The organism is Micromonospora sp. NPDC023966 (assembly GCF_040639095.1).
Taxonomy (GTDB): domain Bacteria; phylum Actinomycetota; class Actinomycetes; order Mycobacteriales; family Micromonosporaceae; genus Micromonospora.
Genome location: NZ_JBEZZJ010000026.1, coordinates 1 through 57,044 on the forward strand (window position 1 = coordinate 1; position 57,044 = coordinate 57,044).

48 protein-coding genes are annotated in these 57,044 nt (G+C 72.3%); 28 read left to right on the forward strand and 20 right to left on the reverse strand.

Annotated features, from left to right (window positions below; all coding sequences use genetic code 11):
- Positions 1-200: 200 nt before the first annotated feature.
- Both AB0F68_RS25880 and AB0F68_RS25885 read left to right on the forward strand, forming a co-directional pair.
- Positions 201-1,112, forward strand: a complete 912-nt coding sequence (locus tag AB0F68_RS25880; protein WP_357342791.1) for an NUDIX domain-containing protein — start codon at positions 201-203, stop codon at positions 1,110-1,112.
- A gap of 345 nt (positions 1,113-1,457) precedes the next feature.
- Positions 1,458-2,393, forward strand: a complete 936-nt coding sequence (locus AB0F68_RS25885) for a CDP-alcohol phosphatidyltransferase family protein (RefSeq protein ID WP_357342793.1) — start codon at positions 1,458-1,460, stop codon at positions 2,391-2,393.
- Between the two features lie 58 nt (positions 2,394-2,451).
- Here AB0F68_RS25885 and AB0F68_RS25890 read toward each other — a convergent pair whose 3' ends face one another.
- The 3 genes from AB0F68_RS25890 to AB0F68_RS25900 form a co-directional block, all read right to left on the reverse strand.
- Positions 2,452-3,699, reverse strand: a complete 1,248-nt coding sequence (locus AB0F68_RS25890) for a phosphatidylserine decarboxylase (protein WP_357342795.1) — start codon at positions 3,697-3,699, stop codon at positions 2,452-2,454.
- Between the two features lie 163 nt (positions 3,700-3,862).
- A complete protein-coding gene (locus AB0F68_RS25895) occupies positions 3,863-4,429 on the reverse strand; it encodes a hypothetical protein (RefSeq protein ID WP_357342932.1) in 567 nt (188 codons plus the stop codon).
- The gene (locus AB0F68_RS25900; RefSeq protein WP_357342797.1) at positions 4,426-6,156 is read right to left on the reverse strand and encodes a PspC domain-containing protein; all 1,731 of its coding nucleotides are present in this window, start codon (positions 6,154-6,156) and stop codon (positions 4,426-4,428) included. The genes AB0F68_RS25895 and AB0F68_RS25900 overlap by 4 nt, the downstream gene beginning before the upstream one ends.
- Positions 6,157-6,333: 177 nt before the next feature.
- Here AB0F68_RS25900 and AB0F68_RS25905 point away from each other — a divergent pair, with 177 nt between their 5' ends.
- Both AB0F68_RS25905 and AB0F68_RS25910 read left to right on the forward strand, forming a co-directional pair.
- Positions 6,334-7,587, forward strand: coding sequence for a PspC domain-containing protein (locus AB0F68_RS25905; RefSeq protein WP_357342924.1), 1,254 nt, complete (start codon positions 6,334-6,336; stop codon positions 7,585-7,587).
- 2 nt (positions 7,588-7,589) lie between these two features.
- Positions 7,590-8,270: a response regulator transcription factor gene (locus tag AB0F68_RS25910; protein WP_357342798.1), complete on the forward strand. Its 681-nt coding sequence runs from the start codon at positions 7,590-7,592 to the stop codon at positions 8,268-8,270.
- Positions 8,271-8,297: 27 nt separating this feature from the next.
- Here AB0F68_RS25910 and AB0F68_RS25915 read toward each other — a convergent pair whose 3' ends face one another.
- Complete coding sequence (locus tag AB0F68_RS25915) at positions 8,298-9,032, reverse strand: PIG-L deacetylase family protein (protein WP_357342800.1); 735 nt, start codon at positions 9,030-9,032, stop codon at positions 8,298-8,300.
- A 432-nt stretch (positions 9,033-9,464) separates the two neighbouring features.
- On the opposite strand from AB0F68_RS25915, the gene AB0F68_RS25920 reads away from it, so the two are divergent.
- From AB0F68_RS25920 to AB0F68_RS25940, 5 genes are all read left to right on the forward strand, one after another.
- Positions 9,465-11,108 (forward strand): ABC transporter substrate-binding protein, encoded by a 1,644-nt coding sequence (locus AB0F68_RS25920; RefSeq protein WP_357342803.1) that lies wholly within the window; start codon positions 9,465-9,467, stop codon positions 11,106-11,108.
- Between the two features lie 147 nt (positions 11,109-11,255).
- Entirely contained in the window at positions 11,256-12,182 is a 927-nt protein-coding gene (locus AB0F68_RS25925) for an ABC transporter permease (protein ID WP_357342805.1), read from the forward strand.
- Positions 12,175-13,161, forward strand: coding sequence for an ABC transporter permease (locus tag AB0F68_RS25930; protein WP_357342807.1), 987 nt, complete (start codon positions 12,175-12,177; stop codon positions 13,159-13,161). The genes AB0F68_RS25925 and AB0F68_RS25930 overlap by 8 nt, the downstream gene beginning before the upstream one ends.
- Positions 13,162-13,186: 25 nt before the next feature.
- A complete protein-coding gene (locus tag AB0F68_RS25935; protein WP_357342926.1) occupies positions 13,187-14,215 on the forward strand; it encodes an ABC transporter ATP-binding protein in 1,029 nt (342 codons plus the stop codon).
- Entirely contained in the window at positions 14,208-15,224 is a 1,017-nt protein-coding gene (locus tag AB0F68_RS25940) for a dipeptide ABC transporter ATP-binding protein (RefSeq protein ID WP_357342809.1), read from the forward strand. Before AB0F68_RS25935 ends, AB0F68_RS25940 begins: the two co-directional genes overlap by 8 nt.
- Positions 15,225-15,325: 101 nt before the next feature.
- Here the strand turns inward: AB0F68_RS25940 and AB0F68_RS25945 are convergent, their stop codons facing one another.
- Positions 15,326-15,679, reverse strand: coding sequence for a chorismate mutase (locus AB0F68_RS25945; RefSeq protein ID WP_357342811.1), 354 nt, complete (start codon positions 15,677-15,679; stop codon positions 15,326-15,328).
- Between the two features lie 290 nt (positions 15,680-15,969).
- Between AB0F68_RS25945 and pcrA the strand changes: the two genes are divergently transcribed.
- Positions 15,970-18,483, forward strand: coding sequence for a DNA helicase PcrA (gene pcrA / locus AB0F68_RS25950; protein ID WP_357342812.1), 2,514 nt, complete (start codon positions 15,970-15,972; stop codon positions 18,481-18,483).
- A gap of 59 nt (positions 18,484-18,542) precedes the next feature.
- Here the strand turns inward: pcrA and AB0F68_RS25955 are convergent, their stop codons facing one another.
- Both AB0F68_RS25955 and AB0F68_RS25960 read right to left on the reverse strand, forming a co-directional pair.
- Positions 18,543-19,319, reverse strand: coding sequence for a M23 family metallopeptidase (locus AB0F68_RS25955; protein ID WP_357342814.1), 777 nt, complete (start codon positions 19,317-19,319; stop codon positions 18,543-18,545).
- Positions 19,320-19,569: 250 nt separating this feature from the next.
- On the reverse strand, positions 19,570-20,280 hold the full coding sequence (locus tag AB0F68_RS25960) for a M23 family metallopeptidase (protein ID WP_357342816.1): 711 nt from the start codon (positions 20,278-20,280) through the stop codon (positions 19,570-19,572).
- Positions 20,281-20,666: 386 nt separating this feature from the next.
- Between AB0F68_RS25960 and AB0F68_RS25965 the strand changes: the two genes are divergently transcribed.
- Positions 20,667-21,071, forward strand: a complete 405-nt coding sequence (locus tag AB0F68_RS25965) for a cobalamin B12-binding domain-containing protein (protein ID WP_357342818.1) — start codon at positions 20,667-20,669, stop codon at positions 21,069-21,071.
- Positions 21,072-22,230: 1,159 nt separating this feature from the next.
- On the opposite strand, the gene AB0F68_RS25970 is transcribed toward AB0F68_RS25965, so the two are convergent.
- Positions 22,231-22,386 carry a hypothetical protein gene (locus AB0F68_RS25970; protein ID WP_357342820.1) on the reverse strand — a complete coding sequence of 52 codons (156 nt, stop codon included), beginning with the start codon at positions 22,384-22,386 and terminating at the stop codon, positions 22,231-22,233.
- 78 nt (positions 22,387-22,464) lie between these two features.
- On the opposite strand from AB0F68_RS25970, the gene AB0F68_RS25975 reads away from it, so the two are divergent.
- The 3 genes from AB0F68_RS25975 (at position 22,465) to sucD (ending at position 25,272) form a co-directional block, all read left to right on the forward strand.
- Positions 22,465-23,019, forward strand: a complete 555-nt coding sequence (locus AB0F68_RS25975; protein ID WP_357342822.1) for a hypothetical protein — start codon at positions 22,465-22,467, stop codon at positions 23,017-23,019.
- Between the two features lie 184 nt (positions 23,020-23,203).
- A complete protein-coding gene (gene sucC / locus AB0F68_RS25980; protein ID WP_357342824.1) occupies positions 23,204-24,382 on the forward strand; it encodes an ADP-forming succinate--CoA ligase subunit beta in 1,179 nt (392 codons plus the stop codon).
- Positions 24,383-24,384: 2 nt separating this feature from the next.
- A complete protein-coding gene (sucD, locus tag AB0F68_RS25985) occupies positions 24,385-25,272 on the forward strand; it encodes a succinate--CoA ligase subunit alpha (RefSeq protein WP_254334782.1) in 888 nt (295 codons plus the stop codon).
- 57 nt (positions 25,273-25,329) lie between these two features.
- On the opposite strand, the gene AB0F68_RS25990 is transcribed toward sucD, so the two are convergent.
- On the reverse strand, positions 25,330-25,599 hold the full coding sequence (locus AB0F68_RS25990; protein ID WP_357342826.1) for a DUF4190 domain-containing protein: 270 nt from the start codon (positions 25,597-25,599) through the stop codon (positions 25,330-25,332).
- 159 nt (positions 25,600-25,758) lie between these two features.
- Between AB0F68_RS25990 and AB0F68_RS25995 the strand changes: the two genes are divergently transcribed.
- The gene (locus AB0F68_RS25995) at positions 25,759-27,105 is read left to right on the forward strand and encodes a DUF6350 family protein (protein ID WP_357342828.1); all 1,347 of its coding nucleotides are present in this window, start codon (positions 25,759-25,761) and stop codon (positions 27,103-27,105) included.
- Positions 27,106-27,166: 61 nt separating this feature from the next.
- Here the strand turns inward: AB0F68_RS25995 and AB0F68_RS26000 are convergent, their stop codons facing one another.
- Positions 27,167-27,751: a hypothetical protein gene (locus AB0F68_RS26000; protein WP_357342829.1), complete on the reverse strand. Its 585-nt coding sequence runs from the start codon at positions 27,749-27,751 to the stop codon at positions 27,167-27,169.
- A 246-nt stretch (positions 27,752-27,997) separates the two neighbouring features.
- On the opposite strand from AB0F68_RS26000, the gene purN reads away from it, so the two are divergent.
- The 4 genes from purN to AB0F68_RS26020 all read left to right on the forward strand — a co-directional run bounded on the left by purN (position 27,998) and on the right by AB0F68_RS26020 (position 33,588).
- On the forward strand, positions 27,998-28,618 hold the full coding sequence (gene purN / locus AB0F68_RS26005) for a phosphoribosylglycinamide formyltransferase (protein WP_357342831.1): 621 nt from the start codon (positions 27,998-28,000) through the stop codon (positions 28,616-28,618).
- The gene (purH, locus tag AB0F68_RS26010; protein ID WP_357342833.1) at positions 28,615-30,186 is read left to right on the forward strand and encodes a bifunctional phosphoribosylaminoimidazolecarboxamide formyltransferase/IMP cyclohydrolase; all 1,572 of its coding nucleotides are present in this window, start codon (positions 28,615-28,617) and stop codon (positions 30,184-30,186) included. The genes purN and purH overlap by 4 nt, the downstream gene beginning before the upstream one ends.
- Before the next feature lie 247 nt (positions 30,187-30,433).
- Positions 30,434-30,802, forward strand: coding sequence for a hypothetical protein (locus tag AB0F68_RS26015; RefSeq protein WP_357342835.1), 369 nt, complete (start codon positions 30,434-30,436; stop codon positions 30,800-30,802).
- A gap of 152 nt (positions 30,803-30,954) precedes the next feature.
- Positions 30,955-33,588: a glycosyl hydrolase gene (locus AB0F68_RS26020; protein ID WP_357342837.1), complete on the forward strand. Its 2,634-nt coding sequence runs from the start codon at positions 30,955-30,957 to the stop codon at positions 33,586-33,588.
- Between the two features lie 66 nt (positions 33,589-33,654).
- Here the strand turns inward: AB0F68_RS26020 and AB0F68_RS26025 are convergent, their stop codons facing one another.
- The 5 genes from AB0F68_RS26025 to AB0F68_RS26045 form a co-directional block, all read right to left on the reverse strand.
- Positions 33,655-34,683 carry a dipeptide ABC transporter ATP-binding protein gene (locus AB0F68_RS26025; protein WP_357342839.1) on the reverse strand — a complete coding sequence of 343 codons (1,029 nt, stop codon included), beginning with the start codon at positions 34,681-34,683 and terminating at the stop codon, positions 33,655-33,657.
- The gene (locus AB0F68_RS26030) at positions 34,667-35,704 is read right to left on the reverse strand and encodes an ABC transporter ATP-binding protein (protein ID WP_357342841.1); all 1,038 of its coding nucleotides are present in this window, start codon (positions 35,702-35,704) and stop codon (positions 34,667-34,669) included. The genes AB0F68_RS26025 and AB0F68_RS26030 overlap by 17 nt, the downstream gene beginning before the upstream one ends.
- A gap of 65 nt (positions 35,705-35,769) precedes the next feature.
- Positions 35,770-36,726 (reverse strand): ABC transporter permease, encoded by a 957-nt coding sequence (locus AB0F68_RS26035; protein WP_357342843.1) that lies wholly within the window; start codon positions 36,724-36,726, stop codon positions 35,770-35,772.
- Positions 36,719-37,657 (reverse strand): ABC transporter permease, encoded by a 939-nt coding sequence (locus tag AB0F68_RS26040; RefSeq protein WP_357342845.1) that lies wholly within the window; start codon positions 37,655-37,657, stop codon positions 36,719-36,721. The genes AB0F68_RS26035 and AB0F68_RS26040 overlap by 8 nt, the downstream gene beginning before the upstream one ends.
- A gap of 190 nt (positions 37,658-37,847) precedes the next feature.
- Positions 37,848-39,455, reverse strand: coding sequence for an ABC transporter substrate-binding protein (locus AB0F68_RS26045; protein WP_357342847.1), 1,608 nt, complete (start codon positions 39,453-39,455; stop codon positions 37,848-37,850).
- 410 nt (positions 39,456-39,865) lie between these two features.
- On the opposite strand from AB0F68_RS26045, the gene AB0F68_RS26050 reads away from it, so the two are divergent.
- The gene (locus AB0F68_RS26050; protein ID WP_357081352.1) at positions 39,866-40,729 is read left to right on the forward strand and encodes a bifunctional methylenetetrahydrofolate dehydrogenase/methenyltetrahydrofolate cyclohydrolase; all 864 of its coding nucleotides are present in this window, start codon (positions 39,866-39,868) and stop codon (positions 40,727-40,729) included.
- A 100-nt stretch (positions 40,730-40,829) separates the two neighbouring features.
- Positions 40,830-41,780, forward strand: coding sequence for a malate dehydrogenase (gene mdh, locus AB0F68_RS26055; RefSeq protein WP_357342849.1), 951 nt, complete (start codon positions 40,830-40,832; stop codon positions 41,778-41,780).
- A gap of 131 nt (positions 41,781-41,911) precedes the next feature.
- Here mdh and AB0F68_RS26060 read toward each other — a convergent pair whose 3' ends face one another.
- The gene (locus tag AB0F68_RS26060; RefSeq protein WP_357342851.1) at positions 41,912-42,724 is read right to left on the reverse strand and encodes an MBL fold metallo-hydrolase; all 813 of its coding nucleotides are present in this window, start codon (positions 42,722-42,724) and stop codon (positions 41,912-41,914) included.
- A gap of 134 nt (positions 42,725-42,858) precedes the next feature.
- Between AB0F68_RS26060 and AB0F68_RS26065 the strand changes: the two genes are divergently transcribed.
- On the forward strand, positions 42,859-44,076 hold the full coding sequence (locus tag AB0F68_RS26065) for an NADP-dependent isocitrate dehydrogenase (RefSeq protein ID WP_357342853.1): 1,218 nt from the start codon (positions 42,859-42,861) through the stop codon (positions 44,074-44,076).
- A 260-nt stretch (positions 44,077-44,336) separates the two neighbouring features.
- Here AB0F68_RS26065 and galT read toward each other — a convergent pair whose 3' ends face one another.
- The 3 genes from galT to cysC form a co-directional block, all read right to left on the reverse strand.
- Positions 44,337-45,410: a galactose-1-phosphate uridylyltransferase gene (gene galT, locus AB0F68_RS26070; RefSeq protein ID WP_357342855.1), complete on the reverse strand. Its 1,074-nt coding sequence runs from the start codon at positions 45,408-45,410 to the stop codon at positions 44,337-44,339.
- Positions 45,407-46,195: a DeoR/GlpR family DNA-binding transcription regulator gene (locus tag AB0F68_RS26075; protein WP_357342856.1), complete on the reverse strand. Its 789-nt coding sequence runs from the start codon at positions 46,193-46,195 to the stop codon at positions 45,407-45,409. The genes galT and AB0F68_RS26075 overlap by 4 nt, the downstream gene beginning before the upstream one ends.
- Before the next feature lie 152 nt (positions 46,196-46,347).
- Complete coding sequence (gene cysC / locus AB0F68_RS26080) at positions 46,348-47,877, reverse strand: adenylyl-sulfate kinase (protein ID WP_357342858.1); 1,530 nt, start codon at positions 47,875-47,877, stop codon at positions 46,348-46,350.
- A gap of 273 nt (positions 47,878-48,150) precedes the next feature.
- Between cysC and AB0F68_RS26085 the strand changes: the two genes are divergently transcribed.
- From AB0F68_RS26085 to AB0F68_RS26105, 5 genes are all read left to right on the forward strand, one after another.
- Positions 48,151-49,065 carry an ABC transporter ATP-binding protein gene (locus AB0F68_RS26085; RefSeq protein ID WP_357342860.1) on the forward strand — a complete coding sequence of 305 codons (915 nt, stop codon included), beginning with the start codon at positions 48,151-48,153 and terminating at the stop codon, positions 49,063-49,065.
- Positions 49,058-49,939: an ABC transporter permease subunit gene (locus AB0F68_RS26090; RefSeq protein ID WP_357342862.1), complete on the forward strand. Its 882-nt coding sequence runs from the start codon at positions 49,058-49,060 to the stop codon at positions 49,937-49,939. Before AB0F68_RS26085 ends, AB0F68_RS26090 begins: the two co-directional genes overlap by 8 nt.
- Positions 49,936-50,889, forward strand: a complete 954-nt coding sequence (locus tag AB0F68_RS26095) for an ABC transporter ATP-binding protein (protein ID WP_357342864.1) — start codon at positions 49,936-49,938, stop codon at positions 50,887-50,889. The genes AB0F68_RS26090 and AB0F68_RS26095 overlap by 4 nt, the downstream gene beginning before the upstream one ends.
- A 3-nt stretch (positions 50,890-50,892) precedes the next feature.
- Positions 50,893-51,603 (forward strand): ABC transporter permease subunit, encoded by a 711-nt coding sequence (locus tag AB0F68_RS26100; RefSeq protein ID WP_357342866.1) that lies wholly within the window; start codon positions 50,893-50,895, stop codon positions 51,601-51,603.
- Between the two features lie 170 nt (positions 51,604-51,773).
- Positions 51,774-52,253 carry a hypothetical protein gene (locus AB0F68_RS26105; RefSeq protein ID WP_357342867.1) on the forward strand — a complete coding sequence of 160 codons (480 nt, stop codon included), beginning with the start codon at positions 51,774-51,776 and terminating at the stop codon, positions 52,251-52,253.
- A 79-nt stretch (positions 52,254-52,332) separates the two neighbouring features.
- On the opposite strand, the gene valS is transcribed toward AB0F68_RS26105, so the two are convergent.
- Positions 52,333-54,897: a valine--tRNA ligase gene (gene valS, locus AB0F68_RS26110; protein WP_357342869.1), complete on the reverse strand. Its 2,565-nt coding sequence runs from the start codon at positions 54,895-54,897 to the stop codon at positions 52,333-52,335.
- Between the two features lie 158 nt (positions 54,898-55,055).
- On the opposite strand from valS, the gene AB0F68_RS26115 reads away from it, so the two are divergent.
- Complete coding sequence (locus AB0F68_RS26115) at positions 55,056-56,852, forward strand: hypothetical protein (protein WP_357342871.1); 1,797 nt, start codon at positions 55,056-55,058, stop codon at positions 56,850-56,852.
- Positions 56,853-57,044 lie beyond the last annotated feature (192 nt).

Genomic DNA, 57,044 nt, shown 5'->3' on the forward strand with positions numbered 1-57,044 from the left:
TCAAACGCTGCCTCAAGCGCTACATCGCCCGCGACCTCTACCGACGCCTCGAAGCCGCACCCCAGACACTTGACGCGGCATAGGAGCGTCCCCGCGCCACGCCCCGCTGCCGTTGATCATGAGGTTGACGGTGCGATATGTCCGTCCCGATGCCGCTAACCTCATGATCGACGAGGTTGGCGGGGTGGGGAGTGGGTGCGGTGGAGGAGCGGCGGCGGATCGGGGCTTACGGGGTGCTGCGGGACGGGCGTGGGCGGGTGTTGCTGGCGCGCGGGTCGGAGCGGTGTCCGTATCCGGGGGTCCGGCAGTTGCCCGGGGGTGTGATCGAGCATGCCGAGCATCCCGCCCGTGCAGTCGAGCGTGAGTTCGCCGAGGAGACCGGGCTGGCGGTCGCGGCGGGCGCGATCCGGGCCGCGGTCGCCGACGTGGCCGTCTTCCGGACCGACGGTGTCGCGGTGCACACCGACCGGCTGATCTTCGAGGTCGAGGCGCGCGGCGGTGAGCTGCGGCCGGAGCCGGCCGGCGGCAGCGACGAGCTGGGCTGGTTCACCCCGGGCGAGGCGGCGGCCGTGCCGCTGATGCCGTTCACCGCCGAACTGCTCGGGGTGCCGGTGTCGCCGCTGCCGGCGGACCTGCCCCGGGGGCTGCCGCCCGGGCCGGCCGCTCCGCCCACCGACCGGCGCCAGCGCTTCGCCGCGTACGGGCTGGTCACCGACCCGGCCGGCCGGGTGCTGCTCACCATGATCGCCGACGGCTACCCGGGCGCCGGGAGGTGGCACCTGCCCGGCGGCGGCACCGACCACGGCGAGCAGCCCGCCGCCGGCCTGCTCCGTGAGCTGGTCGAGGAGGCCGGGCAGCTCGGCCGTGTGGTCGACCTGCTGGCCGTGGACAACCTGCACAACCCGGCCGCGCTCGGCCCGGAGGGGCGCCCGCTGGACTGGCACGGCGTCCGGGTGATCTACCGGGTGCGGGTGGACGTCCCGACCGACGCGGTGGTGACCGAGCTCGCGGGGGGCTCCACGGCGCGGGCGGCCTGGTTCGCTCCCGACCAGGTCAGTGGCCTGCGGATGACCGACGTGGCGGCCCGGGCAACCGGACATCGGGGGAGGTGACGCCCACTCACCGAGCCACCATGGGTCGCCTCCGGTACAGTCGGCAGTGGGGATTGGGCGACGAAAAAGGGCGTTGAGGCCCGAGATGGGAATGACTGAGCGGTTCGCGCGGTTAAGAGAGTTATAAGTACCGCCGGCAGCTATCGCCAACCCCCTATCCCCTGTGCAATGGTGTACTCCGCAAATGGGCTGCCGGGCCCGAAAGGTCCGGCACGAGACAGCCGGACACCCGCCCGCGTGGCGGTCACCCGATCCGGTGATGGAGGAAACGTGCCGAGAGCCCCATGGCGCCGGCGTCGTACGACTGACAGTCCGCGCCCCGCAGGGCGTCGCTGGGCGGGCCGGTTGCGCCGCAGCAGCACGTTCGCCCGCCAGGTGCTGCTGGTCCGGGTGGGCCGCCGGGACGGCGCCGCCGTCACCGGGACCGACCTGGTCACTCCCGACCACCGCTGGTCCGACCGCCAGCGTCTCCGCTACGGCCGCTACGACGCCGACGTCGAGGCCGCGCGGTACGACGCCGAGGTCGAGGCCGTGATGCCGGTCAGCCCGGCGCTCGGCCCGATGGCGCCGGTCGACGAGGCGGCGATGTCGATCCCGCTGCTGCCGGGCGAGCGCACCGCCGCCCGCCGGGCGAAGTTCGCGCTGGTCAACGCCTGCACCCTGAGCAGCCTCATGCTCGGCATGCTGGCGATCTTCCTGGCCATGCAGAGCGAGGTCCGGGTCGCGGCGCTCTGCCTGATCGCCTGCGTCGCGTTCGACGGCCTCGACGGGGCGCTGGCCCGCAAGCTCAACGTGGCCAGCCCGTTCGGCGCGCAGATGGACTCGCTGGCCGACATGTGTTCGTTCGGCCTCGCCGCCCCGGTCGTGGTCTACGCCTCGCTGGCCGGCTCGGTGCCGCCGGCGGCCGCCGCGGTCGCCTGCGCCCTGGTCGCGGCCTGTGCCGCGATCCGGCTGGCCCGGTTCAACGTCTCACCCAAGGACGGCCGGTTCTTCTGCGGCGTGCCGACCACCATGGCGGCCGCCGTGCTGGCCCTGACCGTGGCGATCGGGCTGCCGGTCTCCGGCCTGGTCATGGTCGGCGGCGTGACGCTGCTCGCCTTCGCCATGGTGTCCAGCTTCCCCTACGCGAAGCTCGCCCGGCTGGTGAAGCTGCCGCCGTGGCTCTGGCTGGCCCCGGTGGTCGGCGCGCTGGTCGACATCCGGCTCACCTTCGCCCTCATCGTGGTGGGCTACCTGGTCAGCGGCCCGGTGCTCTGGCTGCGCCAGCGCCACACCGCCTGACCCGTACCACCGAAAAGGGGCGCCGCGAGAGCGGCGCCCCTTTTTCGTGTCTGCGGGATCAGCTCCAGCGGGCGATGACCGTCGACCCACCGACCACCTTGTCGCCCGGGCCGACCAGCGGCTCGGCGGCGTCGGCCGGCAGGTAGACGTCGGTGCGCGAGCCGAACCGGATCAGGCCGAAGCGCTCGCCCCGGGCCAGCAGCGCGCCGACCGGCGCCCGCTGCACGATCCGGCGGGCGATCAGCCCGGTCCGCTGCGCCACCACCACCGTGCCGTGGTCGGTGTCCAGCACCGTGTAGGCCGCCACGTTGTGCTCGGCGTCCGGCTTCATGGCGTTGACGAAGCCGCCGTCGGCGACGAAGTAGTCGACCACCTTGCCGGCCACCGGCGAGCGGTTGACGTGCACGTCCAGCACCGAAAGGAAGACGGCGATCCGCAGCCACTCGCCCTCGCCGAAGCGCTCGTCGTGCAGCCGCTGCACCGAGAGGACCTGGCCGTCGGCCGAGGCGACCACGGCCGACGGGTCCTCCGGCACGTCCCGCTCCGGGTCCCGGAAGAACGCGGCCACCGGGGCGGCGGCCAGAGCCGGCAGCAGCCAGAGCCGGGACTTCGGCCGGGCGGCCCGGGCCAGCGCGGCCAGGCCGAGGGTGATGCCGGCGGCGGCCACCCCGTTGGAGTCGATGTGCATGCCCCGGCTCACCGGCACGCTCGACGGTCGGTACGCCGGGGAGAGCGAGGCGGCCAGCGCGGCCGGCGCCGGGGTGAAGCGCAGGTGGTGGACGCGTACCGGCGGGGAGTTGCGCAGCACCAGGTCGGTGCGGACGCCGTGCAGCACCCCCTGCCGGTCCAGCTCGGCCCCGGCCCCCTCGGTCCGGAACAGGGGCGCGGTCACGCTCAGCACGGCGCCCTCGGCGAGGTACTTCGCCAGCCCGTCGACGGCGTTCCGGGCCTCCTCGGCGGTGCCGGTGAGCGGCTCGGCGGCCATCACCACCGCGGCGGCGTCCGCCTCGGCGAGGGTGTCGACCACGCGTACCCGGTCGGCGACCCAGCGGCCCTGGGTCGTCACGTGCTCGCGAAGCGCGGTGGCGGAGGCGCCCTCCGCCGGCACGACGGTGAGCCGGTCGCCGGGGAGCAGCGCCTCGATCGCCGCGGCCAGCACCGCGGACTGCGGGGTCGCGCCGACCAGCAGGCCGGCCTTCGCGTCGTTGCGCCGGGCGAACTCGCTCACGAGGGTACGGGCGGCGCGCTCGCCGACGCGGACCGCACCGGCGGGACCGGTGACGCGCACGGCGGGGGACTGGGTCATCTCGGACGGGCTCCTGACGAGGTAGACGGAAGGCGGCGGGACCACCCCGGGCGACCCGGCCGACCGGGAGCCCCGGCCGCGACCGGGGCATGGGCCGGCCGGCGGAGGCGAGATCTCCACCAGCCAGCATAGGCCGCGTCGTCGGCGCTCCGCACCGCCGCGGTCAGCCCGGTCCGTCCCCGCCGGTACGCGAACCGCCCCCCGGCCGGTCGGCCGTCTCGTCGACCGCCGGCAGTTCGCGGGTGGCCGGCCCGGCCAGTCCCTCCCGCTCCTGGGCGGCGGGAAGCTCGCGGGTCGCGGGCTCGGACCGTTCCGGAAGCGCCGGCTCGACCGGGGGCAGTTCGCGGGTGACCGGCTCGCCCGGCACCTCGGGCGACCAGTGTGGTTCCCCGTCGGACGGACGGTCCTCCCGCGCCGCGAGCGGCACGTCGGTCACCGCGTCCGTGGCCCACTCGTCCGCCTCCTCGCCGGCCGGTGTGGCACCGGTCGGCGTGCCCGTCTCGTAGGGCGCGGCGACAGTGGCCTCCGCCGGTTGCGACTCGGTGTGCCGGCCCGAGCGCAGCGCGCCGACCAACCCGAGCAGTCCGATGAGGATCAGGGCTCCGGCCAGGAACCAGCCCACCGGGGGCAGCGCCAGCCCGAGGATCCGGGCCAGCAGCCACCAGGCGGACAGCCCGAGGAAGGCCAGCCCGAAGGCGAACGACACGATGTCGGTGCGGTGAGCCTTCACCGGGTCACCTCCAGGTTTCCGGCGTTCACGTGGACCAGCAGGCGTAGCGTGCCACCGCCGCGGCCGTCCGGTCCGAGGTCGGTGTTCTCCCACTGGCGGCCGTCCAACCCGCCGGTCCGCCGGCCGAAGACGCTGGCGTCACCGGCGTTCACGTCGGCCACCGTGGTGACGTCGACGTTCGGCGGCACGACCACCGTCGCCTTGCCGAAGTTGACCTCGACGGTCACCTGGGCGTCCTTCTTATCGAAGTCGACCCCGCGCAGGTCGAGCACGGCGTCGCCGAAGTTGTTCTCGTAGCGGTCGGCCAGGTCGCGGTAGTCGACGGGGGCCCAGGTGACGTTGCCGTCGATGCCGCGGATCCGGTCGTAGGACTCGGCGACCGTGGCGATGCCCAGCGCCGCCGCGGTCACCAGACCGAGTGCGATCAGCCAGCGGGCCCGGCCGAACCAGGTGCCCACCAGCAGCCCGAGCCCGATGGTGGCCAGCACCGCGGCGAAGTAGCCGGCCGCGCCGACCGGGAAGACGTCGAGCAGGTCGAGCATCGCCACCACGCCCAGCGCCAGGAAGATCAGCGAGAAGGTGACCGCGCCGAGCGCGGAGCGTTCCTTCGGTCGCTTCGGCGGCCGGGCCGGGCGGGCCGGCGGCGGCGGAGGGGGCGGCGTCGACCCGGCGTACGGGCCGTGCGGGGCGAACGGCGGCCGGTAGCCCCCCGGTGGCAGCGGCGCGCCCACCGGGGCGGGCGGCGGCACGGCGGCGGGCTCGCCGAGCGGTTGGCCGGTGGTCGGCGCGGCGGACCAGGCCGGCGCCGCCTCGGTGACCGGCCACGCCTCGCCGGCCCGGCTGCCCGGGACGGCCGGCGGCCGCGCCAGGGTGGGCTCCGGTTCAGACCAGGCGGGCCGGGCGGCGGCGGCCGCCGGCCAGCCGCCGGCGGAGACCGGCGCGGGCGGATAGCCCGGCTCGGGCCGAGCGGCCGGCGGCTCGCCGGACCACGGCGCGGGCTCGGTCGCCGCGCCGGACCAGGTGGCCGCCGGGACCGGCCCGGCGGCGGCCGGCACGTCGGTGGCGGGTGCGGCGGCCGGCGGCGCGGGCCAGGCCACCGGGGGCACCGGACCGGGCGGCGGGCCGGGGGGCGCGCCGGGCGCCGCCAGCCGGGGCGCCGGGCCGCGCTGGTCGCGGTTGAGCAGCAGCGCGCCGCCGATCAGGATCACCGCGCCGAGCAGGATCGCCCGGAACCCGTTGGTGACGACGTAGCCGAAGCCGACCGCGACCACGATGCTGAGCACGATCACGGTGATCGGGGACATGCTGGACCGACCGCGGCCGAGCATCGACTCCACCGGCGAGGCGGTGTCCCCCTCGCCGGGGATGATCAGCCACGCGGTGACGTAGACGAGGATGCCGATGCCGCCGAAGAAGCCCAGCACGGCCAGGAGCACCCGCCACAGCACGGGGTCGGTGTTGGTGGCCCGGCCGATCGCCGCGCAGACGCCGGCCAGGTAGCGGCCCTCCCGGGGGCGGACCAGCCCGTACCGGGAGGTGAAGCCGGCGCCGCCGGGCGGTGGGCCGTACCCGGTGGGTGGCGGGTCGGCGAAGGGTGGCGGGGCGGACCCGGCCGGCGGGGGCGCCGTGGCGTCGGCGGCGGTGGGCGCCGGCCCCGGCGGGGGTGGCGGTGGCCCGTCCTGTGCTGCCGCCCCGGGGCGGGGCGGACGGGCAGCGTCCTCGGTCATGCCTCCGATCCTGCTGCCCCGGCCGCCCGAGCGTCCTCAGGACCCGACCCTGACCCCACCCTGAGATCCCGGGGCCGCGAATGTCCGGGGCGTCCCCGTGGTCCGGGGCGGTCCGGCCGTGTGACGATCGGGACGTCGGCCGCCGCCGGCACGCCGTCCCCGACCCGGGAGCCTCCGATCAGCAGCACCGTCACCCCGCACCCCCCGCGCCTCTACCGGGCCACCGAGCACCGGCTGGCCGCGGGGGTGGCCGCCGGCATCGCCGAACACCTGGGCATCTCGGTGCTCCGGGTCCGGGTGGCCTTCATGGTGCTGCTCGGGCTGAGCGGTCTGGGGCTGCTGCTCTACGCCGCCTTCTGGGCGGTGGTCCCACCGCGGCCCGGCGACACCGCCGTCCCGCCCCGCCGCGACCTCACCCAGCTGCTGCCCTTCGTGGCGATCGGGCTGGGCGTGCTGCTGCTCCAGGTGGTCGCCTTCGACTCGGTCGGCGCGGCCGGCACCGCCGGCTGGCTGGTCGCCATCATCGCGGTCGGCGCCGGGGTGATCTGGCACCAGTCCGCGCCGGAGCGCCGCCGGCAGTGGGGCGGCTCGATGGCGGTGCCCTGGCTCGGCGTGGTGGTGGAGGAGAGCGACCGGCGCGCGTTCGTGCTCCGCTTCATCGGCGGCGGGGTGCTCGTCGCGGTCGGCATCATCGGCGTGGCGGCGGTCTACTCGCCGGCGCAGAACTTCGACGCGGTGCTCAACGGCATCATCTTCGCGCTGGTCGGGCTGGCCGGTGTGGGCGTGGTGACCGGCCCGGTGCTCTGGCGCACGTGGAACCAGCTCCGCTCGGAACGCGAGGGGCGGATCCGCGAGCAGGAGCGGGCCGAGCTGGCCGCCATGGTGCACGACCAGGTGCTGCACACCCTCGCCCTGATCCAGCGCAACGCCACCGACGTCAAGACGGTGCAGCGGCTGGCCCGGGGCCAGGAGCGCTCGCTGCGGAACTGGCTCTACAAGCCGACCGCCTCGCCGACCGAGCGCTTCGCGGCCGCCCTGGAGCAGGCCGCCGCCGAGGTGGAGGACACCTTCGCGATCACCGTCGAGGCGGTGGTGGTCGGCGACCGGGAGACCGACGAGCGGGTCGGCGCGATGGTCGCCGCGGCCCGGGAGGCCCTGGTCAACGCGGCCCGGCACGCCGAGGTACGCACCGTCTCGCTCTATGCCGAGGTGGAGCCGGAACAGGTGAGCGTCTTCGTCCGGGACCGGGGCAAGGGATTCGACCCGGATACCGTGGAGGATCACCGGCACGGCGTCCGGGGTTCGATCATCGGACGGATGAAGCGGCACGGTGGCCGGGCGGAGATCCGCTCCGAGCCGGGGGAGGGGACCGAGGTCCGGCTGATCCTGCCGATCAGCGGCTCCGGCTCCACGGCGGAAAGGGACAGATGATCATGGTCGAGCAGGAGCCGGTCGAGGGCGCGGCGCCCCGGGGCGGGCGGTTGCGGGTGTTCCTCGTCGACGACCACGCGATGTTCCGGGCCGGCGTCCGCGCCGAGCTGGGCGGGCGCGTCGAGGTGGTGGGCGAGGCCAGCACGGTGGCGGAGGCGGTCAGCCGGATCGCGGCCATGCAGCCGGACGTGGTGCTGCTGGACGTGCACATGCCCGACGGCGGCGGCCGCGCGGTGCTGGAGGCGATGCGGCGTACCCACCCGCAGGTGCGGTTCCTGGCGCTGAGCGTGTCCGACGCCGCCGAGGACGTGATCGGGCTGATCCGGGCGGGCGCCCGGGGCTATGTCACGAAGACCATCTCGCCGGAGGAGCTGACCGACGCGATCCGGCGAGTGGCCGACGGCGACGCGGTGTTCAGCCCGCGGCTGGCCGGCTTCGTGCTGGACGCCTTCGCGGCCCGGCCGGACGCGCCGGTGGCCGACCCCGAGCTGGACCAGCTCACCAACCGGGAGCGCGAGGTGCTCCGGCTGCTCGCCCGGGGGTACGCGTACAAGGAGATCGCGCGGGAGCTGTACATCTCGATCAAGACGGTCGAGACGCACGTCTCCAACGTGCTGCGCAAGCTCCAGATGTCCAACCGGTACGAGCTGTCCCGCTGGGCCGCCGACCGCCGGCTGGTCTGACCGCCCCGGGTGGGCCGGCCCGGGGCGTCACTCCGTGCGCAGCACGGTGAACGCCTCGGCCAGCCGGCCGGCCGGGAGGCCGGCGTTGTCGGCCATCGTGGTGAGCCGGTCCCGGACCCAGGTCGGCACGTCCAGGTGGGCGGTCTGCGACCGGTGCGCCGCCATCGCGGCGACCTTGCGGTCGACCTGGTCGGTCACGTCGACGACGTGGTCCGGGCCGGGCCCGCCGAAGTACCAGATCTCCCGGACCACCCACGGCTCCAGCCCCTCGTCGAGCAGTTCCGGGAAGGCGAAGCGGTTGCGCGAGTCGGGGTAGACGGCGCAGGTGGCGGCCTCGCCGACGGCCAGGTGGTCGGGGTGGCTCGGGCCCGCCAGGTGCTCCCAGCGGCGCAGCGGCGAGCTGGTCAGCACCCGGTCCGGCCGGAACCGGCGGATGGCGGCGCTGATCTGCCGGCGCAGCGTCAGGCTGGGGCTGAGGATGCCGTCGGTGTGGCCGTCCAGGAAGTCGACCCGGCGCACGCCGACCGCGTCGGCCGCGGCCCGCTGCTCCGCCTCGCGCCGGGCCGGCATCTCCTCCCGCGGCGTGTCGTCGAAGCCGCCGGAGTCTCCCCGGGTGGCGATGAGGTAGGCCACCTCGATACCCTCATCCACCCAGCGGGCTATGGTGCCCGCACAGCCGAAGTCGACATCATCCGGATGGGCAAAAACTGCGAGGGCTCGGCGGACGTCGGTAAGCACCGGAGCGGACGCGGGGAAGCTCACGGCGCTGAGCCTACGCGGGTGGTCTGGCCCCGTGTGGTCGTGTCTTACCTGTTCAGAGTGGCACGACACGGGTGTTTCATGATCTTTTCTCAAGTATCGGCAACGTGGCAAGCAACTAACGGCTTGATAACGGCACCTTCACGCAAAGGGCTGGTGGGTGTCACAGTGGCAACACCTCACCCCCCGGTGTGAGGCACCCCGTCGGGCCCGCCGACCACGTGACGCCGCCCCCATGCGCCGGTGCGTGGCCGATGACCCTGCGCGGTGTCTTCGTCGAAGGGTGTGGCGCCCGGCGGATCGGTCCCCCAGGGGGTGTCCCGATTTCCTTCGCGGTAATCCGGCGGCCTGTGGTTCGGGTCGTCGGTGGTGTCACCCCCCAAACGTGCGTGAAACTCACGACGGAACCAGGTTAGAAAGAGGAGGCCCCTCGGAATGAGAGTCTCGAAGCGGGCGAGCGGCGCGCTCGCGGTGGGCGCGGCATTCGCGCTCATCGCGTCCGGCTGCTCCAGCGGCAACGACGACGGTGGCGACGCCAGCGCCAGCAAGGACGGCGCGATCGTCATCGACGGCACCCAGCCGGAGAACCCCCTGGTTCCGGCGAACACCACCGAGACCGGCGGCGGCAAGATCGTCGACTGGCTGTGGAGCGGCCTGGTCGAGTACCCCAACAACGGTGGGGCGCCGCAGAACCTGCTGGCGGAGTCGATCGAGACGAGCGACTCGAAGGTCTTCAAGATCAAGATCAAGCAGAACACCAAGTTCCACGACGGCACCACCGTCAAGGCCGAGAGCTTCGTCAAGGCCTGGAACTGGGCGGCGTACGGCCCGAACGGCGCGCAGAACGCCTCCTTCTTCGCCGACATCCAGGGCTTCGGTGACACCTACACCGAGGACCCGGACGGCCCGGACGGCCCGAAGAAGGCCCCGGAGCCGAAGGCCAAGGAGATGTCCGGCCTCAAGGTCATCGACGACTGGAACTTCGAGGTCACGCTCTCCGCGCCGACCGCCGTGTTCCCGACCAAGCTGGGCTACAGCGCCTTCATGCCGCTGCCCGACGCCTTCTTCGCCACCACTGCGGCGGAGTTCGGCAAGAAGCCGATCGGTAACGGCCCGGTCAAGCTCGTCTCCTGGCAGGACGACGTCGAGCTGAAGCTCACCCGCTTCGACGACTACAGCCTGCGCGACAAGATGAAGATCAAGGACGTCACCGTCAAGATCTACCAGGACGACACGGCGGCCTACAACGACCTGCTCGCCGGCAACCTGGACTTCCAGCAGCAGGTCCCGGTCTCCTCGCTGGCCGGTGACAAGTGGAAGACCGACCTGGGCGAGCGGGCGATCCAGACGACGATCCCGTCGTCCGGCATCATCGCCTTCCCGATCTACGACAAGCGGTTCCAGAACAAGGACCTGCGTCGCGCCATCTCCCTGTCGATCAACCGGCAGGAGGTCACCGACAAGATCTTCTTCGGTAACCGCAAGCCGGCCGACAGCTGGGCCAACCCGCTGACCCCGGGCGCCGAGCCGGGCAACTGCACCGCCTGCAAGTTCGACCCGGTCGAGGCCAAGCGGCTGCTCCAGCAGGCCGGTGGCTTCCAGGGCAAGCTGACCCTGTCGTACAACGCGGACGCCAGCCACAAGGAGTGGATGGAGGCCGTCGCCCAGCAGATCAAGACCAACCTGGGCATCGACGCCGTCGCCGTGGGCGTGCCGACCTTCGCGGTCTTCCGGGCGAACATCAACGCCTACAAGATGACCGGCATGTACCGCGCCGGCTGGCAGCAGGACTACCCGGACGTGGAGAACTGGATCAACCCGCTCTACGTGACCGGCGGTTCCTCGAACGACGGCAAGTACAGCAACCCGCAGGTGGACGCCCTCGCCAAGGAGGCCTCGTCGGCCCCCAGCATCGAGGAGGCCCACAAGAAGTTCGCTGAGGCCGTCAAGCTGATCGACCAGGACGTGCCCACGGTTCCGGTCTACTTCAGTGGCGAGCAGTCCGGCCACTCGGAGAAGATCAAGAAGCTGGAGCTGAGCAACGTCGGCGAGCTCGACATCACCTCGGTCGAGCTCTGATCCGAACGGTCTGACCCCGGGTCGGGCTCGCCTACCGGTGAGCCCGACCCGGGGCCGTTCCGCGAGGGGGTGTACAACGAATCCCTCGCACGTTTGTCACGACGCGTGTCGGCCGCCCGGCGCGCCCCCTGTCAGGAGGACCACCCCATGGGCCGTTATCTCTTGAGACGGCTGCTGCAACTCGTGCCGGTGTTCATCGGCACGACGTTCCTGATCTACTGGCTCGTCTGGTCGGTGCCCGGCGACCCCTTCGCCGGCAAGTGCGGTGACCGTGGTTGCCCTCCGAACTACCGGGCCATGATGACCGAGAAGTACCATCTCGACGATTCGATCTGGGTGCAGTACGCCAGCTACATGAAGAACCTTTTCCAGGGCGACTTCGGTATCACGTTCGGCGGTCGCGAGATCAGCGACATCATCGCCACCTCGTACCCGAACACCCTGAAGCTGGCGGTGGTCGCGCTCGCCATCGAGGCCATCATCGGTCTCGGCGCGGGCGTGCTGACCGGTCTCCGGCGCAACGGCTTCCTGGACAACCTGGTCCTCGTCTCGTCGCTGTTCCTGATCGCGCTGCCGGTCTTCGTCATCGGCTTCGTGCTCCAGTGGTTCCTCGGGGTCAAGTGGGGCATCATCACCCCGACCGTCTCCAACGAGATGCGGTTCAGCGAGCTGCTCGTGCCGGGCTTCGTGCTGGGCAGCGCCTCGTCGGCGTACATCGCGCGAGTGGCGCGGACCAGCATCGCGGAGAACCGCCGCGCCGACTACGTCCGCACCGCCATCGCGAAGGGCCTCCCCATGCGCCGGGTGGTCGGCGTGCACCTGCTCCGCAACTCGCTGATCCCGGTGGTCACCCTGCTCGGCACCGACCTCGGTGCCCTGATGGGCGGCGCCATCATCACCGAGGGCATCTTCGGCATCAACGGCATCGGCCGCCAGGTGCTGCGGGCGATTGTCACGAAGGAGAGCGCTACCGTTGTCGGCATCGTGGTGGTGCTGGTGGTCGTCTATCTCGTGATGAACCTGCTGGTCGACCTGCTCTACGCCGCCCTGGACCCGAGGATCCGCTATGAGTGACCCGAGTACCGCGTCGATCGTCTCGACGCCGCCCGCGACCATGCCGACCGAGGCCGGCTCCGGCGCGCCCGTCAACGCCGGCCTGCCCGAGAACGCGCAGAAGCAGCAGAAGCCGCGCGGCCTGCTCGGCGACGCCTGGCGTGACCTGCGCCGCAAGCCGCTGTTCTGGATCTCGGCGAGCTTCATCCTGCTGTTCATCGTCATGGCCGCGTTCCCGCAGCTGTTCACCTCCGACGACCCGGTCAACGGCGCGCTGTCGCGCAGCCGGGTCGACCCGTCGGCCGACGCCTGGTTCGGCTACGACGTGCAGGGCCGGGACGTCTACGCCCGGACCATCTACGGTGCCCGGGCCTCCATCGTGGTGGCGCTGCTCTCCGTGATCGGCACCCTGCTGATCGGCGGCGCGATGGGCATCATCGCCGGCTACCGGGGCGGCTGGGTGGACGCGCTGCTCTCCCGGATCGCGGACATCTTCTTCGGCCTGCCGTTCGTGCTCGGCTCGATCGTCATCCTCACCACGTTCAACGGCTCGGGCACGGACAACAACGAGTGGCAGATCATGGGGCTGGTCATCATGTCCCTGACCGTGCTGAGCTGGCCGGTCGTGATGCGGCTGATGCGCTCCTCGGTGCTCGCCACCAAGGAGGCCGACTACATCGTGGCGGCGCGCGCGCTCGGCGCCGGCACCGGCCGGATCATCCTCAAGCACCTGCTGCCGAACTGCCTGGCCCCGCTGCTGGTCTACGGCACGATCATGGTCGGCTCCTTCATCGGCGCGGAGGCCACGCTGTCCTTCCTGGGCATCGGCCTGAAGAGCCCGGTCGTCTCCTGGGGCATCATGATCAGCGAGGCCCAGAACTACATCCGGGTCTCGCCGTTCCTCCTGTTCTTCCCCGCCGCGTTCCTCGTCGCCGCCGTGCTGAGCTTCGTGATGCTCGGCGAGGCGGTCCGCGAGGCCCTCGACCCGAAGCTCCGATAGGGGAACTGAGTTGTCCGACATTCTCGTGTCCGAGCAGTCCGCGCCGGGCACCGACGGATCCGGTCGCCCCTCGGGCCGCCTGCTCGAGGTCGACGACCTGCGGGTGGAGTTCCGCACCCGTGACGGTGTCGCCAAGGTCATCAACGGGGTGACGTACCACGTCGACGCGGGGGAGACCCTCGCCGTGCTCGGCGAGTCCGGCTCCGGCAAGAGCGTCACCGCGCAGACCATCATGGGCATCCTCGACACCCCGCCCGGCTTCGTCACCGGGGGCCAGGTCCGCTTCCACGGCAAGGACATGCTCAAGATGTCCGCCGAGCAACGGCGCCGGATCCGGGGTGAAGGCATTGCGATGATCTTCCAGGACTCGCTCTCCGCCCTCAACCCGGTTTTCACCGTCGGCTTCCAGATCGCGGAGCAGTTCCGCGTCCGGCGCGGCATGAGCCGTGCGGACGCCAAGAAGCGCGCGATCGAGATGCTCGACCAGGTGAAGATCCCGAACGCCAAGGGCCGGTACAGCAACTACCCGCACCAGTTCTCGGGTGGTATGCGGCAGCGCGCCATGATCGCCATGTCGCTGGCGCTCGACCCCGAGGTGCTGATCGCCGACGAGCCGACCACCGCGCTGGACGTGACCGTGCAGGCCCAGATCATGGACCTGCTCGGCGAGCTCCAGCGGGAACGGCGGATGGGCATGATCCTGATCACCCACGACCTCGGCGTCGTCGCCGACGTCGCGGACCGGATCGCGGTCATGTACGCCGGCCGGATCGTCGAGGAAGCCGACGTGTACGACCTGTACGCCAAGCCGGCGCACCCGTACACCCTCGGCCTGCTCGACTCGATCCCGCGGATGGACGAGAAGGGGCAGGAGCTCCGCACCATCAAGGGCCTCCCGCCGAACCTGATGAACATCCCGCCGGGCTGCGCGTTCAACCCGCGCTGCCCGATGGCGCAGCCGGTGTGCCGGGAGAAGGTGCCCCCGCTGCTGCAGTTGGGCCGGGGCCGGGCCAGCGCCTGCCACTTCGCCGAGGAGCTCGTGAACCGTGACTGAGAACATCATCGAGGTCCGTGACCTGGTCAAGCACTACCCCGTGACCCGGGGTGTGGTGTTCAAGAAGACCATCGGCCACGTCAAGGCGGTCGACGGCGTCTCCTTCGACCTGAAGGCCGGCGAGACCCTCGGCGTGGTCGGCGAGTCCGGCTGCGGCAAGTCGACGCTGGCCCGGGTGCTGATGAACCTGGAGAAGCCGACCGCGGGCCAGGTGCTCTACAAGGGCCAGGACATCTCCAAGCTCTCCGGCGGGGCACTGCGGCGCCTGCGCCGGCAGATCCAGCTGGTGATGCAGGACCCGTACACCTCGCTGAACCCGCGTATGACGGTCGGTGACCTGATCGGCGAGCCGTTCGAGATCCACCCCGAGGTGGCTCCGCGGCGGTCCCGCCGGGACAAGGTCAAGGAACTGCTCGACCTGGTCGGCCTCAACCCGGAGCACATCAACCGGTACCCGCACCAGTTCTCCGGCGGCCAGCGGCAGCGCATCGGCATCGCCCGGGCGCTGGCCCTGCGGCCCGAGGTCATCGTCTGCGACGAGCCGGTGTCGGCCCTGGACGTGTCGATCCAGGCGCAGGTGATGAACCTGCTGGAGAAGCTCCAGGCCGAGTTCGGCCTCTCGTACGTCTTCATCGCCCACGACCTGTCGGTCGTGCGCCACCTCTCCGACCGGGTCGCCGTGATGTACCTGGGCAAGATGGTGGAGGTCGGCACCGAGGACGAGATCTACGAGCGGCCGACCCACCCGTACACCCAGGCGCTGCTGTCGGCGGTGCCGGTGCCGGACCCGACCGTGCGGGAGAGCAAGGCGATCATCCGGCTCCAGGGTGACGTCCCCTCGCCGGTCAGCCCGCCCTCGGGCTGCCGGTTCCGCACCCGCTGCTGGAAGGCGCAGGACGTCTGTGCCCAGGAGGTGCCGCTGCTCCAGATCCGGCCGGGCTCGGACCACCCGAGCGCCTGCCACTTCGCGGAGAAGCGGGAGATCGTCACCACCCACGAGGCGGCCTGATCCACCCCGGACCGCCTGCCGGCGTCAGCCCGACGCCGGCAGGCGGTTCGTCGTATCCGGGGGTCCGTGCCGCCGCCGTGCTCCCGGGCCGCGGGCACCCCTCACAGCGGTCCGCGGCCGGCGCGCAGCAGCAGGAGTGCGAGCTGGGTGCCGTCCGCGCCGAGCGCCTTGCGGAACCGCTCCAGGATCTCCCGCTCCCGGGAGAGCACCAGCCGGGTGCCGCCGGAGGCCATCCGGGTGGCCCCGACCTCCTGGGAGAGCGCGGCCCGCTCCTGCCAGAGCGCGATGATGGTGCGGTCGATCTCGTCGATCCGCTGCCGGATCTCGCTGATCCGCTCGGCCGCCGCCGAGTCGTCGGTGCCGGTCCGGGCTGCCGCGGCCCCGGTCGGGTCGCCGCCGGCCGGCCGGTCGTGCCGCGCCGGGCCGCCGCTGGACTCCACCACGTCAGTCATCATCGTCGTACCCCTCGGGGTCTCGTGCCCGGTACCCGGATCCCGGGACGGAAAAGCCCCGGGCTCCAGGAGCCCGGGGCTTTTCGTAGGTCTGTGATCAGGCGCGACCCACGGCTGCCGGACTCCCGGTGCCGTAGTAAAAGTAGAAGCGCTGACCGAACACGCCGTCGAGTATGCCGACCCGCGGGCCGGGCGCGCAAGGAAACCCGCCAACAGGTGGGACGTGACGCCTTTGCCTCGTCCGGGCCGCGTGGTCGGGAAGTGTCCGGCCGTCGGCATAGACTCGCCGTGCGATGCATCCTCTCTTCGACATTCCCGCGTCCCCGCCCACGCCGGAGCCCGGGGCGAACCCGCCGCGGCGGCCCGGGGCCCACGACGACTCCGGCTCGGCCGGCGGCCACAATTCGGCCTCCGCGCCGCTGGGCGGCGCTCCGGACCGCTCGAAGGCCGGTCCGTCGGCGCGCCGCGACCTGAGGCCGTCGGCCCGGCCGGACCCACAGGCCCTCCTCGCCGGCCTGAACGGTCCCCAGCGGGACGCGGTCACCCACGCCGGTTCCCCGCTGCTCATCGTGGCCGGCGCCGGCTCCGGCAAGACCCGGGTGCTGACCAACCGGATCGCCTACCTGCTCGCGGCGCGGGACGTGCACCCCGGCGAGATCATCGCGATCACCTTCACCAACAAGGCCGCCGGCGAGATGAAGGAGCGGGTGGCCGCCCTGGTCGGGCCGCGCGCCCGGTTGATGTGGGTGTCGACCTTCCACTCGGCCTGCGTCCGGATCCTGCGCGCCGAGCACGAGCACGTCGGCCTCAAGTCGACCTTCTCGATCTACGACGCCGACGACTCCCGCCGGCTGATGCAGCTGGTCGCCCGGGAGCTGGACCTGGACCCGAAGCGCTACCCGGCGCGCGGCCTGGCCGCGCAGGTCTCCAACCTGAAGAACGAGCTGGTCGACCCGGAGGAGTTCGCCGGCCGGGCCAAGGGCCCCAACGAGCGGGCGCTGGCCGAGGCGTACACGCTCTACCAGCGGCGGCTGGGCGAGGCGCACGCGCTGGACTTCGACGACCTGATCATGACGACGGTGCACCTGCTCCAGTCGCACCCGCACGTCGCGGAGAGCTACCGGCGGCGGTTCCGGCACGTGCTGGTCGACGAGTACCAGGACACCAACCACGCCCAGTACGTGCTGATCAAGGAGCTGGTCTCCGGCACGGAGGGCGTCCCGCCGGCCGAGCTCTGCGTGGTCGGTGACGCCGACCAGTCGATCTACGCGTTCCGCGGCGCCACCATCCGCAACATCCTGGAGTTCGAGCGCGACTTCACCGACGCCCGGACGATCCTGCTGGAGCAGAACTACCGCTCCACCCAGACCATCCTCAACGCCGCCAACGCGGTGATCGACCGGAACACCTCCCGCAAGCCCAAGCGGCTGTGGAGCGACGCCGGCGCCGGCGAGCAGATCGTCGGCTACGTGGCCGACACCGAGCACGCCGAGGCCGACTGGGTGGCCCGGGAGATCGACCGGCTGGTCGACGCGGGCGACACCCGCCCGGCCGACGTGGCCGTCTTCTATCGCACCAACGCCATGTCCCGGGTCTTCGAGGAGGTGTTCATCCGGGTCGGCCTGCCCTACAAGGTGGTCGGCGGGGTGCGCTTCTACGAGCGCAAGGAGGTCCGCGACGCGCTGGCCTACCTGCGCGCCGTGGTCAACGACGACGACACGGTCAGCCTGCGCCGGATCCTTAACACCCCGCGCCGGGGCATCGGCGAGCGGGCCGAGGCGTGCGTCGAGGCGCTGGCCGCCCGCGACCGCATCTCCTTCGGCGCGGCGCTGCGCCGGGCCAAGGACGCCCCGGGGATCTCCACCCGGGCGGCCAACGGCATCGCCGAGTTCGTCGCGCTGCTCGACGAGGCGCGCGAACTGGCCGCCACCGGCACCCCGGAGGAGGTGCTGGAGGCCCTGCTGACCCGCTCGGGCTACCTGGCCGAGCTGGAGGAGAGCCTCGACCCGCAGGACGCCGGCCGGGTCGACAACCTCCAGGAACTGGTCAGCGTCGCCCGGGAGTACACCGAGCGGATCGAGGCGCTCGGCGAGGAGGACGAGCGGGCCACCCTGGCCGGCTTCCTGGAGCAGGTGGCGCTGGTCGCCGACGCCGACCAGATCCCCGCCGACGACCCGGACCACCAGGGCGTGGTGACCCTCATGACGCTGCACACCGCCAAGGGGCTGGAGTTCCCGGTCGTGTTCCTGAGCGGCCTGGAGGACGGCGTCTTCCCCCACCTGCGCTCGCTGGGCGACACCCGCGAGCTGGAGGAGGAGCGGCGGCTGGCGTACGTGGGCATCACCCGCGCCCGGCAGCGCCTCTACCTGTCCCGGGCGGTCACCCGCTCGGCCTGGGGCGCGCCGGCCTACAACCCGCCGTCACGCTTCCTGGAGGAGCTGCCCACCGAGCTGGTCCGCTGGGAGCGCACCGAGGGGTCCTACACCTCGTGGGCCGGTGGGGGCGGCGGCGGCGTCGGCGGCCGGGCGGATCGGGTGCCCGGCGGGCGGGGCAACTTCACCGGGGGCACGCCGAAGGCGACCCAGCTCGCCAACCGGCTCGGGGTGGACGCCAGCCGGCTGGCCACCGCGAGCGAGCTGAAGCAGGCGCCCAAGGTCTCCGTGGGCGACCGGGTCAACCACCAGCGCTACGGCCTCGGCCGGGTGCTGGCGGTGGAGGGGCACGGCCCGGGCGCCCGGGCGCAGATCGACTTCGGCGACCAGACCATGTGGCTAGTCCTCCGGCACGCCCCGATCGACAAGCTCTGAGTTGAGTGAGGCCCGGCCCGGCGAGTGCCGGACCGGGCCCCTCCCTCGTGCCGTGGCCGTCAGCAGGCCACGTCGATGCCCCGGGCACGCAGGAACGGCGCCGGGTCGATCTGGTTCCACATGGCGCCCTTGTGCACCTCGAAGTGCAGGTGCGGGCCCGTGGAGTCGCCGGTGGAGCCCTCGTACCCGATGACCTGGCCGGCCTTCACCTTGTCGCCGACGCTGACGATCAGCCGGCTCTGGTGGGCGTAGTGGGTCAGGTAGCCGTTGCCGTGGTCGACGAAGACCGAGTTGCCGTAGCCGTCGCCGGCGTCGCCGGCCTTCACCACGGTGCCCGCCGCGGCGGCGTGGATCGGCGTGCCCGCCGGCATGGCGAAGTCGATGCCGGCGTGCAGGACGCCCCACCGCTGCCCGAAGCAGGAGGTGATCTCGGCGCCCCTCATCGGGATGACCCAGGCCGGCTTCGGCTTCGCGGTCTTCTTCGGCTTCGGCTTGGCCGGGGCGGTCCTCGTCGGCTTCGGGCTGGCGGCGCTGGGGCTCGGCGACGCGGTGACCGAGGGGGTGGCCGGGGCGGTCGACTCGCGGGCCGACCGGTCCGCGCGTGCGGCCGCCTCAGCGCGCGCCTGGGCGTCGAAGTCGACCGCGGCGGGGGTGGGGGCACCGTGGTCGACGGTGGCGACGGAGACGCCGCCGACACCGAGGCCGAGCAGCGCCACCGCGCCGACGACGGAAAATGCGGTACGCCGGACCGGGCGCTGGCGCCGGTGCCGGGTGGGAGCAATGTCCGGGGTGTTCTCGTTCTGGATGGAGCTGTCTTCCTGCACGGAAACCTTCATCAGTCGAGGGGCACGTGACCTCGAAATACTGGTGTCGGCCGGGGCCGCGCCGGGTACGGGGTTCGGGAGGACCGGCGAGGCGGGTGACGCCAGCTGCCCGGGTTTCCGCCGGGCTGGGCGGTTTGCTGTGGAAAAGGATCATGCAAGGCTGTGGCGCCGCCCACATTCGCGGCTGTGACCCAGCAGACTTTGCCGCAGACAAAACCGCCCGGATCGACTGATCCGGGCGGTCAACGGGCGATACGCAGCGTCAGGACGCGGCTACCTCGCTGTAGAACGCCTCGACTTCGAGCTGAATGTCCACTCCGCGGTCCTCGAGCCACGGCACCGGGTCCAGCGGCTGGCCATTGACATGGATCTCCAGGTGCAGGTGCGAACCGTAGGAGTGGCCGGTGTTGCCGACCAGGCCGAGCTGGTCGCCCGCCTTCACCTGCTGGCCCTCCTTGACGGTCACCGCCGAGGAGTGGCCGTAGATGGCCTCGCTGCCGTCCGGGTGCTTGACGATCACCGCGTAGCCGTAGCCGCCGAACCAGCCGGCCTTGGTGACCTGGCCGTCGTGGATCGCCTGGTAGGGCGTGCCCTCCGGGGCGACGAGGTCAATGCCGGTGTGCAGCTTGCCCCAGCGCATGCCGTAGGGCGACTGGAAGTCGTAGCCGTGCAGCGGGAGCAGCCAGGTGTCCTGCTCGGCGGCGGTCTTGCCGGTGCGGTCGTCACGGGTGGCGCGGTCCGCGCTGTCGACCCGGGCCGCGGCGTCCTGGCTGGTGATCGAGGCCTGCTTGAGCTCGTCGAGGACCGACGGGCTGACGCTCTTGGCGTCGGGGAGGGCGTTCGCGCCGAGGGCGACGAGGCCGGCGCCCACGAAGGCGGTGGTCACGACCGCGGCGTAGCGGCTCCGCGGGGGGGTGGGTACGCGGCGGCGGCCGCGATATCTATCGGGCTCAGACGACAGGCGCTGGCGCACGCACACCCTCCGTTGTCGGGGATCCGATGCGACTCCGGACCGTTCGGTGAAGCTCCGTCGAACCTCCGGTGTCGCGTCGTCACCCGTCCGTGGACCTGATGACAACCGTGGACACGTTAGCCAACCGCCACTCCAGTCACAAGCCGAAGCGCCGAATTGGCGTTTCGTTCTGTCCGTTTCCATCCGCTCTTGTCATAGCTCGTGCCGCCGCTCGGATGGCCCGGCAACTGCCCGTTCGTCGCGGACAGTGACCGATCGGCGGAGGTGTCCGGCTTCCCGCGCGCCGGGCGGGGCGGTAAGGCGCAGCCCGGGTTTCCGGCCTCGGGCAGGGCGGGTTACCGTTCGTTCAGGTCAGGAGTGCCGGAGCCGGTGAAAGGTGTGCGCTGATGAGCTCTCGTATCCGGGTCGTCGTCGCGAAGCCCGGCCTGGACGGCCACGACCGGGGCGCGAAGGTCGTCGCCCGTGCCCTGCGTGACGCGGGCATGGAGGTCATCTACACCGGCCTGCACCAGACCCCGGAGCAGATCGTGGAGACCGCGATCCAGGAGGACGCCGACGCGGTCGGCCTCTCGGTGCTCTCCGGGGCGCACATGACCCTCTTCAAGCGGGTCCTCGAACTGCTCGGCGAGCGCGACGCGACCGACATCGTGGTCTTCGGCGGCGGCATCATCCCGGACGCCGACATCCCGGAACTCCAGCGGCTCGGCGTCGCCAAGATCTTCACTCCGGGCGCCACCACGCAGTCGATCGTGGAGTGGGTCCGGGAGAACGTCGCCCAGCCGGTCGCCTGACCTTCCCGGCGGAGCCCGCGCCCCTTCCCGGCGCGCCCGGGTCGCTTCCCGGGCGGGGCCGGCGTCCGTTCCCGGCGGAGCCCGGATTGCTTCCCGGCGGCGCCTGTGTCCCTTCCTGGCGGAGCCTGTGTCCCTTCTCGACGGCGCGCGTCGTTTACCGGCACCGGGCGCTTCGCTTCCCGCCGGTGCTCGCGTAGCGCGCGGCGGCGGCCGGATCTGATCGTGCCGGCCGCTACGAACTTGATGACGTGATCGGATCGGACCCCGGGTCTGCTCAGGAGCCTTTCGAGCTGACGTCATCGACGACTCAACCGGCCGACGGGCGACCCGGGTGTGAATCGCTTACGACATCAAGTTCGTAGCGGGTCCGGAGCTAGTTCGTAGTGGGTCCGGAGCTGATGCCCGGGGTGCCAGCGGGTTTGCTGCGCGGGCGCTCGGCGACCAAGGGCGCGCACCGGCCCGGCGAGCCGGCAGTGTCGCGGCGGTCGGGATGCCGCCAGATCGGCGACTTGGTGATGGGGCCGCCGGTGTCCGGGCAGGGGGAGGGGCCGGACGCACCCCTCACACGTCCGGCCCCTCTATGCACGATGCCCCGCCGCCACCCCTCGACCGACAGGGCATCGGCCGCTCCCGTCGTCGCGCCTGACCAGCGCTCCGACATCAGACTCAACGACGCCCCCAACAGGGGGTTACGCCCGTTTCCCAACATCCCCCAGACGGTTGACGGCCCCGTCCCGGGCACCCCGGACGGGCCGCTTTCCAGGGGTCTCGCGGCGCGGTCGCGGGTCGTATCGTGTGCCTGCCCGGACCGCGTCCCGCGGTCGTCGACCCCGCCCGGGAGCCCGCCGTGACCCAGCCGCCGTACCCGCAGCCCGACCCCGCCGGCGGCCGGCCGTCGCCGCCCCCGCACCACCCCGGGTGGCCGGCACCTCAGCAGCCGGGCGCTCCCGGCCAGGAGTGGGCGGCGCCGCAGCAGCCCGGCCCTGGGTGGCCGGCGCCGCAGCAGGGCCCCGGATGGTCCGCGCCGCCCGGCCAGGCCGGAGCGGGCGCGCCGGCACCGCACCAACCGGCTCCCGGCGGCTGGGCCGACCCACAACAGCAGCCCGCTCCGGGCTGGCCGGCTCCGGACCAGCACGGTGCTCCACACCAGCAGCCCGCGTCAGGCTGGCCGGCTGCGCACCAGCAGCAGCACGGTGCTCCGCACCAGCAGCCCGCTCCGGGCTGGCCGGGTCCGCACCAGCAGCACGGCGCTCCACACCAGCAGCCCGCGCCAGGCTGGCCGGCCCCGCATCAGCAGCAGCACGGTGCCCCACACCAGCAGCCCGCGCCGGGCTGGCCGGCTCCGCCGCAGGGGTATTACCCCGGTGGGGTAGGGCCGGCCCAGCCGCCGGCCATGCCGACCGCGAAGCGGATCCCGGAGGATCTGCCGTTCGTGGTCCGGCCGAGCCTGGGCAAGCGGGCGCTGACCCTCGGATTGGTGACGCTGGTGATCGGTCTGGTGATGGCCTGCCCGATCGGCCTGGCCGCGTCGTCCGACGGCGGCGGCGCCGGACTGCTCTTCGTCATCCCGGTGGTGATGCTCTTCTTCGCCGTGCCGGTCGGCCTCCAGCTCTGGCTGGTCTCCTCCGGCGGCCCGGTGCTCGCGCTCGGGCCGGCCGGGCTGTGGATCAAGACGCGGCCGACCCGGGGGCAGGCGATCTGGCTGCCGTGGGAGGGGATCGAGCGGATCTACCCGCGGCGTTGGGCGCTGGAGAAGATGCTCTGCGTGAAGCCGCGCGACCCGCGGGTCGGCAGCGGGCTGGGTGCGTTCACCGCGCTCGACTCCGGGATGCAGCAGGCCTTCTTCGGCACCGGCTTCACGGCCACGCTCAACCAAGCCGACCGGAGCGAGGACGAGATCATGCGAGCCGTGGTCGGGTACGCGGCCGGTCGCTGCCGGGTGGGCTGACCCCGGCGCGGTCGGGGTGGCTGTGCATTACCGCACACCGTGCACCCGCTCGGTTGCCCCCGGTTCCCATCTCGTTAGGCTGCGGCAAATGGCCTGTCTCATCTGATGACAGGCGTCAAACTGATTTTCCAACGCTGGTGGCGGCGCGACGGCGCGCCGCGGAGACGGGACGGGACGCGCAATCGTGGACCTGTACGAGTACCAGGGGCGGGACCTGTTCGAGCGGCACGGCTTGCCCGTGCTCGCCGGCGGCGTCGCCACTACCCCGGAGGAGGCCCGCGCGATCGCCGAGCGCCTCGGCGGCCGGGTTGTCGTCAAGGCGCAGGTGAAGGTCGGCGGCCGCGGCAAGGCCGGCGGCGTCAAGCTGGCCGAGGGCGCGGAGGAGACGGTGGCTCGCGCCACCGACATCCTCGGCATGGACATCAAGGGTCACACGGTCCACAAGGTCATGATCACCGTGACCGCGGACGTGGCCGAGGAGTACTACTTCTCGTACCTGCTCGACCGGGCGAACCGCACCTTCCTCTGCATCGCCAGCGTTGCGGGCGGCATGGACATCGAGCAGGTCGCTGCCGAGACCCCCGAGAAGGTCGTCAAGGCCCCGATCGACGCCAACACCGGCGTGGACGAGGCGAAGGCGCGCGAGATCGTGAGCGCCGCCGGCTTCCCGGCCGAGGTCGCCGACCAGGTGGTCGAGGTCGCGGTCAAGCTGTGGCAGGCGTTCGTCGCCGAGGACGCCACGCTGGTCGAGGTGAACCCGCTGGCCACGACCAAGGACGGCAAGCTGCTGCTGCTGGACGCCAAGGTCAGCCTCGACGAGAACGCCGCGTTCCGGCACCCGGACCACGAGGCCCTGGTCGACCAGGCGTCGGTGGACCCGCTGGAGCAGGCCGCCAAGGCGAAGGACCTCAACTACGTCAAGCTCGACGGCGAGGTCGGCATCATCGGCAACGGCGCGGGCCTGGTCATGTCCACCCTCGACGTGGTCGCGTACGCCGGTGAGCGGCACGGCGGCGTCAAGCCGGCCAACTTCCTCGATATCGGCGGCGGCGCGAGCGCCGAGGTGATGGCGAACGGCCTGGAGATCGTGCTCTCCGACCCGGCGGTGAAGAGCGTCTTCGTCAACGTCTTCGGCGGCATCACCGCCTGCGACGCGGTCGCCAACGGCATCGTGCAGGCGCTGTCGCTGCTCGAGCAGCGCGGCGAGAAGGCCACCAAGCCGCTCGTCGTCCGCCTCGACGGCAACAACGCCGAGGCCGGTCGGGCGATCCTCGACGGCGCGAACAACCCGCTGATCCAGCGGGTCGACACCATGGACGGCGCGGCCGAGCGGGCCGCCGAGCTGGCAGCTGCGGGGGTCTGACAATGGCTATCTGGCTGACCAAGGACTCCAAGGTCATCGTGCAGGGGATGACCGGTTCCGAGGGTTCCAAGCACACCCGGCGGATGCTCGCCGCCGGCACCAACGTCGTCGGCGGCGTCAACCCGCGCAAGGCGGGCCAGAAGGTCGACTTCGACGGCACCGAGCTGCCGGTCTTCGCGTCCGTCGCGGACGCCATGAAGGAGACCGGGGCGGACGTCACGGTCATCTTCGTGCCGCCGCAGTTCACCAAGGCCGCCGCGGTCGAGGCGATCGACGCCGGCATCGACTTGGCCGTGGTGATCACCGAGGGCGTGCCGGTGCACGACACCGCCGCGCTCTGGGCGTACAACGTGGCCAAGGGTGAGCGGACCCGGATCATCGGCCCGAACTGCCCGGGCATCGCCTCGCCGGGCGCGTCCAACGCCGGCATCATCCCGGCCGACATCACCGGCTCCGGCCGGATCGGCCTGGTCAGCAAGAGCGGCACGCTGACCTACCAGATGATGTACGAGCTGCGCGACATCGGCTTCTCCACCTGCGTCGGCATCGGTGGTGACCCGATCATCGGCACCACCCACATCGACGCCCTGGCCGCCTTCGAGGCGGACCCGGAGACCGACGCGATCGTCATGATCGGTGAGATCGGTGGCGACGCCGAGGAGCGGGCGGCCGAGTTCATCAAGGCCAACGTGACCAAGCCGGTGGTCGGCTACATCGCCGGCTTCACCGCCCCGCCCGGCAAGACCATGGGTCACGCCGGCGCGATCATCTCCGGTTCGGCGGGCACCGCCGACGCCAAGAAGGCGGCGCTGGAGGCGGTCGGCGTGAAGGTCGGCAAGACCCCGACCGAGACCGCCAAGCTGATGCGGGAGATCATGTCCGGCCGCTGAGCGGTCCCGTGACGTGCCGAGGGGGTCGACCGGGTCCGGTCGGCCCCCTCACGCTTCTTACCGGTACCAGTAGGGGGTGTAGTAGTTTCCCCGGGTCCGGATGATGGCGCTGGCGATGATGTTGATGACGCCGAACGCGATGGCCAGCCAGCCGAGCAGCGGAGACTTGCCGAACCGCTTCGCGTCCCGGATCGACAGGTAGCCGAAGACGATGCCCAGGATGCCGCAGCAGAGCAGGCCGGTGATGATCCCCAGGACACCCCAGAGGGTGGTCCGGTCCCGCCCGGCGGCCGGTGGCGGCGTGGGCGGCGGATACGGAGCGTTCACGGCTTCCTCCGAGCGGTCGGTGCCGCGACAGGAAAGGTCGCGTCCTGGGCCGAGGCTAAACCGGATCGGGGCCGCGGAGCCGGTGGATCAGGGAACTCGCCGCGGCCCCGTGGCGGTATCGGACTGCCGTCTCCCGCGCGGCATGCCAGAGTAGAGCCGATGTCACGCGTCACCCCTGACCAGCCCCGCCGCCCCGCCGCCGAGGTCGCCGCCGATGCCCGGTCGACCGGCCGTGCCGGGCCGGCGTCGCGGGTGCCCGCGCCACGGTCGGGGGAGCCGCCGCGCGGCCGGGCCCCGCTGCCCGTCGCCGCCGGGGTGGCGGCCCTCTGGGCCGCCGTGACCTCCTGGCTGCCGGTCGCCGTGGTGCTCGGCCTGGCCCAGCTCAGCGAGGACGCCGGCTCGCTGGCCGGCGCGCTGCGTGCCGGCCTGGTCGGCTGGCTGCTGGGCCACTGCGTGCCGCTGGAGACCTCCGCCGGGCCGCTCGGCCTGGCGCCGCTCGCCCTGACCGCGCTCGCTCTCTGGCGGCTCACCCGCGCCGGGGTCCACGTCAGCCGGGCCGTCGGCGCCCGCGGCGGTCGCTCGCCCCGGCAGGCGCTCACCGTCGCGGTCGCGGTCGCCATCGGGTACGCGCTGCTCGGCGCCCTCGCCGCGATCGTGGTCGGCGCGGGCGGCCTGCGGGTGTCCCCGGTCCGGGCCGCGCTGACCTTCGCGGTCCTCGGCGGGATCGGCGCCCTGGTCGGCGCACTGCGGACCACGGGCGTCTGGGTCCTGCTGGCCCGCCGTTGCCCGGCGGCGCTGCGCGACGGGGTGCGCACCGGTCTGGTCGCCGGCCTGCTGCTGTTCGGTGCGGGCGCCGGGGCGGCCGGGCTGGCCGTGGCGACCGGCGGCGGCGACGCGGCCGACATGATCGGGGCGTACCGGACCGGGGTGGCCGGTCAGGCGGGCATCACCCTGGTCAGCCTGGCGTACGCGCCGAACGCCACCGTCTGGTCGGTGAGTTACCTGCTCGGGCCCGGGTTCGCCGTCGGCACCGACACCGCCGTGCGGACCAGCGAGGTGTCCATCGGCGCGCTGCCGGCCGTACCGTTGCTGGCCGGCCTGCCGCGCGGCCCGGTGGACGGGCTGGGCGGTGCGCTGCTCGCGGTGCCGGTGCTGGCCGCGATGGCGGCCGGCTGGCTGCTGGCCCGGCGGCTGCTGCGGGTCGCGGCCGAGGAACGCGCACCGGTCGGGTGGTCGGCGTTGCTGGTCCCGGCGGCGCTCGCCGGCCCGGTGGCCGGGGTGCTGCTCGGCCTGGCCGCAGGGGCCTCCGGCGGTCCGCTCGGCGGCGGCCGGCTGGCCGAGATCGGCCCGGCGCCCTGGTCGGTGGCGGGGGTGGCCACGCTGGTGGTCGCCGCCGGTGCGCTCCTCGGCGCCGCCGCCGGCCGCACCCTCGCCCGCACCCCGAGCCCGCCGCGTCCCACCGCCCCGCGTCCCACCGTCCCACCGGCCCGCCGCGCCGACGACTGACGGGCGCCGGAGACGGCGAAGGGGCGGCCGGCGATGCCGGACGCCCCCTCGTGGAGCCGGTTCAGGAACCGAAGTTGTTCAGGTTGATCGCGGCGCCGGCGATGGCGTTGATGATGCCGATGACCACGCCGATGCCGCCGCAGATGAGGGCGGCCTTGGCCTGGCCCGCGTTGCTCGCCTCGCCCGCCTGGACCTTCTTCTGGCCCAGCACGCCGAGGACGATGCCGGCGATGCCGGCCGGGATGCCGATCAGCGGGCAGCAGAGGCCGAGCACGATCGAGGCGATACCGGCGATCATGCCGATCAGGCCGAGAGTGTTGTTCTGACCGCCGCCGGTCGGGTAGCCGGCCGCCGGGTACTGGGGCGCGGCGCCGTACGGCTGCTGCTGCTGCGCGTACGGGTCCTGGCCGTAGGGCTGGCCGGAGGTCGGCTGGCCGTAGGGCTGGCCCGAGGTCGGCTGCTGCCCGTACTGCGGGGCCTGCGGCGGCTGGGCGTACGGGTCCTGCCCGTACGGCTGACCCGAGGTGGGCTGCTGGCCGTACTGCGGGGCCTGCGGCTGCTGGCCGTACGGGTCGTACTGCGGGGAGGTCGGGTCCTGGTTCGGCTGCTGGCCGTGCGGGTCCTGACCGGGGTAACCGGGCTGCATTACGGAGCGCTCCTCAAACTGGGGGTCGACGGTCCATGGTCGGTCTGTTGCCGCTCATCATTCCGCCCGGACACGGGACGCCGCGGCCACACGGGCCCGGGACCAAGGTCACGATGCCGACGCCGGGCCGGGCGTACGCACGGCACCGGGCGACGGCAGCGTATCGTGCCGGCGCCACGACGGAGATCACCCGCGGCTCACCCGCCCGAGCGTCGGACGCCGCTGCAGGCCCGATAGGGTTGCCGCGTGACCGAGCCCGCGTCCGTCGCCCGCCTCGTCGTCCTCGTCTCCGGCTCCGGCAGCAATCTCCAGGCCCTGCTGGACGCCGCCGCCGACCCCGCCTACGGGGCCCGGGTGGTGGCGGTGGGCGCCGACCGCGACGGGATCGCCGGCCTGGACCGGGCCGTGGCGGCCGGCGTGCCGGCCTTCGTGGAGCGGCTGACGGACCACCCGACCCGCGAGGACTGGGACCGGGCGCTGACCGCCCGGGTCGCCGAGCACCGGCCGGACCTGGTGATCAGCGCCGGCTTCCTCAAGCTCGTCGGCCCGCACTTCCTGACCGCGTTCGGCGACCGCTACCTGAACACGCACAACACTCTGCTGCCGGCGTTCCCCGGCATCCACGGCCCCCGGGACGCGCTGGCGTACGGCGTGAAGGTCACCGGGGCCACCCTCTTCTTCGTCGACGCCGGGATGGACACCGGCCCGATCGTCGCCCAGGTCGCCGTGCCGGTGCTCGACGACGACGACGAGGAGACGCTCACCGAGCGCATCAAGTCCGCCGAGCGGCGCCAGCTCGTCGAGCAGGTCGGTCGGCTGGTCCGTGAAGGTTGGACGATCACCGGTAGAAAGGTCACCGTTCCGTGAGTGCCACAGAGGACATCCGCCGCCCGATCAAGCGGGCGCTGGTCAGCGTCTACGACAAGACCGGCCTGGTCGAGCTGGCCCGGGCCCTGCACGAGGCCGGGGTGGAGATCGTCTCGACCGGCAGCACCGCGTCGACGATCTCCGGCGCGGGCGTGCCGGTGACCCCGGTCGAGCAGGTGACCGGGTTCCCGGAGATCCTCGACGGCCGGGTGAAGACCCTGCACCCGAAGATCCACGGTGGCCTCCTCGCCGACCTGCGCAAGGACGCGCACGTCGCCCAGCTCGACGAACACGGCATCGCCGGCATCGACCTGCTGGTCTCCAACCTCTATCCGTTCCAGGCCACGGTCGCCTCCGGCGCGAGCCAGGACGAGTGCGTCGAGCAGATCGACATCGGCGGCCCGGCGATGGTCCGGGCCGCGGCCAAGAACCATGCCTCGGTGGCCGTGGTGACCGACCCGGCGGCCTACCCGGCGCTGCGGGCCGCGCTCGCCGAGGGCGGCTTCACCCTGGCCGAGCGGCGGGCCCTCGCGGCCCGCGCGTTCGCCGACATCGCCGACTACGACGTGGCCGTCGCCGAGTGGTTCGCCCGGGAGCTGGCCCCGGCCGCCGACGGGTGGCCGGCGTTCGCCGGCCTGGCGCTGCGCCGCCAGGCGGTGCTGCGCTACGGCGAGAACCCGCACCAGGCCGCTGCCCTCTACGCCGACCCGGCCAGCCCGGCCGGCCTGGCCCAGGCAGAGCAGCTGCACGGCAAGGAGATGTCCTACAACAACTACGTCGACGCCGACGCCGCCTGGCGGGCCGCGAACGACTTCCCCGAGCAGCCGGCGGTGGCGATCATCAAGCACGCCAACCCGTGTGGCATCGCGGTCGGGGCGGACGTGGCCGAGGCGCACCGCAGGGCGCACGCCTGCGACCCGGTGTCCGCGTACGGCGGGGTGATCGCGGTCAACCGGCCGGTCTCCGTGGAGCTGGCCCGGCAGGTCGCGGAGATCTTCACCGAGGTGCTGGTGGCGCCCGGCTTCGACGAGGGCGCCCTGGAGGTCCTCCGGGCCAAGAAGAACATCCGTCTGCTGCGGGCTCCCGAGTTCGACCCGCTGCCGGCCGAGTGGCGGCAGGTCACCGGCGGGGTGCTGGTGCAGATGCGGGACCGGATCGACGCCGCCGGCGACGACCCGGCCAACTGGACGCTGGCCACCGGCGAGGCGGCCGACGAGGCCACCCTGCGCGACCTGGCGTTCGCCTGGCGGGCGGTCCGGGCCGTGAAGAGCAACGCGATCCTGCTGGCCCGGGAGGGCGCCACCGTCGGCGTCGGGATGGGCCAGGTCAACCGGGTCGACTCGGCGCAGCTCGCGGTGAGCCGGGCCGGCGCCGAGCGGGCCCGCGGCTCGGTCTGCGCCTCCGACGCGTTCTTCCCGTTCGCCGACGGCCCGAAGATCCTCATCGAGGCGGGCGTCCGGGCGATCGTGCAGCCCGGCGGCTCGATCCGCGACGAGGAGACCATCGCCGCCTGCAAGGAGGCCGGGGTGACCATGTACCTCACCGGCACCCGGCACTTCTTCCACTGAGTTCCGAACGGGAACGGGGGCACGGCCGGCGGCCGGGCCCCCGTTTCACATTGTGTCGTTCCATTTGGGAGCCCTGTCACGTTGAGGCGGCTGACCAGCCGAAAGTACGACCGCCCGACCGTTGCCCGCCCGCAAAAGTTGTTGCTAGCGTGGGTCCGGCGAACGATCGATCCGCCCCGTTGTCTCCTAATGGCCGGCGATGAAACGCCCGCCGCAGCGGCCCTCCCCTCGCCCGACAGGTATGCCCATGCGCGTGCTCGACCGGTTGACCGCCGTCGTCGCCGCGCTGGCGTTCGTCCTGGCCGGCCTGGGGGCGCCCGCCTGCGCGGAGGCCCTCGAACACTGCGCGACGGGCACCGCCGCGCACCGGTCGATCGTCCACGACGGACCCGGGCACGCTCCACCGGAGCTGCGGACGGAGTTCTCCGGCGCCCCCTGCGGTGACCACCACGCCGGCGTCGCCTCGGGCGACGGACCGGACGATCTCCTCGCGGCCGTGCCGCCGCGGGTCGGCACGCCCACGCCGGCGACCCCCACGACCCACTACCGGCAGCCGGCCGTCCCGCTGCCACCGCGTGGCACCCTGCCCGCCCGGGCGCCACCGGCCGCAGCCTGACCCTCACCGCATCGCCCGTCGGGCGCCGCGCGGGTCGAGGCCACGCCCGGACCCGCCGGGTCCGCTCATGACAGCGCCACGGTCGCCATCGACCGGCCGTGGTTTCCTCCCCGGGCCACGCGCCCGGGACCCCTGAATCCCGGAGGATTCACATGTCCACATTCCGCTGGCGCAAGCCGGCGACAATCGCGGGCGCGCTGGTGCTGACCGCTGCGCTCGGTGGCGTCGTGGCCACCAACCACGAGGTGCGGGAGGCGCTCGGCCTGGCCGAGGAACCCGGCGCCAACATGCCCTGGCACCCCAGGGAGTTCATGGAGATGGCGGCCGGGGAGGACTCGGCCGAGGCCGGCGAGGAGGCCTTCGAGGCCCGCACCATCGCCGAGCAGTTCGCCCAGGCCCGCTACGCGCCGGGCATCGTCGCGCCGGGCGCGTACGGCAACGCGTTGAGCCAGCTCAACGCGCTGCCGGCGACCAAGGGCACCTGGCGCGAGGTAACGAAGATCAAGTACGACGGCGACGACCCGCGCTACCGCGACTACGCGTCCAACTCGTCCGGAGGCGCCGGCCTGGTCACCGGTCGGATCACCGGCCTCGCCTCGGACAACAGCGGTTACGTGTACGCGGCCGGCGCGGACGGCGGCGTGTGGCGTTCCTCGACCGGCGGCGGGAGCTGGACGCCGATCACGGACGCGCTGCCCACCCTGTCCAGCGGCGACGTCGTGCTCGCCGCCGACGGCTCGCTCTGGTACGCCACCGGCGAGGGCAACACCGGCGGCACCTCGTACGTCGGCGCCGGCGTCTACCGGCTGGCCAACCCGAAGTCCGGCTCGTTCAAGACGACCGACCGGGTCGGCGGGACCGAGCTCGAGAGCACGGTCATCAACAAGCTGCGCTTCTTCGACGGCAAGGTCTGGGTCGCCACCAACCGGGGCCTGTACTCGCACTCGATGAGCAGCACGTCGGGCGCCTGGAAGCTGGAGTTCACGCCGAACCCGAGCTACCTGCCGGGCGGCGCGAACGCCGGCGACGCGAACGCGGCGTACAAGAACATCGTCAACGACGTGGCGGGCGACCCCCACAACCCGAAGCACGTGGTGGTCGCCTCGGCCTGGCGCTCGGGCGACACGTACAACGGTTTCTACGAGACCGCCGACTACACGGCCGGGGGCTGGGCCAAGGTCAACCCGACCGGTTCCATCCCGGCCGACGACATCGGGTACGTGACGTTCGCCTTCTCCGCCGACGGCGGCAAGCTCTACGCGATCAACCAGTCGCCGAAGCTGCTCAACAAGCCCGCCGGCAACGTGAACAGCTACCTGGACGGCATCTACGTCTCCAACAGCGGCTCGCCCTCGGGTCCGTGGAGCAAGATCGCCGACTCGGCGAAGCTGGGCAACTCCGGCTCGGCTCTCAAGCAGACGGTGATGGGCAAGGGCTACGGTCCGGGCATCCAGGCCTGGTACAACCAGTTCCTCACGGTGGACCCGGCCGACCCGAACCACGTCTGGGCCGGCCTGGAGGAGGTCTACGAGTCGACCGACGGCGGCGCCAACTGGAAGACCGTGGGTCCGTACTGGAACTTCGGCTTCGCCTGCTGGAACATCTACGACGCTCAGAACCGCTGCGCCAAGACCACCCACTCCGACCAGCACTCGGTGGCGGTCGGCAACGGGTTCGTCTACGTCGGCAACGACGGCGGCGTCTACCGCCGGCCGGTGCACGGCAAGACCGACAAGGAGGGGCACGCCACCGACTGGCAGAGCCTCAACGACGGCACCATCGACGCGCTCCAGTACTACTCGGTGGCGCTGGGCAAGGACCCGGCGAAGGCCGGCACCATCGTCACCGGTGGTCTGCAGGACAACGGCACCTCGATCCTGCGCCCCGGCGACACCGTGATGGGCTCCCACTTCGGCGGTGACGGCGGCGACGCGCAGGCCGACCCGGCCAACGGCTGCCGGCAGGTCCAGGAGTACACCAACCTGGCCATGCGGGTGACCGAGAACTGCAACGCCAACCCGGGCCCGGGCACGGCGGAGACCTCCACCTCGCGGGACATCCAGCCGTACACCTCGTCGCCGGGCGACGAGCTGGCCCGGTTCATCGCGCCGTTCGCGCCGGACGACCACGACGCCAACGTCTGGGTCGCCGGTGGCCAGCACGTCTGGGTGAACACCAAGGGCTACTCGATCCAGAACGGCAAGGGTTGGACCAACGTGTTCGACCTGGGGGCCGGCCGCACCGCCACCTCGGTGGCGGTCTCCGGTGGCACGGCGTACGTCGGTTGGTGCGGCCCGTGCAACAACGCCGGCTTCGCCCGCGGTCTCGCGGTCGGCAAGGTCGGCGACCCGTCGAGCTGGCACCAGGTCACCCTGCCGGGTGACTTCCCGAACCGCTTCCTCCAGGGTGTCGGGGTCGACCCGGCGAACCCGTCGCACGCCTTCGTCGCGGTGAACGGCTTCTCCCGCCGGTTCACCGAGGGTCCGGGCGCCGGCTTCGGCCACGTCTTCGAGACCACCGACGCGGGCGCGACCTGGAAGGACGTCTCGGCGAACCTGCCGGACGTGCCGAGCAGCTCGATCAAGGAGCTGTCCAACGGGGCACTGGTGCTCGCCACCGACCTGGCCACGTTCTACCGCGCGCCCGGCGCCACCGACTGGCAGCGGCTCGGCGCCGGCCTGCCGCTGACCGTCGGCATGGACGTCGAGTACAACGCGGCCGACAACTCGGTCTACGTCGCGACCCACGGCCGCGGCATCTGGGCGTTCCCGCTCGCCCAGCTCTGACCGGCCACCGTTCGGAGGCCCCGTCCCCTCTTCCTCCGGGGGACGGGGCCTCCGTCGCGCCGAGGCTCAGGCGCCGGGGCGTACCTCGGCGAAGTGGCAGGCGGAGGGGTGCGGGTCCGCCGCGCGGAGCACGGTGTGCGGCTCCTGGGTGGCGCAGACCTCCTGCGCCTTCCAGCAGCGGGTGCGGAACCGGCAGCCCGAGGGCGGGTCGGCCGGGCTGGGCACGTCGCCGGTGAGCCGGATGATGGTCCGGTCCTCGCGGGCGTCCGGGTCGGGCACCGGCACCGCGGAGAGCAGCGCCTGGGTGTACGGGTGGGTGGCCCGCTCGTAGATCTCCTCCTCGGTGCCGATCTCCACGATCTTGCCGAGGTACATCACGGCGACCCGGTCCGAGATGTGCCGGACCACCGACAGGTCGTGCGCGATGAAGATGTACGACAGCCCGAACTCGTCCTGGAGCTGTTCCAGCAAGTTGATCACCTGGGCCTGGATGGAGACGTCCAGGGCGGAGACCGGCTCGTCGCAGACGATGATCTCGGGGCGCAGGGCGAGAGCCCGGGCGATGCCGATTCGCTGCCGCTGACCGCCGGAGAACTGGTGCGGGTAGCGGTTGATGTGCTCGGGGTTGAGCCCGACCACGTCCAGCAGTTCCTGCACCCGCCGCTGCTTGCTGCCCTTCGGCGCCGCCTCCGGGTGGATCGCGAACGGCTCGCCGATGATGTCGCCGACCGTCATCCGCGGGTTCAGCGAGGTGTACGGGTCCTGCATCACCATCTGCATGTTGCGGCGCAGCCGGCGCAGCTCCCCTCCCGACGCCTTGAGCAGGTCCCGGCCCTCCAGGGTGGCCCGGCCGGCGGTCGGCGTCTCCAGCCGCATGAGCAGCCGGGCCAGGGTCGACTTGCCGCAGCCGGACTCGCCGACCACGCCGAGCGTCTCGCCGCGACGCAGCTCGAAGCTGACCCCGTCGACCGCCTTGACGGCGCCGATCTGCTTCTTGAACAGCACGCCCTGGCTGATCGGGAAGTGCTTGACCAGGTTGTCGACGGAGAGGATGGTCTCGCCGCGGACCTTGGTCGGGCTAGCGGGCGCTGTCATCACGAACCTCCTGCGCGAAGTGGCACTCGCTGGTCCGGCCGTCGCCGAGGACCAGGTCGTGCGGCACCACGTCCACGCAGACCTGCTGCACGTACGGGCACCGGGGGTGGAACGGGCAGCCGGAGGGGATCCGCATGAGGTTCGGCGGCAACCCCTTGATCGTCGACAAGGCCTGGCCGCGGACGTCCATCCGCGGGATCGACTCCAGCAACCCCTTGGTGTACGGGTGGGCCGGCGCCCGGTACAGCGAGCGCACGTCGGCGTGCTCGACGATCCGGCCGGCGTACATGACGGCGATCCGGTCCGCGACGCCGGCGACCACGCCGAGGTCGTGGGTGATCAGGATCATCGCCATGTTGAGGTCGTGCCGCAGGTCGGCCAGCAGGTCCATGATCTGGGCCTGCACGGTGACGTCGAGCGCCGTGGTCGGCTCGTCGGCGATCAGCACCTTCGGGTCCAGGGCGAGCGCCATGGCGATCATGACGCGCTGCCGCATGCCGCCGGAGAACTGGTGCGGATAGTCGCCGAGCCGCTTCGCCGCGGCCGGGATCTTCACCAGGTCCATCAGCTCGACGGCCCGCCGGCGGGCGTCGGCCCGGGACATCCCCTCGCGCTGGCGCAGCGTCTCGCCGATCTGCCAGCCCACCGGGAAGACCGGGTTCAACGCGGAGAGCGCGTCCTGGAAGATGATCGCGATCTCCTTGCCGCGCACCTGCCGGCGCTGTTCCTCGGACTGGGTCAGCAGGTCCCGACCCTGGTAGAGGATCTGGCCGGAGGTGATGTGCGCCGGGGGCGTGTCCAGGATGCCCATGATCGCCTGGGCGGTGACCGACTTGCCGGAGCCGGACTCGCCCAGCACGGCCAGGGTCTCGCCCGCGTCGAGGTGGTACGTCACCCCGTTGATCACCTTGGCCACGCCCTCGCGGGTGCGGAACTCGATGTGCAGGTCCCGTACCTCGAGCAGGTGGCCGCCGGGCGGGGTGGGGGAGGCCGGCGTGGGTCGAACAGCGGACTGGGTCATGGCAGTGCCTGCCTTTCGCTCACGACTGCGGGGCTCGCTGCGCTCACTCCTCGGGCTCGCACAGCTCACCGGAGCTTCGGGTCGAAGGCGTCGCGGATCGCGTCGCCCAGCATGATGAAGGCGAGCACGGTCAGCGCGAGGAAGGCGGAGGGCACGATCAGCGGGGTCGCCGCCTCGCGCATGTGGATGCGGCCGGTGTCGATGTCCTGGCCCCAGGAGATGGTCGGGGCCTTGAGGCCGATGCCGAGGAAGCTCAGCGTCGCCTCGGCCGCGATGAACGAGCCGAGCGCGATGGTGAGCACCACGATCGCCGGGGCGAGCGCGTTCGGCAGGATGTGCCGCCACATGATCCGGCCGTTGCGGGCGCCGAGCATCCGGGCCGCGGAGACGTAGTCCTGCTCCTTGGCGGTGATCACCGAGGAGCGGATCACCCGGGCCGCGGTGGTCCAGCCGAGCACCGCCAGCACGAAGATCACCGCGAACAGCCGGACGTTGTCGCTGCTGGTGCTCAGCCGCTTGAGCAGCACGATCGCGGCGAGCAGCAGCGGGATGCCGAGCACGATGTCGATCACGCGGGAGAGCACCGCGTCCACCCAGCCGCCGAAGTAGCCGGCGAGCATGCCGACGACCAGCGCGATCACGCCGGTGGCCAGCGCGGCGAGGGCACCGACCAGCAGCGAGGCGCGGGTGCCGTAGACCGCCCGGGCGTAGACGTCGCAGCCCTGGAAGTCGTACCCGAAGATGGCCCCGCCGGACGGCCCGGCGTGCTGCCGGGAGAGCAGGCAGTCACGCGGGTCGTTGGCGGTGAGCAGCGACGGCACGGCGGCCATCGCGGTGATCAGTACGACCAGGCCCAGGCTGATCCAGAAGATCGGGTTGCGGCGCAGGTCCCGCCAGGCGTCGCCGGCCAGACTGCGCGGCTTCTGCGTCGCGCCGACCTGGTTCGGTGCGCCCGGCTCGCCGGACACGCCGCGCCGCGCGGCCTGGTTCTCCGTGGCCGCCACCGTTTCAAAGTCACTCATAGCGGATCCTCGGGTCGAGTACGGCGTACAGGACGTCCACCACCAGGTTGGAGATCAGGTAGACCACGACGAGCACGCTGACGATGCCGACCACCAGCGGGCCGTCCTCGGTGCGGATGCCGCGGAAGAGGTTGAAGCCCACGCCGGGGATGTTGAACACGCCCTCGGTGATGATCGCGCCGCTCATCAGGTTGCCCAGCTCGACACCGAGGAAGGTGACCACCGGGATGAGCGAGTTGCGCAGCACGTGGACGCTCACGATGCGCCGCTTGACCAGGCCCTTCGACCGGGCGGTCCGGACGTAGTCGGCGCGCAGGTTCTCCGCCACCGAGGTACGGGTCAGCCGCAGGGCGGTGGCCAGCGACAGCGAGCCGAGCACGATGCCCGGCAGCAGCAGCGCGTAGAGACTCGGTTGGGCCCCGGCGGTGGGCGGGAAGAGCTGCCACTTGACGCCGAGGAAGTACTGCGCGAGCGGTGCCAGGACGATGGTCGGGATGCCCAGCACCAGCAGGGTGAGCACCAGCGTCGAGTTGTCGAAGATGCTTGCCCGACGGATGCCGGCGATCACGCCGGCGGTCACGCCGAAGACGATGGCCACGGCGAGCGCGATGAGCGCCAGCCGCACAGTGACCGGCCAGGCCTGCTGAAGGATGTCGCCGATCTGCCGGCCGGTGAGCGACTGGCCCAGGTCGCCCTGGAGCAGGTTCTTGACGTAGTCGAGGTAACGGTAGAAGAAACCGCCCACGCCGGTCTGGTCCAGGTGGTACTTCTGCGTCAGGTATGCCCGCTGAGCTGCCGTCACCGGCCGCTCCCCGGCGAGGGCCTGGATCGGGTCGCCCTGCCCGGCGAACATCAGCGCGTAGACGATCAGCGTGGTCCCGAAGAACGCGAGGACCATCTGCAGGAGGCGCCGCAGGATAAAGCGGAACATGCTTGCAGTCTCTCCGGAAAAGCCCGAAAGGGGCGCGGGATGACATCTCTGGCGTACCGGAAGTTGACGACCGGTGCCCTCCGGCCCGCTCGGGCCGGCGCCGAGACGGGCCCGGCGGGTGCCGGCGGCCTGGGCCGCCGCGTGCTCCGGGCCACCCGGGTCGCCCCGGGTGGCCCGTGCCACGGTCAACTCAGCTGGCCGCCTCGATCTTGACGAGGTTGACCCGCTGGAACAGGTCCATCTGGACGTTCGTGACCTTGCTGGAGTGCCCGTACACGTTCTCGCCGAAGCGGAGCGGGATCACCGGCATGTCCTTGGCCAGGATGTCCTCGGCCTGCTGGTACTTCTTGATCGCCTCTTCCTGGGTGGGCGCGGCCGAGCCCTCCTTGACCAGGCGGTCGAACTCCGGGTTGCTGTAGCCGTAGTAGTTCGACGAACCGTTGGTGCTGTACAGCGGGCCGAGGTAGTCCTCCATGGACGGGTAGTCCATGACCCAGCCCATCCGGAACAGACCCACCGGCTGCTTCTTCTCGACCTTGGTCAGCAGGTCGGCGAACTTCGGCTCGGCCGAGCCGACACAGTCGACGCCCAGGTTGGCCTTGAGCTGGTTGCAGGTCGCGTCGACCCAGTCCTTGTGACCGCCGTCCCCGTTGTAGGAGATGGTGATCTTCGACGGGCCGCCGGCGGCCTGGTAGAGCTTCTTGGCCTCGGCCGGGTTGAACTGACCCGCGGCACCCGTGGTGTTGTCCCGGTAGCCCGGCAGGACCGGCGAGACGAACGAGCGGGCCGACTGCTGCGAGCCCTTGAAGATCGACTTGGTGATCTCGTCACGGTCGATCGCCATCGAGATCGCCTTGCGCACGTCCGGGTTGCTGTAGTCCTTCTCGAAGGTGGGAAAGGCCAGGAACTGGAACGACGACATCGGGCTGGTCTGGTAGTTGTCGCCCAGGTCGCTCGGCGCGGTGCTCAGGTTCTCGGTCGGGATCGTCGGCAGCACGTCGAGGTTGTCCGACTGCAGGTCCGAGTACGCCGCGGTGAGCTGCTGGTAGACCCGGAACTCGACGTCCTTCACCTTGGGCTTCTCGCCCGGGTACGCGTCGTAGCGCTCGACATCGAGCTTGCTGTCGTGCTGCCAGGTGCCCTTCATCTTGAACGGGCCCTGACCGATCGGCGCCTGCTCGTACGAGTCGTTGAGCACGCCCGGCGCGGAGAACGCGGCCTCCGGCAGCGGGTAGAACGCGGTGTAGCCGAGCATGGACTCGAAGTCGATGTACGGCTCGGAGAGCGTCACCTGGAAGGTCAGGTCGTCCAGCTTCTTCAGGCCGGACATCGTCTTGGCCTTCGGCTTGTCACCCTGCAGGTCCTGGTAGCCCGCGATCTTCTCGAAGAAGTAGCTGGCGCCCTGGCCGTTGGGCGCGTACGCGCCGTAGTTCCAGGCGTTGATGTAGTCGTCGGACGTGACCTTCTCACCGTTGTGGAAGGTGAACCCGTCCTTGAGCTTGATCGTCCAGACCTTGTTGTTGTCGGACGGCGTCACCGACTGGGCCGCGACCTCGTACGGCTTGTTCTGCGCGTCGTAGTCGACGAGCGGGCTGAACAGGCCGGCGAGCACCTGCGAGCCGGACGTTTCGGTGGTGTTGGTCGGAACCAGGTGCTGCGGCTCGGCAATCTGGATGCTGACCGCCGCATCCTGGCCGCTACCGCTTGATCCGCCGTTCCCGCCACTGCCGCAGGCCGCCAGGCCCAGGGTCACCGCGAGCGGGAGGGCGGTCCAGGCGGCGAGTCTACGAACACGCATGAACTCTCCTCGTCTCCTCACGCTGCGCAGTCAGGCCCGGCGTTGGGTGACGCTGCGCAACGATCGGTAACGGTAGGTCGCGATCGACCCGGTCGACAACGAGAGCGTTGCGAAGCAATAACGGAACGTGCCGGGTGGTCTTGTCGTCGCCGCCCGAGTCTGCTACCTGAGTGCCCGCAGGCGTGTCATCAGGGCCTTCGCAACCGCCCGGTCGTGCCGTATGGCGCGGTCGCGGTGCGCTCGGGCGGATGCGCCGGCGGCTTCCGGGCCGTCCCGTCCGGCATCCGCCGTCCATTTCCGGCTGTGGCGCGGAGCACAATCGGTGACTCTCGGTGACTAACCCCACGTCACGGTTCGTCACCCTTCCCCGTCACCGACCGGCCGGGCGCGGGGCGTGAGACGATCCAGTCGTGACGGCGACCATCCTGGACGGCAAGGCGACCGCGGCGGAGATCAAGGACGAGCTGCGGACGCGGGTCAAGGCGCTGGCGGAGCGGGGCATCACGCCGGGACTGGGCACGGTCCTGGTCGGCGAGGACCCCGGCTCCCAGGCGTACGTGAACGGCAAGCACCGCGACTGCGCCGAGGTGGGCATCGCCTCGATCCGCCGGGAGCTGCCGGCCGACGCCACCCAGGAGCAGCTCGACGCGGTGCTGACCGAGCTGAACGCCGACCCCGGCTGCCACGGCTACATCGTCCAGCTGCCGCTCCCGGCCCACCTGGACACCCAGCGGGCGCTCGAGCTGATCGACCCGGACAAGGACGCCGACGGCCTGCACCCGGTGAACCTGGGCCGGCTGGTGCTCGGCTACGACGCCCCGCTGCCCTGCACCCCGCGCGGCATCGTCGAGCTGCTCCGCCGGCACGACGTGCCGCTGCGCGGCGCGAAGGTCGCGCTGGTCGGCCGGGGCAACACGGTCGGCCGTCCGCTCGGCCTGCTGCTCACCCGGCGCAGCGAGAACGCCACCGTGACCCTCTGCCACACCGGCACCCTGGACCTCGCCGCGCACACCCGCGAGGCCGACATCGTGATCGTCGCGGCCGGCGTGCCCGGGCTGCTCACCGCCGACATGGTCACCCCCGGCGCGACGGTGGTGGACGTCGGCATCACCCGGGTGATCGGGGCTGACGGCAAGGGCCGCTACACCGGCGACGTCGACCCGGAGGTGGCCGGCGTGGCCGGCAAGCTGGTGCCGATGCCGGGCGGCGTCGGCCCGATGACCCGGGCCATGCTGCTGACCAACGTCGTCGAGCGGGCCGAGCGCCAGGACTGAGTGCCCCAGGCACGTCATAACCGTCCGCCCCTGACCCGATCGGTGCCAGGATGGCTGATACGGTCCGGAAAACCGACTGGTATCAGGGAGTGGGACGACCATGGGTAAGAAGGTCACTGTCGTCGGGGCCGGCTTCTACGGCTCCACCACCGCACAGCGCCTGGCCGAGTACGACGTCTTCGACACCGTCGTGATCACCGACATCGTGGAGGGCAAGCCGGCGGGTCTCGCGCTGGACCTCAACCAGTCGCGCGCCGTCGAGGGCTTCGAGACCAAGGTCGTCGGCGTCACCACCGGCCCGAACGGCGAGGGCTACGAGGGCATCGAGGGCTCGGACGTCGTCGTCATCACGGCCGGCCTGCCCCGCAAGCCGGGCATGAGCCGGATGGACCTGCTGGAGACCAACGCCAAGATCGTCCGTCAGGTCGCCGAGAACGTCGCCAAGTACGCCCCGAACGCCGTCGTCATCGTCGTGTCCAACCCGCTCGACGAGATGACCGCGCTGGCCCAGCTCGCCACCCAGTTCCCGAAGAACCGGGTGCTCGGCCAGGCCGGCATGCTCGACACCGCGCGGTTCACCAACTTCGTGGCCGAGGCGCTGAACGTACCGGTGAAGTCGGTGAAGACCCTGACCCTGGGCTCGCACGGCGACACCATGGTCCCGGTCCCGTCGAAGAGCACCGTGAACGGCAAGCCGCTGCGCGAGGCCATGCCGGCCGAGCAGATCGAGGAGCTGGTCGTCAAGACCCGCAACGGTGGCGCCGAGGTCGTCGCGCTGCTGAAGACCGGCTCGGCGTACTACGCCCCGTCCGCAGCCGCCGCCCGGATGGCCAAGGCCGTCGCCGAGGACTCCGGCGAGGTCATGCCGGTCTGCGCCTGGGTCGACGGGCAGTACGGCATCTCCGGCGTCTACCTGGGCGTCGAGGCCGAGATCGGCGCGGAGGGCGTCAAGCGGGTCGTCGAGACCGACCTGGACGCCGACGAGCTGGCCGCCCTGAAGGAGGCCGCCGAGGCCGTCCGCGCCAAGCAGGCCGACGTCGCCAACATGTGACCTGAGCACCACCGCCGAAGGGCGGGCCGGCTACCGCCGGCCCGCCCTTCGCGCATCCCGCCCCGCCCTCGCCCACCTGATCATGAAGTTTGCGGCACGTTCGGAGATCGACATCGCCGCTAACTTCATGATCATCGCGGGTCGGCGCGGGCCGGGCTGGGGAGGGGGTGGGGGGTGAAGGGGTGGCCTAGGTGGGGGGTGGCCAGGGTGACGGGGGCGAGGGTGCGCAGGAGGGATTGGCGGGTGGTGCGGGCCTGGGTCGGGTTTTCCTCGTGGGCGTAGGCGAGGGTGGGATCGAGCAGTTGGAGGGTGTGGACCAGGAGGTCGCCCGTCACCAGGAGGCGGTCGTCGCCGTCGTCGACCAGCACGGACTGGTGGCCGGGGGTGTGGCCGGGTGTGCTCAGGACGCGTACCCCGGGGGTGATTGTGGTGTCGCCGTCGACCACCCGGAGCCGGCCGGCGGCGCGCAACGGCCCCAGGAGCCGGGCCGGCAGCTCGGGGTGGAACAGCTCCAGCGCGGCCAGCTCGGCGCGCTGCACCAGGTGGTCCGCGTTCGGGAAGAGCGGCCCCGCCCAGCCGATGTGGTCGGTGTGCAGGTGGGTGAGCACCACGGTGCGTACCTCCGCCGGGTCGATGCCGGCGGCGGTCAGCTCGGCCGGCAGCCGGCCGGGCACCGGCGCCCAGCTCGCGGCGAGCGCGTCGGCCGGGCCGATCCCGGCGTCGACCAGGGTGACCGGCCCGTCCCCGGTACGCAGCGCGAACGCGCGGAACCGCAGCCACCAGCGGCCGTCCGGGTTGACCGTGTCGGGGTCCCGTCGGTCGGCCTCGCGCCACTGCTCGCGGGTGGCGTCCGGGAACGCCTCGACGCGCGGTTGGAAGAAGGGACCCGCGCCGTCGAGCAGGGCGGTGACCGTGATAGACCCGACCGTGTGAGTCAGCGGCATCCGGGAAGGATGCCACCGCGGCCCGTCCCGGGCGACCCCGTTTCCCGCGGGGTGAGGCCGGCTGGGGAGCCCCGGTCAGTTTCCAGTACGCTCGTACTGCTTGAGCACGTGTCCCCCGAGAGGAGCGCCGGCCGATGGCGAAGATCAAGGTAAACAACCCGGTCGTGGAAATCGACGGCGACGAGATGACCCGGATCATCTGGAAGCAGATCCGGGAGCAGCTGATCCTGCCCTACCTCGACGTCGACCTGCACTACTACGACCTGTCGATCCAGCACCGCGACGAGACCGACGACCAGGTCACCGTCGACGCCGCCAACGCCATCAAGGAGCACGGCGTCGGCGTCAAGTGCGCCACCATCACCCCGGACGAGGCCCGGGTGGAGGAGTTCGGCCTGAAGAAGATGTGGCGGTCGCCGAACGGCACCATCCGCAACATCCTCGGCGGTGTGGTCTTCCGCGAGCCGATCATCATGTCGAACGTGCCGCGGCTCGTCCCCGGCTGGACCAAGCCGATCATCATCGGCCGGCACGCGCACGGCGACCAGTACAAGGCCACCGACTTCGTCGTCCCCGGCCCGGGCAAGGTGACCATCACCTACACCCCGGCCGACGGCGGCGCGCCGATGGAGATGGAGGTCGCCAACTTCCCGGGCGGCGGCATCGCCATGGGCATGTACAACTTCGACGAGTCGATCCGGGACTTCGCCCGCGCCTCGTTCCGCTACGGCCTGGACCGCGGCTACCCGGTCTACCTGTCCACCAAGAACACCATCCTCAAGGCGTACGACGGCCGGTTCAAGGACATCTTCGCCGAGGTGTTCGAGAACGAGTTCAAGTCGGAGTTCGAGGCTGCCGGCATCACCTACGAGCACCGGCTGATCGACGACATGGTCGCCGCCGCGCTCAAGTGGGAGGGCGGCTACGTCTGGGCCTGCAAGAACTACGACGGTGACGTCCAGTCCGACACCGTCGCGCAGGGCTTCGGCTCGCTGGGCCTGATGACCTCCGTGCTGCTCTCCCCGGACGGCCGCACCGTCGAGGCGGAGGCCGCGCACGGCACCGTCACCCGGCACTACCGGCAGTGGCAGAAGGGCGAGAAGACCTCGACCAACCCGATCGCCTCGATCTACGCCTGGACCCGGGGCCTGGCCCACCGGGGCAAGCTGGACAACACCCCGGCGGTCACCGACTTCGCCAACACCCTGGAGCAGGTCATCGTGGAGACCGTCGAGGGTGGCCAGATGACCAAGGACCTCGCGCTGCTCATCTCGCGGGACGCCCCGTGGCTGACCACCGACGAGTTCATGAACGCGCTCGACGAGAACCTGGCCCGCAAGCTGTCGGCCTGACCGTCACCGTTCACACCGGAGCCCGCCGGCCCTGCCGGCGGGCTCCGTCGTGTCCGCGACCCGGCGTCACCCGGGGCGGGCGCGCCTCGTTGAGCAGGGTGGACGTGATGCCAGTCCCGTCCAAGGAAGGTTGACCGCGATCGCCTCGCGGCCTGAGCGCCGATCAGTCAGCCTTCCCGGCTGTCGCGCACAGCCAGCCGTCCCTTCCCTCGCGGGGGGCCCTGTCCCGGGCCCCCCGCGCCCTGTTGTGGGGCGGGAGATCAGGCGGCGCGGAGCAGTTCGGCGGCCCGCTCGGGGGCGATGTCGTTGATGAACACGCCCATCCCCGACTCGGATCCGGCCAGATACTTCAGCTTGTCCTTGGCCCGCCGGATGCTGAACAGCTGCAGGTGCAGGTGCCCCAGCTCCCGGTCGACGTGCACCGGCGCCTGGTGCCAGGCCGCGATGTAGGGCATCGGCATGTCGAACAGCCCGTCGAAGCGGCGCAGCACGTCGAGGTAGAGCGGCCCGAAGGCGTCCCGCTCGGCGTCGTCCAGGGCCGGGATGTCCGGCACCGGGCGGTGGGGCGCCACGTGCACCTCGAACGGCCAGCGGGCCGCGGCCGGCACGTACGCCGTCCAGTGCTCGTTGCTCGCCACCACCCGGTCGCCGGCGGCGCGTTCCGCGGCGAGCACGTCGGCGTAGAGGTTGCCGCCGGTGCGCTCGGCGTGCCGGCGGGCGGCGGCCAGCATGGTCCGGGTCCGCGGCGTGACGAATGGGTATGCGTAGATCTGGCCGTGCGGGTGGTGCAGGGTCACCCCGATCTCCACGCCCCGGTTCTCGAACGGGAAGACCTGCTCCACCCCGGGCAGTTCGCTCAGCGCGGTGGTCCGGTCGGCGAGCGCGTCGAGCACCGTCCGCACCCGGCCGGGGGAGAGGCTGGCGAACGAGGCGTTGTGGTCGTCCGTGAAGCAGACCACCTCGCACTTGCCGCGCCCCGGGCGTACCGGGGTGAACGGGGTGATCTCGGCCGGCTCCTCGGCGACCCGCTGGCTCAGCGACGGGAACCGGTTCTCGAAGACGACCACGTCGTAGTCGGGGGCGGGGATCTCGCTGAGCCGGTCGCCCCGGGAGGGGCAGAGCGGGCACTGGTCGGCCGGGGGGAGGAAGGTCCGGGTCTGCCGGTGCACCGCGACCGCCACCCACTCGTCGGTCAGCGGGTCGTACCGGAGCTGCGAGGCGTGCGGCGGCGGGGGCAGGTCCCGCCGGTCCGGCTGGTCGCGAACCGCGTCGTCCCGCTCGTCGAAGTAGATCAACTCGCGGCCGTCGGCCAGCTCGATCTGCGTACGCTTCACTCCGCCCCCTCCGTGCCCGGCACGATCACCAGCTCACCCACCCTGTCCTCAAGTGCCCGGCGCGCCTCGGGCGCCAACCGGTCGTCGGTGACCAGCACGTCCGCCGCTTCCAGCGGGACGATCGAGGAGATGCCGACCGTGCCCCACTTGGTGTGGTCGGCGAGCACCACCAGCCGGTCGGCGGCCGCCACCAGGGCCCGGTCCGTGTCCGCCTCCATGAGGTTGGGGGTGGTGAACCCGGCCCGCTCGCTGATGCCGTGCACGCCGAGGAAGAGCAGGTCCAGGTGGAGCGCGCCGATCGCGGCCACGGCAAGCGGGCCGACCAGCGCGTCCGAGGGGGTGCGCACCCCGCCGGTGAGCACCACGGTCTGGTCCGGCCGGCCGCCGAGGTGCAGGATCTCGGCCACCGGCAGGGAGTTCGTCACCACGGTCAGGCCCGGCACGTCGGTCAGCCGGCGGGCCAGCTCGGCGGTGGTGGTGCCGGCGGAGAGCGCGATCGCGGCGCCGGGGCGAACCAGCCCCGCGGCCCGGCCGGCGATGGCGGCCTTCTCGACGGACTGGCGGACCGACTTGGCGCGGAACCCGGGCTCGTCGGTCGAGCCGGGGCCGGCCAGGGTCGCCCCGCCGTGCACCTTGGCGAGCAGGCCCTGCTCGTGCAGCGTCTCCAGGTCGCGCCGGACGGTCATGTCCGAGACGCCGAACTCGGCGGCCAGCTCGGTGACCCGGACGCCTCCGGCGGCGCGGACCCGTTCCAGGATGACCGCCTGCCGCTGCCGCGCCAGCACCCCGCCGTCACCTCCCGACTCCCGACCCGTGTCCACGTGGTCGAACGCGTTCCAACAAAGACGAACACTACCGCGCAACGGGGGACAACGGAAGCGGACGCGAAACCGCCGCCGTCCGGAGGCGGGGGCGGCGGCGGTCGGTGCTACGCGGATCAGGCGGACTGGAGGCGGGGCTCCACCCAGCCGGTCTCGGTGAGGTGCTCCATCACCCGCTGGACCGCCTCCTCGACGGTCATGTCCGTGGTGTCGACCACCAGGTCGGCGTCGGTCGGCTCCTCGTACGGGTCGTCGATCCCGGTCATCCCGGTGATCAGGCCGGCCCGGGCGCGGGCGTACAGGCCCTTGCGGTCGCGCTGCTCGCAGACCTCCAGCGGGGTGGCCACGTGGACCAGCAGGAAGCCGGCCCCGGCGGCCTGCGCCATCTCCCGGGCGGTGGCGCGGGCGGCCGCGTACGGGGCGATCGGGCAGCAGATGCCCACCCCCCGGTGCCGGGCGATCTCGGCGGCCACCCAGCCGATCCGGCGCACGTTGAGATCCCGGTCGGCCTTGCCGAAGCCCAGCCCGGCCGAGAGTTCGCGGCGCACCACGTCGCCGTCGAGCAGGGTGATGGTCCGGTCGCCGCCCTCGCGCAGCAGGTCGGCCAGACCACGGGCGATGGTCGACTTGCCGGAGCCGGAGAGGCCGGTCAGGAAGACCACCAGGCCCCGGTGCCGGCGCGGCGGGCGGGCCCGGGCCAGCTCCTTGGCCACCGCCGGCGGGGTGTGCCACTCGGGCAGCGGGAAGCCCCGGTCCAGCAGGTCGTCGATCTCCTCCTGGCTGAGCGCCAGCCGCCGGTTGCGCGGCGGGATGTCCTCCCGCCAGCGCCACTGCCCGTCGCGGTTGTCGTAGGCCAGCTCGCGGGGCACCAGCACCCGCAGGCCGGCCCCGGAGAGCATGCCCTCGGTGGAGAGCAGGTGGGTCACCCCGTAGGCGGCGGCGACCCGGGCCCGCAGCAGCGCGTCGCTGATCTCGTCGCGTCGCTTCGCCAGGGGCACCGCCACCAGGGTGGCCGGGGGCATCCGGTCCCGGGCGGCGAACACGCTGCGCACCAACGCCTCGGCCGGCAGCCCGCCGGTCGCCTCCTCGCCCACCGGGATCAGCACCAGCAGGTGCGCGCCGAGCGTCCGGGCGGCGTGCGCGATCTGCGCGAGCTGCGGCCGGTGCAGCGGACGGTCGGCGAAGACGCCGAGCACCCGCCCCGGGGGCAGCAGCCCGCGGATCTCGTCCGGGCTGCGCCGCAGCCGCTGGAACGGCCCGTGGCCGCCGTCGCCCAGCCGGCGTACCGCGCCGCCCACGCCGACGGTGCCCTCGCGGACCGGCCAGGCGTCGGTCACGTCCATGGCGGCCACCGGGGCGCCCTCGCCGTCGGTGAGCACCAGCGCCCGGCGCAGCGGGTCGTCCAGCACCAGCCCGTCGGCCAGCGCGGCCGGCACCTGGAGCGTCACCGGCACCGGCCACGGCGTGCCGTCCGCGAGCCGCCCGCGCCGGCTCAGCGACGCCAGGTCGGCCCGGGTCATGAAGCCGGTCAACGGGGCGTACGCCCCGGTCAGCAGCAACCCCAGATCGGCCAGCTCAGCGGGCCTTGGCGCGTACGCCGGCGCGTCCCGCAGAACGTCCTCGGGCAGCAGCCACCCGTTGCTCATCGAACCCCCAACTCACCGGCCGGCACACAGTTTCGCAGCCCACCGGCGATCGGTCGAGAGCGCCACTCCACCTCCCGGTCACCGGCCGGCAAACCGGCCGTTCCGGGGGCCCCGGCCAGCCCTCGGCCAGCCGGACGGGCAGTGGGAACCGGCTGGTCGGCCAGCCGAACCCGAAGTCCGGGCGAAACCCCGCGGACCCGTCCGGGCGGAATCAGGGGCAACCCCGAGCGTTTCCCGATACCCGAGGCGGCCGGGACTTCCTAGGCTGGCCTCGTGACACTGCTCGCGACCGAGTCGCTGACCAAGACGTACGGAGGCCGGGTCACCGCGTTGGCCGACCTCACGGTGTCGGTCGAACCGGGGATCATCGGACTGGTGGGCGCGAACGGCGCCGGCAAGTCCACCCTGATCAAGATCCTGCTGGGCCTTCTAGCCCCGACCAGCGGTCGGGTCTCCGTGCTCGGCCTCGACCCCACCACCGACCCCGCGGCCGTCCGCGCCCGGGTCGGCTACATGCCCGAGCACGACGCCCTCCCGCCCGACCTCTCCGCCGCCGAACTGGTCACCCACCTCGGCCGGATCAGCGGGCTGCCCCGCACGGTGGCCCGGGAGCGGGCCTCCGAGGCGCTGCGCCACGTCGGCCTGCACGAGGAGCGGCACCGGGCCGTCGGTGGCTACTCCACCGGCATGAAGCAGCGGGTGAAGCTCGCCCAGGCCCTGGTGCACGACCCCGACCTGCTGCTGCTCGACGAGCCGACCAACGGGCTGGACCCCGCCGGCCGGGAAGCCATGCTCGCCCTGATCCACCGGATCGGCACCGAGTTCGGCATCTCGGTGGTGGTCTGCTCGCACCTGCTCGGCGAAGTGGAGCGGATCTGCGACACCCTGGTCGCCATCGACGGCGGCCGGCTGCTGCGCGCCGACCGGATCGCCGCGATGACCTCGGCCATCGACGTGCTCGCCGTCGAGGTGAGCGAGGGTACGGACGAACTCGCCGCCCGGCTCACCGCGCTGAACCTGCCGGTGTCCCGGGAGGGGCGGCTGCTGCTCGTCCCGCTCGCCGACGACGCCACCTACGACCTGATCATCGGCGCGGTCGCCGAGCTGGACCTGTCGCTGCACCGGCTGGACCAGCGGCGGCACCGGGTGGCCGAACTCTTCGCCACGAGGGAGCCCAGCCATGTCTGAGCCGACCGGCGTCATCCACGACATCGGCTATCAGCGCTACACCGGCCCGCGGCTCGGCCGCCGGCACGTCTTCGGCGCGCTCTACCTGCACGGCCTGCGTACCGCTTTCGGGCTGGGCCGCTCCGCCAAGGCGAAGATCTTTCCCTGGCTGGTGATGGGCATCGTGCTGATCGTCGCCGCCGGGCTGACCGCGGTACGCACCCAGACCGGTCAGGTCGTCATGACGTACGCCCAGTTCGCCGACGCGATGAGCTGGCTGGTCATCTTCTTCGTCGCGGTGGTCGGGCCGGAGCTGGTCTCCCGCGACCTGCACAGCGGCGTGCTGCCGCTCTACTTCTCCCGCCCGCTGCCGCGCGGCGACTACGCGCTGGCCAAGCTCGGGTCGCTGGTCACCGCGCTCTGGCTGCTGCTCGGCGCGCCGCAGCTCGTGATGTTCCTGGGCGCCGCGTTCACCACCAAGGACGGGCTCGGCGGGGTCTGGGACGAGCTGCTCGACCTGCTGCCCGGCCTGCTCTACGCGGCGCTCTGGGCGGTGGTCTTCGCCTCGGTCGGGCTGCTCATCGCCTCGCTCACCGGCAAGCGGGCCTTCGCGGCGGGCGGCGTCGTGGCGGTGTTCCTGATGACCGCCCCGATCGTCGGCATCCTGTCGATCATGCCGTCCCGCACGGTCAACGAGCTGGCGATGCTCGGCTCGCCCACCGCCCTGATCCATGCTGTCGGCGAGTACACCCTCGGCGACCTGCTTGTACCCGGTGGGCAGGCCGACTATCAGATTGGCGGCTTCGGGCCGGTCTACGTGGCCGCCGCCGTGCTGCTGGTGGCCGGCTGCGTCACCCTGCTGCTGCTGCGATACCGGAAGGTGGCCGCCCGATGACCACGATCAGCGCGGAGCCGGCGGCCCCGGCCACCCCCGCCTCCACCCTCGACCTCGCCGGCGTCTCCCGCTGGTACGGCAACGTGGTGGCGGTCAACGACGTCACCATGCGGCTCGGGCCCGGCGTGACCGGCCTGCTCGGCCCGAACGGCGCCGGCAAGACCACCCTGCTGCACATGATGGCCGGCTTCCTCTCCCCGTCCCGGGGCGAGGTCACCCTCGACGGCGCGCCGACCTGGCGCAACCCGGAGGTCTACCGGCGGCTCGGCCTGGTCAGCGAACGGGAGGCGGTGCACACCTTCCTCAGCGCGTACGAGTTCGTGCTGGCCAGCGCCAAGCTGCACCGGCTGCCCGACCCGGAGGCGGCGGCGCGCCGGGCCGTCGCGCTGGTCGAGATGGAGGGGGCGCAGGACCGGAAGATCGGCACCTACTCCAAGGGCATGCGGCAGCGCACCCGGGTGGCCGCCGCCCTGGTGCACGACCCGCAGGTGCTGCTGCTCGACGAGCCGTTCAACGGGATGGACCCGCGGCAGCGGCTGCACATGATGGCCCTGCTGCACCGGCTCGGCGACGCCGGCCGGACCATCCTGTTCAGCTCGCACATTCTCGAAGAGGTCGAGCAGGTCTCCGGCACCGTGCAGGTGATGGTCGCCGGCCGGCTGGCCGCCTCCGGCGACTACCGAACCATCCGCCGGCTGATGACCAACCGGCCGCACGTCTTCCGGGTGCGCTCCACGGACGACCGGGCCCTCGCGGTCGCGCTGATCGCCGAGGAGTCGGTCACCGGGGTGGAACTCAGCCGGGACGGGCTGACCGTGCGGGCCGGCGACTACGGCGCCTTCACCCGCGCGCTGCCGAAGATCGCGCTTGCCCGCGGCCTCCGGGTCCGGACGCTGACGCCCGAGGACGAATCGCTGGAGAGCGTCTTCTCCTACCTGGTGGGGAGCTGACCCATGTCGACCGTTTCCTGGATCACCGCGCGCGGCCTGTTCGGCCGGCGCCGCTTCCTCCTGCTGCTCCCGCTGCCCGCGTTGCTGCTGGCGCTGGCGATCCTCTCCCGCTCGCTCGGCGTCGACCCCGGCGAGTGGGGGCCGGCGGTGCTGGTCGGGCTCGGCCTGGCCGTGGTGCTGCCGGTGGTCGCGCTGATCGTCGGCACCGGCGTGCTCGGCGCGGAGATCGACGACGGCACGGTGGTGCACATCCTCACCAAGCCGCTTCCGCGCTGGCAGATCATCCTGCCGAAGCTGGCGGTGGCCGCCGGCGTCACGGCGGTCACCGTCGCCGTGCCGCTCTACGTGGCGGGCGTGCTCGCCGACTCGGTACGCCTCGGCCTGGCGCTCGCCGTCGCCGCGTCGATCGGGGCGCTGGCCTACTCCGCGTTCTTCGTCGCGCTCAGCCTGCTCACCCGGCGGCCGGTGCTGCTCGGCCTCGTCTACGTGCTGATCTGGGAGGGGCTGCTCGGCAACTTCGTCAGCGGCACGAAGGTGCTCTCCATCCAGCAGTACGTGATCGCGCTCGCCGACCGGATCGCACCGACCGAGCTGCTCGCCACCAACGTGTCGGTGCCGGTCGCGGCGGTGATGAGCGCGCTGATCGCGGTGGGCTTCACGGTCCTCGCGATCGACCGCCTCCGCTCGTTCAGCGTGGCCGGCGAGACCAGCTGACGCGCACGAAGGGGCCCCGCTCGACGCCGCCGACGACGGCACGTCGGGCGGGGCCCGTCCGTGCGGGGCGACCCCCCTGGTCGATGTCCGAAGTGGACTGGAGGATCACGGTGCGTTCCGAGGTCTGGTAGCTTGCGGCGGCGACAACACGTGACAACGGGGGAGAAACCATGCGCTCAACTCGGCTCGCACTGCTCATTCCGGCCACGCTGGCGGCGCTCGTCATGTCCGGCTGCGACGACGGCGACACGCCCGCGGCGTCCAGCGGCGCCAGCGCGGCGGCCACCTCGTCGGCCGCCGCGCCGAGCGCCACCGCGACGGGCACCCCGGCCATGGACGCCGCCACCAAATCCGCCTGCACCGCCATCGACAAGGACATCCAGGCCGCCCTGAAGAAGGTCGCCGCCGCGGAGAAGATCGGGCCGCCGGCCGGCCACTCCGCGGTCAGCGCCCAGTATTCCGCCGGCGCCGCCTCGCTCTTCGCGAACGCCTTCACCACCAGCACCACGGTCAACGACGCCGTGAAGCAGGTCGCGACCGCGATGTCGGACCTCGCCGACACGTGGGCGAAGGCACCCAAGAAGGCGCCGAGCAAGGCCTCGCTGAACACCGCCGTGAAGCAGCTCGGGACCGCCTGCTCGGCGACCTGAGCCGGATCTCGCGGGAAAGGAGTGGCTGTCGCGTCGCGAACAGCCACTCCTTTTCTCGTCGTCCGATCCGTGTGGCGGCTCAGAAGGCGCAGGCGATGACGAGTTCGGTGGTGCGGTCGGGGAGCAGGTCGAGCTTGGCGATCCGGCCCGCCGCCCGGACGTCGTCGGCCACCAGGGTGAGCCGCTCGAGCAGGGCGGCCGGCCCGAGCGCCTCGGCCAGCGGCACCTCCGCCTTCATCGACAGCTTCCGCTCCGACTTGGCCCGGCGCACCTGACCCAGCGCGTCCGCGGCCAGCCGGAACAGCTCCGGGTCACCCGGCCCCTGCACCGCCCGACCCACCTCGTAGGTCGTCGGCCAGGGCGCCCGGTGCACCGAGCCGTACCGCCACCACGACCAGACCTCCTCGGTGACGAACGGCAGCACCGGGGCGAAGAGCCGCAGCTGCACGGACAGCGCGGTGGCCAGTGCCGCCCGGGCCGAGTCCGCCCCCGGCCCGGTGCCGTAGGCCCGCTCCTTCACCAGCTCGATGTAGTCGTCGCAGAACCGCCAGAAGAACGCCTCCGTGGCGATCAGCGCGGCGGTGTGGTCGTAGTCGTCGAAGGCGGTGGTCGCGGTGGCGACCACGCCGGACAGTTCGGTCAGCATGGCGGTGTCCAGCGGCGCGGTCGCCGGTGCCCGCAGCGCGTCCGCGGCGCCCAGCCCGAGGGCGAACTTTGACGCGTTGAGCAGCTTCGTGGCGAGCCGGCGACCCACCTTGATCTGCGCCGGGTCGAAGGCCAGGTCCATGCCGGGCTTGCCGCTGGCGGCCCAGTAGCGGACCGCGTCCGAACCGTGCTGTTCCAGCAGGGCCATCGGGGTGACCACGTTCCCCTTGGACTTGGACATCTTCTTCCGGTCGGGGTCCAGGATCCAGCCAGAGAGCACCGCGTCGCGCCAGGGCAGCACGCCCTGCTCCAGGTGCGCCCGGACCACCGAGTCGAACAGCCAGGTGCGGATGATCTCCTGCCCCTGCGGGCGCAGGTCCATCGGAAAGACGCGCCGGAACAGGTCCTCGTCGGTCTCCCAGCCACCGACGATCTGCGGGGTCAGCGACGAGGTGGCCCAGGTGTCCAGCACGTCCGGGTCGCCGACGAAGCCGCCCGGCATCCCGCGCTGCCCCTCCTGGTAGCCCGGCGGCGGCTCGCTGGACGGGTCGACCGGGAGCATCGACTCGTCCGGCGTGAGAGGCTGGGACCAGTCCGGCTCGCCAATGTCGTCGAGCCGGTACCACACCGGCACCGGCACGCCGAAGAAGCGCTGCCGACTGACCAGCCAGTCACCGGTCAGGCCGCTCACCCAGTTCTCGTAACGGTGCCGCATGTGCTCCGGCACCCAGCGCAGCTCCCGCCCCCGGGCCAGCAGTTCCTCGCGCAGGCCGAGGTGCCGGCCGCCGTTGCGCACATACCACTGGCGGGTGGAGATGATCTCCAGAGGGCGGTCGCCCCGCTCGTAGAACTTCACCGGGTGGGTGAGCGGACGCGGCTCGCCCACCAGATCGCCCGCGTCGGCCAGCAGCTCGACGATCGTCCGCCGGGCGCCGTTCACGGTCTGCCCCGCCAGGGCCGCGTAGGGCTCGGCGGGCACGCCGGCCGGCGGCTCCGGCAGCAGCCGCCCGTCCCGGCCGATCACCACCCGGGTGTCCAGCTGCAGCTCGCGCCACCAGGTCACGTCGGCCAGGTCGCCGAAGGTGCAGACCATCGCGATGCCCGTGCCCTTGGCCGGATCCGCCAGCGGATGCGCGCGCACCGGCACCTCCACCCCGAACAGCGGGCTGCGCACCTGCGTGCCCACCAGGTCGGCGTAGCGTTCGTCGTCCGGGTGGCAGACCAGCGCCACGCAGGCCGGCAGGAGCTCCGGCCGGGTGGTGTCGATCAGCACCTCGCGCCCGCCCGGCCCCTGGAAGCGCAGCCGGTGGTAGGCGCCCGGCCGCTCCCGGTCCTCCAGCTCGGCCTGGGCCACCGCGGTGGCGAAGCCCACGTCCCAGAGCGTCGGCGCCTCGGCCTGGTAGGCCTCGCCCCGGGCCAGGTTGCGCAGGAACGCCCGCTGGCTGGTCGCCCGGGCCACCCGCCCGATCGTGGTGTAGGTCAGCGACCAGTCCACCGACAGCCCGAGGCGTCGCCACAGCGCCTCGAAGACCTTCTCGTCCTCCGCGGTGAGCACCTCGCACAGCTCAATGAAGTTGCGCCGGGAGATCGTCGCCGGGTCCTTCCGGGCCGCCTCGCTCACCGGCCTCGCCGGCGGACGCCAGTCGGGGTCGTAGGGCAGGGCCGGGTCGGGACGCACCCCGTAGACGTTCTGCGCCCGCCGCTCGGTGGGCAGGCCGTTGTCGTCCCAGCCCATCGGGTAGAAGACCGTCCGGCCGCGCATCCGCTGGAACCGGGCCACCGTGTCGGTGTGCGTGTAGGAGAAGACGTGCCCCATGTGCAGCTCGCCCGATACGGTCGGCGGCGGGGTGTCGATCGCGTACACGTCCTGCCGCTCCTTCGAGTGGTCGAACGCGTACGTCCCGTCCTCCTGCCAGCGGCGCGCCCAGGGTTCCTCGATGCCGTCCAGGGTCGGACGCTCGGGGACCCCGGCGCGGGCCGTCCTCGCCGTATCGGTCATCAGCCGATCGTAGGCAGCCGACCCCGGCCGCTCCACGACTTTCGGCCTCGTGGCGGTATCCGGCGTCGGGACGCCGCCGGCCCCTTCGCAGGGGACAGCGAGCCCGCTCGGTGTGTGACAGCATCTGCCCCGTCCACGGACGCGGGGGAGGCATCGCCATGGACGACATCGCGCGCACGCCGTCGGTGGTGCGGTCCACAGTGGCCGGCACGGTCGCGGCAGTCGCCGTCGGGGCCTTCTTCGGGGTACGCGGGCTCGCCGTGGCCCGGCAGACCGGCTTCGCCGATCTGACCCAGGGCTTCCCGTTCGGGCCCTCGGCATTCACCGTCACGCTGGTCGCGCTGACCGGCGGCACGCTGCTCGCCGTCGTGCTGGCCGGCGTCACCGTGTTCGACCGGCTGCCCGGCTGGCCGGTCGTCGGTGTCGGCCTGGCGCTCGACTACCTGGCCGGCGAGTTCGCCCTCGACCACGGCATCGGGCTGGTGCCCCGCCAACCGCCCACCAGCGGGCAGGTGCTGACCGTGCTGGCCAGCGCCCTCGGGGCGGGCCTGGCGCTGAGTGGGGCGCTGCTGGCGCTGTCCCGGCCCGCCCGGTCGCTGCGCTGGCCGCTCGCCGCCGGGTTGGCCGCCGGCCTGGTGCTGCACTCCGCCGTCGAGGACCTGTTCCGCCTCGTGGCGGGGGAGGGCCACCCGGACGGCGACCGGGCCTGGCCGGCCCAGGTCGGGGTGACCGTGCTGATCGTGGTGGTCGCCGCGGTGCTCGCCCACCTCGACCGGCCCGGCGCGGGCGCGCCCCCCGGCCGGCCCCGGATCGGCCCGCTGGTGGCGACCGCTGTGGCGGCGCTCGTCACGCTGGGCGGTCTGGTGATCCGCTGGTGGGTGGTCGACGTGTTCCGGATCAGCCAGGACGGCCTGGTCGGGCCGCGCCGGGAGCAGTTCGTGGAATCCTTCGCCTACTTCTCGCCGGTGGCCGTCGCCACCGTGGCCGCGCTGGTTCTGCTCGGCTACGCGTACCGGACCGGCCGGGCGGTGGCCGCCCGCTGGGTGGTGCTCGGCTTCGCCGCGGGACCGCTCCTGCTCTTCGGGCTGCGGCTCACCTTCGTCGGCGACCGGGCGCAGGCCTACCTCGTCGTGCTGGTCGGCCTGGTGGCGGTCGCCGGGGGCGCGGCGCTGGCTCGCTTCACGCCGGGCCTGCTGCCCTGGGACGCGGCCGGCCTGCTGCTGGCCGCCCTGGCGATGCCGCTCGCCGCGCCGGTCGTCCGCGCCGAGCTGCCGGCCGCCGGGCAGGTGCCGTCGCTGCTCTCGGCGCTCGGGCTCGGCCTGGCCGTCGGCTTTGGCCTGGCGCTCGCCGCCACCGCCACCGATGCCGCCGCCGACGGCGTCACCGCCGCCACCCACAGTAACGCCGCACCGGCCGCAACCGTAGCGCCTGCCGGCGTGGCGTCCGATGGCGTGGAGGAGTCGGGGCGGGTGGCGGGGGTGCTGGCGCTCGGAATGGCCGCGCTGGTGCTGTCCGCCCTGGCGTTGGCCGCGCCGCTGCTCTGGGGCTGGGGCGCCACCCGGGGTGGCGGGCCACCACTGACCATCCCGGTGCTCACCGGGGTGGCCGCGCTGGTCCTGGTGCTGCTCTTCGGCTTCGGCCGGGCCGTCGACCGCATCCGCCGCGACCTGCGCGCCGAGGCTGCCCTGCTCACCGCCCACGCCCCGCTTCCGCCACCGACTGCCCCGGCTCCGGCTGGCGCGCAGCTCTCGTCCGGCCCGGATGCCGCAGCTCCGGCGCGGCCGAGCGCTGACGCTGCCGGTTTTCCCACACCGGGTTCGGATGCTGCCCGCCCGCCCGTCCCAGGTGCCGATGCCGCGGGTCAGGTCGCTCCGGGTTCGGGCGCCGCCGGGCCGTCCGCGCCGATTTCGGGCGCCGCGGGGCCGGCGGAGCGGGAAGACCGCCGCACCGACTGACGCCCTGAACCCGACCTGTCAGCGATAGCCGGCGGAACCCGTCGAGATCTTGGACGCAAGTTGCCCCTCCAGGGGCACTTTGCTTCCAAGATCGCCCCGGAGTGGCTCGATCTTGGAAAGTTGTCGTTCTTCTCGAACGGCAACTCTCCAAGGTCTCCGGGGCGTCCCGTCAGGCGGCAGTGCGGAGAGGGG

Bases quoted from the DNA above. Each gene is read 5' to 3' on its own strand.
- AB0F68_RS25890 (WP_357342795.1), bottom strand. From the start codon at position 3,699: ATGACCCAGTCCCCCGCCGTGCGCGTCACCGGTCCCGCCGGTGCGGTC.
- AB0F68_RS25900 (WP_357342797.1), bottom strand. From the start codon at position 6,156: ATGACCGAGGACGCTGCCCGTCCGCCCCGCCCCGGGGCGGCAGCACAG.
- AB0F68_RS25910 (WP_357342798.1), top strand. From the start codon at position 7,590: ATGGTCGAGCAGGAGCCGGTCGAGGGCGCGGCGCCCCGGGGCGGGCGG.
- AB0F68_RS25920 (WP_357342803.1), top strand. From the start codon at position 9,465: ATGAGAGTCTCGAAGCGGGCGAGCGGCGCGCTCGCGGTGGGCGCGGCA.
- AB0F68_RS25925 (WP_357342805.1), top strand. From the start codon at position 11,256: ATGGGCCGTTATCTCTTGAGACGGCTGCTGCAACTCGTGCCGGTGTTC.
- AB0F68_RS25930 (WP_357342807.1), top strand. From the start codon at position 12,175: ATGAGTGACCCGAGTACCGCGTCGATCGTCTCGACGCCGCCCGCGACC.
- AB0F68_RS25945 (WP_357342811.1), bottom strand. From the start codon at position 15,679: ATGATGACTGACGTGGTGGAGTCCAGCGGCGGCCCGGCGCGGCACGAC.
- pcrA (WP_357342812.1), top strand. From the start codon at position 15,970: ATGCATCCTCTCTTCGACATTCCCGCGTCCCCGCCCACGCCGGAGCCC.
- AB0F68_RS25955 (WP_357342814.1), bottom strand. From the start codon at position 19,319: ATGAAGGTTTCCGTGCAGGAAGACAGCTCCATCCAGAACGAGAACACC.
- AB0F68_RS25965 (WP_357342818.1), top strand. From the start codon at position 20,667: ATGAGCTCTCGTATCCGGGTCGTCGTCGCGAAGCCCGGCCTGGACGGC.
- AB0F68_RS25975 (WP_357342822.1), top strand. From the start codon at position 22,465: ATGCCGACCGCGAAGCGGATCCCGGAGGATCTGCCGTTCGTGGTCCGG.
- sucD (WP_254334782.1), top strand. From the start codon at position 24,385: ATGGCTATCTGGCTGACCAAGGACTCCAAGGTCATCGTGCAGGGGATG.
- AB0F68_RS25995 (WP_357342828.1), top strand. From the start codon at position 25,759: ATGTCACGCGTCACCCCTGACCAGCCCCGCCGCCCCGCCGCCGAGGTC.
- AB0F68_RS26000 (WP_357342829.1), bottom strand. From the start codon at position 27,751: ATGCAGCCCGGTTACCCCGGTCAGGACCCGCACGGCCAGCAGCCGAAC.
- AB0F68_RS26015 (WP_357342835.1), top strand. From the start codon at position 30,434: ATGCGCGTGCTCGACCGGTTGACCGCCGTCGTCGCCGCGCTGGCGTTC.
- AB0F68_RS26020 (WP_357342837.1), top strand. From the start codon at position 30,955: ATGTCCACATTCCGCTGGCGCAAGCCGGCGACAATCGCGGGCGCGCTG.
- AB0F68_RS26025 (WP_357342839.1), bottom strand. From the start codon at position 34,683: ATGACAGCGCCCGCTAGCCCGACCAAGGTCCGCGGCGAGACCATCCTC.
- AB0F68_RS26030 (WP_357342841.1), bottom strand. From the start codon at position 35,704: ATGACCCAGTCCGCTGTTCGACCCACGCCGGCCTCCCCCACCCCGCCC.
- AB0F68_RS26035 (WP_357342843.1), bottom strand. From the start codon at position 36,726: ATGAGTGACTTTGAAACGGTGGCGGCCACGGAGAACCAGGCCGCGCGG.
- AB0F68_RS26040 (WP_357342845.1), bottom strand. From the start codon at position 37,657: ATGTTCCGCTTTATCCTGCGGCGCCTCCTGCAGATGGTCCTCGCGTTC.
- AB0F68_RS26045 (WP_357342847.1), bottom strand. From the start codon at position 39,455: ATGCGTGTTCGTAGACTCGCCGCCTGGACCGCCCTCCCGCTCGCGGTG.
- mdh (WP_357342849.1), top strand. From the start codon at position 40,830: ATGGGTAAGAAGGTCACTGTCGTCGGGGCCGGCTTCTACGGCTCCACC.
- AB0F68_RS26060 (WP_357342851.1), bottom strand. From the start codon at position 42,724: ATGCCGCTGACTCACACGGTCGGGTCTATCACGGTCACCGCCCTGCTC.
- AB0F68_RS26065 (WP_357342853.1), top strand. From the start codon at position 42,859: ATGGCGAAGATCAAGGTAAACAACCCGGTCGTGGAAATCGACGGCGAC.
- cysC (WP_357342858.1), bottom strand. From the start codon at position 47,877: ATGAGCAACGGGTGGCTGCTGCCCGAGGACGTTCTGCGGGACGCGCCG.
- AB0F68_RS26090 (WP_357342862.1), top strand. From the start codon at position 49,058: ATGTCTGAGCCGACCGGCGTCATCCACGACATCGGCTATCAGCGCTAC.
- AB0F68_RS26095 (WP_357342864.1), top strand. From the start codon at position 49,936: ATGACCACGATCAGCGCGGAGCCGGCGGCCCCGGCCACCCCCGCCTCC.
- AB0F68_RS26100 (WP_357342866.1), top strand. From the start codon at position 50,893: ATGTCGACCGTTTCCTGGATCACCGCGCGCGGCCTGTTCGGCCGGCGC.
- AB0F68_RS26105 (WP_357342867.1), top strand. From the start codon at position 51,774: ATGCGCTCAACTCGGCTCGCACTGCTCATTCCGGCCACGCTGGCGGCG.
- valS (WP_357342869.1), bottom strand. From the start codon at position 54,897: ATGACCGATACGGCGAGGACGGCCCGCGCCGGGGTCCCCGAGCGTCCG.
- AB0F68_RS26115 (WP_357342871.1), top strand. From the start codon at position 55,056: ATGGACGACATCGCGCGCACGCCGTCGGTGGTGCGGTCCACAGTGGCC.